Source organism: Chlamydiota bacterium, from assembly GCA_012729785.1.
Classification (GTDB): Bacteria; Auribacterota; Tritonobacteria; order UBA1439; family UBA1439; genus UBA1439.
Genome location: JAAYCL010000015.1, coordinates 1 through 57,671, shown reverse-complemented (window position 1 = coordinate 57,671; position 57,671 = coordinate 1). Strand labels below are relative to the sequence as shown.

The following is a 57,671-nucleotide window of genomic DNA, read 5'->3' as shown; positions in this document are numbered from 1 at the left end:
CACGACCAGCGCGAGGGAGGAGGCCAGCCGCCCGGCCGCGCTCCGATCGATCGCCGCCCTCGTCGCGTCGTAGACGTAGCCGAGCGCCAGTCCGTTCAGGACGCAGACAACGGTCAGGATGAGGCAGAGCTTCGCGATGTCGCCCATGTCAGTTCACCGATGCGTCCTTGGCGCGGGGCTGACAACTCCCCGACAGCCGCGCCGACCCGCCTCCCTCATCCCGCGCTCCTCCGCCTCCCGCCGAAACGGCGGGGCTGCGTGTACCGGTCGATCACCGGCGTGAACGCGTTCATGAGGAGGATGGCGTAGCAGACCCCCTCCGGATAGCCGCCCCAGGCGCGTATCATGCCGGCGATGCAGCCGCACCCCGCGCCGAAGATCAGCCTCCCCTTCCCCGAGAGCGGCACGGTCACCATGTCGGTGGCCATGAAGCAGGCGCCCAGCACGGCCCCCCCCGCCAGCAGCGAGAAAAGCGGATCGCGGCCGCTCAGGCGGCTGACGAGGGCGAGCGACGCGAGGAAGGATGCCGGGACATGCCAGGTGATGTCGCCTCTCCAGAGCAGGTACAGCGCCCCGGCGAGGAGCAGCAGCGTCGAGGTCTCGCCGATGCAGCCGCCGGTTTTCCCGAACAACATCTCCGCGTACGAGGGGAGCGCGGCCGAGAGCTTCTCCTTGACGATCCCGAGCGGGGTCGCCGTCGTGACGGCGTCCCACGCGCCGTAGGGGCGCCAGGAGGTCATCGGGGCCGGATACGAGGCCATCAGAAACGCCCGCCCGATCAGGGCCGGGTTGAAGATATTGAAGCCGAGCCCCCCGAACGCCTGCTTCGCGACGGCGATGGCGACGACGCTCCCGACGACGGTCATCCAGGTCGGGATGCCGGGCGGGAGGTTGAGGGCGAGCAGGATGCCGGTCACGACAGCGCTTCCGTCGGCCACCGTCACCGGCTTCCCGCGCAGCCTCTGGATCGCCGCCTCGGTGAGCACGCAGGCCGCCGCGCAGGCCGCGGTGACGCGCAGGGCGTCGGGCCCGAACGACCAGACCCCCCACGCCAGGGCGGGGAGCAGGGCCAGATTCACGCGCCACATCACCCTCGCGACCGAATCCCCCTCGCGCACGAACGGCGGGGAGGAGAGGATCAGAAGCCGGGACGCGTCAGCCACCCTTCCCCCCCTTCTTCGAAAGCTCGAGCTTGGACCTCCGGATCCCCTGCACCTGGTCGCGTCCCGAGGCGCAGACGAACGCGCAGGCGCCGCACTCGATGCACTCCGTCGCGCCGAGCTCCCCCGCCAGATCCCAGCGCTCCTTTTCCACCGCCTGCCGCAGCAGGGCGGGCGAGAGCCCCATCGGGCATATCGCGAGGCAGCGGCCGCAGCGGATGCAGGGGGCGTCGTGCCCCGCGGCGGTCTCGTCCTCCGTCAAGACGACGATCCCGGAGGTCCCCTTGACCACGGGGACATCGAGCGTCCACTGCGCCGTCCCCATCATCGGCCCCCCCATGATGACCATCGCGGCGCCGGGGACGAGGCCTCCGCTCTGCGCGACGAGATCCGAGAACGGCGTCCCGACGCGCGCGAGCCAGTTCCCCGGCTCCCGCACCCCGCTCCCCGAGACGGTCACCACGCGCTCGTAGAGCGGCTTGCCGTCGCGCACCGCCTCGGCGACCGCCGCGGCGGTCCCCGCGTTCTGGACCACGGTGCCGACGTCGGCGGGCAAGGCGCCGGGCGGGACCTCCCGGCCGAGCAGCGCCGCGATCAGCTGCTTCTCCGCGCCCTGCGGGTACTTCACCTTCAGCGAAATCACCTCGATGCCTTTGTCCCTCGCCGCCGCCGCGGCGATCGCCGAGAAGGCGTCGGGCTTGTTCGACTCGACGCCTATGCGGGCCCGGGCTACGCCGGCGGCCTTCATCAGCAGGCGCGTCCCCGCGATTACGTCGGCCGGACGCTCCGCCATCAGGCGGTGATCGGCGGTCAGATACGGCTCGCACTCCGCCCCGTTGATGATCAGGCAGTCGAACTTCTTCCCCGGCGGCGGCCGGAGCTTGACATGCGTCGGGAACTCGGCGCCGCCGAGCCCGACGATCCCGGCGAGGCGGATCCGCTCCGAGATCTCCTCCCCCGTCAGGGCGAACGGGTCCGGCGCGCCCGGCCCCCACCCCCGCTCGTCGTTCCCGTCCCCCTGGATCTCGATCGCGGTGTCCGTCCCCCCGTACGGGACGGGGACCGGTCCGATCGACTTGACCGTTCCCGAGATGCTCGCGTGGAGGCACGCGGAGACGCGGCCCGACGCCTCGGCGATCAGCTCGCCGGTGCGGACGCGCTGCCCGGCTTCCACGACCGGACGCGGCGGCTGCCCGGCGTTCTGGTGGAGCGGGATCCTCACTGATGCGGGAACAGCGGCGACCCTGATCGGGCGCCCCGCCGTCAGCTCCTTGCGCCCCGAGGGGTGCACGCCCCCCCGAAAGGTGCGCGCCTTCATCTCCCCGACGCCCCTTTCCCCGCGTTGCCGGAACCCGCCGGAACCGCCCTGATTGCCGATGGAGGGATCGAGCGGCTCACGCGATCCGCTCGCGGCGCGGTGATGGAGAGCGGCGAATCGTGTTCCCCGTGCGCCTTAACCCCGCCTCCGCGCTTACTCCACCTCGAGGCGGCGCACATCCACGACAGGGACGCCGGCCGGATCCCGGAAACGCTCGTACCCCCACACCTTCACCCGGTCACCTTCGTAGTGTCCGAGATTGACCGTGTTTGAATCGACGAGCGCAACGACTCGCCGCACGAAAAAACCGTCGACAAGGCAGTACGGCGCACCGCGCATCCCGCGCGCGTCCGCCCGGACAAGCTTTCCCCTCTTCCTGCACGGAACATTTTCGGGCCGGGCCGCGACGCGAGTGCTCGCCGTCCCGGCGGCCGGCTCGGGCGTCTCCTCGCTCGCGGGTGCGGGCGGCGGTGCGGCCGGCGCGGGTGTCCGGGCGGCCGCGGGTTCGGGCGGCGGTGCGGCCGGCGCGGGTGTCTGGGCGACTACGGGTGCGGACGGCGACGCGGCCGGCGCGGGTGTCTGGGCGACTACGGGTGCGGGCGGCGGTGCGGCCGGCGCAGGCGTCTGGACGGCCGCGGGTTCGGACGGCGGTGCGGCCGGCGCGGGCGTCCGGGCGACCGCGGGTTCGGGCGGCGACGCGGCCGGCGCGGGCGTCCGGGCGACCGCGAGTTCGGACGGCGATGCGGCCGGCGCGGGTGTCTGGGCGGCCGCGGGTGCGGCCGGCGCGGGCGTCTGGGCGGCCGCGGGTGCGGGCGGCGACGCGAGCGGCGCGGGCGTCTGGGCGGCCGCGGGTGCGGACGGCGACGGGGCCGGGGCGGGCGTCTGGGCGGCCACGGGTGCGGCCGGCGACGGGGCCGGCGCGGGCGTCTGGGCGGCCGCGGGTGCGGACGGCGACGCGGCCGGCGCGGCGGACGCCTCCCCCTCCTCGTCCTCTTCGGAGCACACGGTGATCAGTTCGGCGCTGACCCACAGTTCCGCGCAGTCGGGCGCCTTGATCGCCGCCCACTCGCCGTCCCGCTCGATCTCCTCGACCTGTTCTCCCCGCACGAGCTGGCAGACGACGGTCGCGGAGGGAGACGGCTCGACGCGGACATTGAGTCTGCCGCAGACCACCGCACCGTCGGAGAGGTAGCGCGCGGAGACGTAGAAGATCGCCTCCTCCGGCGACTCGACGCGATACCACCCCCTCCTGTGCCCGGTGACCAGCACCGGCGCCCCGCGGTCGAGACGGTGCGCCACCTCGTAGTTGAGGCTCGGGCCCGCGCGCAGATTGGCGCTGTCGGTGTTGATCTCGCCGTCGCAGGGGAAAGGGCCCAGCGCGCCGGACGACGGCCCGCCCCAGACGGCCGCGACGAGAAGGCCGGCGCACGCCCCGCGCCGCAAGAATGCGTTGTTCATCTCCCCCCTCCCCGCGGCGGTTTGGCCCCGGCGAACAGCTTCTGGATATCCTTCCGCTCGAGGCGCCGATACGCCCCCCGCGGGAGGTCGCCGAGCACCAGCCCGCCGATCGCGACCCTCCGCAGGCGGCGCACCGGACACCCGACCGAGAGGAACATCCGCTTGACCTGCCGGTTTCTCCCCTCGCGGATGCGCAGCAAAACCCTCGTCCCTCCGTCCACCGGGTCCTCCCGGAGAATCTCGGCGGGGAGCGTCCTGCGGCCGTCGAGCACGATACCCCGCTCGATGCCCGTGCGCCCCTTCGAATCCAACGCGCCCCGGATCTCCGCCTGGTAGGTCTTCCCGACCGTGCCGCCGGGGTGCGCGACCCGCTGCGCGAAGTCTCCGTCGTTGGTCAGGAGAAGGAGCCCCTCGGCGTCCGCGTCCAAGCGCCCCACCGTGTAGACCCTGCCGCGCACCCCCTTCAGGAGCCGGTGGACCGTGGGCCGCCCCTTCTCGTCCCTGCTGGTGCAGAGGAAGCCGGGCGGCTTGTTGAGCATCAGGTACATCTTGGGCGCCGGACGGATCCGCTCCCCGTCCAGGGCGACGACGTCCCGGTCCGGGTCCGCGGCGGCGCCGAGCTCCGTGATCACGCGGCGGTTGACGCTCACCCTTCCCTCGACGATGAGCGCCTCGCACCCCCTGCGCGACCCGAGACCGGCGTCGGCGAGCAGTTTCTGCAGGCGCTGCTTCATCCCCTCAGATCACCCCGTGACCTTTGTCTTGGCGAGGCCGAGGGCCTTGTCGCCCTCCTTCCATTTCCCCTTGGCCTTGAGGAGGTCGATCCGCTCGTATCGTTTGAGGACGTTCCTCTTGACCTTGATCTTGCCGCTGCCGCCGAAGCTCGAGTGCCTGCTCATCCCCCGCTCCTTCTCTTGCCGTCGTTTACTCCGTTCCCCGCGCACGGTCCCGCGCCTCGACGCCCCGGGCGCGATCGAACAATCGGTCATTTTGCACCACGCCGTGCGCCTCGTCAAGGGGAATGCCCGCCTCGTCCACCCATACGCTCGGCGAAATGGCAGGCGGATCTCCGTCCCTCCCCCACCGCCCGCAGCGCCGGATCCCGCTCGCGGCAGATCCGCTCCGCCATCCCGCAGCGCGGATGGAACCGGCACCCGGGGGGGAAATCGAGCGGGTCGGGCACGTTCCCGCCGATGACCTTGAGACGGCGACGGCGCGCACCGAGGCGCGGGATGGAATCCAGAAGCGCCCGGGTGTACGGGTGCCGCGGCGAGGAGAGCAGCGCCGCCGCGGGCCCCTCCTCGACGATCCTTCCCGCGTACATCACCGCGACCCGGTCCGCCATCTCCGAGACCACGCCGAGGTCGTGCGTGATGAGCAGGAGCGCCATCCCGGTCGATTTCTGCACCTCGGAGAGGAGATCGAGGATCTGCGCCTGCACGGTGACATCGAGGGCGGTGGTGGGCTCGTCGGCGATCAGCATCCTCGGGGAGCAGGCGAGCGCCATCGCGATCATCACCCGCTGCTGCATCCCCCCCGAGAGCCGGTGCGGGTACTCTTCGAGGCGCGCGCCGGGGTCGGGGATGCCGACCCGCGCGAGGGCCTCGAGCGCGATCTCCCGCGCCCGGCGCCGTCCGGCGCCGCGGTGCAGCCGCACGGCCTCGCCGATCTGCGCGCCGACCGTGAAGACCGGGTTCAGGGAGGCGAACGGGTCCTGGAAGATCATCGCGATCTCCCGGCCGCGGATGCGCCGCATCCCCCGGGGGCCGAGCCGGCGCAGATCGGTTCCGCGCCAGCGCACCTCCCCGCCCGCGACGCACCCCTCGCCGGGCTCGATGAGTCCCAGTATCGAGAGGGCCATGGCGCTTTTCCCGCACGCGCTCTCGCCGACGAGGCCGACGGTTTCGCCCGCGCAGATTGAGAGCGAAACCCCGTCCACGGCCCTGACGACCCCGCCGTCGGTCCGGTACTGGGTCCTGAGATCCCTGAGGTCGAGGAGAAGCTCGCCCATCGGTTGCACCCGCGCGCCCGGGGCGGCGGCCCGGGAAGAAAAATCCGCCGGCCGCGAGGGCCGGCGGTTCCGTGCAGCCGCGCAGCGGGCGAAACTACCTCGCCTCCCCCGGCGCGCCTTCCGCCTCCGCCGGCACGGGGGCGGAGACGGGCTCCGCGGCCGGCGCCGGGACCTTCGCGGTGACGGAGCTGCTCGCCACCGACCCCGCCCCGGGGGGGCGGATTCGAGTGAAGGCGAGGCAGGTGATCACGAACGTCACCGCGAGCACGGTGGTCGCGCGCGTGAGCACGTCCCCCGCCCGGGCGCCGAATATCGTCTGCCCGCCGCCCCCGAGGCCGAACGCCCCCGAGAGCCCCGCGTCCTTCCCCGACTGGAGCAGGACGGCGACGATCAAAAGGATGCAGGCCGTCACGTGCACGATCGCCACGATGATGAACAGCATACCCCTCTCCTTGTGTCGCGCCTTGCCGCGGAATCCGCGGCGAGGCTACTGTACGCGGAACCGCGCGATGCGGCTGAACGACTCCGGCTTGAGGCTCGCGTTGCCGACGAGCGCGCCGTCGATCTCCTCCGTCGCCATCAGGGCCTCGATGTTGTCCGGCGTGACGCTGCCGCCGTAGAGTATCCGCTGCGCCTCCGCGGTCGCCGCGGAGTAGCGCTCCCGCGCCCAGAGACGGATGGTGGCGTGCGCCGCCGAGGCCTGCGCGGGGGTGGCGGTCCGTCCGGTCCCGATGGCCCAGACCGGTTCGTAGGCGATGATGCACCGCCTGAACTCCTGTTCGCCGAGCTTCTCGAACGAGCCGTCGCACTGCTTCCTGAGGACCTCGTCGGTGACGCCCTGCTCCCTCTTGTCGAGCGTCTCCCCCACGCAGACGATCGGGGTGAGCCCCACGAGCAGGGCGGCGCCGATCTTCCTCCTCACGACCTCGTTCGTGTCGCCGAAGAGCCGCCGCCGCTCCGAGTGCCCGATGATGACGAGCCGGCAGCCGACGTCTTTGAGCATCACGCCGCTCACCTCCCCGGTGAAGGCGCCCTCGGGCTCGTACGAGATGTCCTGCGCGCCGAGCAGGATGCCGCTCCCCTGCAGGATCTCCCCGACGGTGGCGAGGGCGGTGAACGGCGGGCAGACCGCCACGTCCCGGTCGTTCTCGGAGTGCAGCTCCCGCTTCAGGGCGGTCACCAACTCGATCGACTCCCTCAGATTCTTGTGCATCTTCCAGTTGCCGGCGATCATCGGCCTGCGCATTGTGTCTCCCCTGGTCAAGAGTATGCCTCCGTCAGTGCCGCGACGCCCGGCAGTTCCCGCCCCTCGAGGAACTCCAGGGACGCGCCGCCCCCGGTGGATATGTGCGTGATCCTGTCGGCGAGCCCGAACTCGTTCACCGCCGCCACCGAGTCCCCCCCGCCGATGACGCTCACCCCCCTCGACGCCGCGACCCGCCGCGCGATCTCGCGCGTCCCGGCGGCGAACGCCGGCACCTCGTAGACGCCCATCGGCCCGTTCCAGAAGATCGTGTGCGCGGCGTCGATCTCCGCCCCGTAGCAGGCGACGGTGCGCGGCCCGATGTCCACCCCGATCCAGCCGGCGGGTATCCCGTCCCGTCCGACGGTGCGCAGCGGGCTCCCCTCCTCGACCTTCTCCGCGATGCGGTGGTCCTCGGGAAGGAGGAGCGGCGCCCTCCCGCGCGACGCCGCCTCCAGCATCCCGCGGGCGGTCTCGCGCATCCGGGGTTCCACGAGCGAGGCGCCGACGGGCACCCCCTGCGCCTCGAGCAGCGTGTAGCTCATGGCGCCGCCGATGAGGACCCGGTCGGCCTTCCGCAGCAAACTCTCGATGACCGCGATCTTCGTCGAGATCTTCGCGCCGCCCAGGATCGCGACGAAGGGGCGGGCGGGGTCGGAGAGCAGTTTCCCGAGGTACTCGAGCTCGTCGCGCATCAGGAACCCCGCGGCGGCCCTGGGGAGGAATCTCGTCACCCCGACGGTGGATGCGTGCGCGCGGTGCGCGGTGCCGAAGGCGTCGTTGACGTACAGGTCGCCGAGCGCGGCGAGGGCTTTGCTGAAGACCGGATCGTTCTTCTCCTCCTCGGGGTGGAACCGAAGATTCTCGAGCATCACCGCGTCGCCGGGCGCCATCGCCGCGACCGCCGCCTCCACCTCGGGGCCGACGCAGTCGTCGAGCTGCCGCACCGGTTTCCCGATCAGCTCGCCCAGGCGCGCCGCGGCGGGGGCGAGGCTCATCGACGGGACAGGCCTCCCCTTCGGCCTCCCGAGGTGCGACATCAACACGAGCTTGCCGCCGTGCCCGAGGACGTGCTCGATGGACGGGAGGGCCGCGCGGATGCGGCTGTCGTCCGCCACCCGCCCGTCTGCGTCGAGCGGCACGTTGAAGTCGACGCGCATCAGCACGCGCGCCCCCTTGAGATCCAAATCCTCGATGAACAGCTTCTCCATCGCCTGTACGCTCCTACCGCATCCCCGCGAGCAGCTTCAGGAGATCGACGCACCTGCACGAGTAGCCCCACTCGTTGTCGTACCAGCCGACGATCTTCACCAGGCGCCCGTCCACGACCATCGTACAGAGGGAGTCGAAGATGCACGAGGCCGGATTCCCGACGAAGTCCGCGGTCACGAGCGGCTCGTCGCAGTAGTCGAGCACCCCGCGCAGCGGCCCGTTCGCGGCGGCCCGCATCGCGTCATTGACGGATTCGGCCGTCGCCGGCCGCTTCACCGCCGCCGTCAGGTCGGTGATCGAGACGTCGGGGGTCGGCACCCGGATCGAGATGCCGTCCAGCCGCCCCTTCAGTTCGGGGATGACCTTGCCGACGGCGGTCGCGGCGCCGGTGGTGGTCGGGATCATGTTCATCGCGGCGGCGCGCGCGCGCCGCAGGTCCTTGTGCGGGAGATCGAGGATGCGCTGGTCGTTCGTGTACGAGTGGATGGTCGTCATCAAGCCGTGCTCGATGCCGAACGATTCGTGAAGCACCTTCGCCATCGGCGCGAGGCAGTTGGTGGTGCAGGAGGCGTTGGAGATGAACCGGTGTGCGGGCCGGATGGCTCCCTCGTTCACGCCCATCACCACCGTCGCGTCGATCTCCCCCTTCGCCGGAACGGTCAGGAGCACCTTGCGCGCCCCCGCGTCGATATGCTTCTGCAGCTGCTCTTTTTTCCTGAAGACGCCCGACGCCTCGAGCACGATCTCCACGCCGAGCTTCTTCCAGGGGAGCAGGGCGGGGTCCTTCTCCGACAGCACCGCGACGTCACGCCCGTTCACCGAGAAGGCGCCCTCCTTCACGGCGATCGAACCGTTGAACCGGCCGTGGACGGAGTCGTATTTCAACAGGTGGGCGAGGGTCGGGGCGTCGGTCAGGTCGTTGACCGCGGCGACCTCGATCCCCTCCATCCCCTCCTTCTGCAGTATCCTGAACACCTGGCGCCCGATGCGCCCGAAGCCGTTGATACCCACTCTCACGTTCATCTTCTCCTCCGAAAGGAATCGTCGCCGCGCGGGGAAACAGATGGTGCGGAAGGGGGGATTTGAACCCCCATGACCCGTTAGGGTCACAAGGCCCTCAACCTTGCGTGTCTGCCAGTTCCACCACTTCCGCACCGTTGTGTGCGAGGGACCCGACTGAATGGGAAAAAGTATACCCGAGGAGGGGCGGGAAGGCCAGCGGAATTCACCCGGCGCGGCCGGCCCTCGCCCCGGCGGCGCCCCGTTTCGGCGCCTTCTTCTTCCGCGCCGCACGGGCGTCGTGCTCCCGCAGGCGCCGTCTGAATTTCTCCATCGAGAAATACTTGCCGGGGCACTCCGTGCGCTCGCCGCCGAACTCCCCGTGCCCTTTGACGCAGCTGATCGGGATGCGGTGGGCCTTCCTGAGCCTGTCCACCAGGGCCGCGAGCGACTCCATCTGCTTCCTGGTCGGCTGGTGCCGCTTGAAGTTGCCGACGAGGCAGATCCCTATCCCGCTCCCGTTGAGCCAGTCCTGGCGCACGTGCCCGCCCGCGATCTGCCTGCTCCAGCGCTTCCCCTCCTCGACCTCCCCGTCGCGGGTGCCGCAGGTTCCGTTGTTGATGACGAAATGGTAGGCGAGCCCGTTGTGCATCCGCCTATGGTTCCGATGGTAACGATCCATTATCGCGGCGTTGCCCTTGCGGGTGGCGCTGTGGTGGATGACGATGTGCCGCCAGGCGTGGTGCTTCTTGAGGGGGGTGGCCTCGGCCCCCCCGAAAAAGGCAGGGGAAGCCAGCAGCACCCCCGCGGCGAGGATGCCGCGCAGCAACGGCGTGATTCCCGCGCGCATCAGCTCCAATTCCGCCCGTCGATCCGCCTCCTCCAACCCCGTTGCGGTATCGCGGAGGAGCGTACCACACCCCGCCCCCCCCGGCAAGCGCGTTTATCGCCCGATCTCGGCGGGGCCGTGTGTCGTTGGGGCGGGGGACGGAGGCGTGCGGCTATCGGATCTTGACGTCCCCACGCCGCATGTAGTATCTTCACCGCGCACGGCGGAGGCATCGGGGCATGGCACTCAGGTTCGAGCAGGTCCAGCGTCAGACGCAGAAGCTCATCCTCTCACCGCAGATGCAGCAGGCCATCAAGCTGCTGCAGCTCCCCCTCCAGCAGCTCCAGCAGGTCATCCGCCAGGAGATGATACAGAACCCGGTGCTCGAGGAGGAGCTTCTCGAGGAGGAGGTCCAGGAGGCGTCCCAGGAGACGGCGGAGGAACGCGAGCGGGAGGAGGACGAGACGAAGCCGGATGAGGACCGCGGCGAGCTCTCGTTCGAGGAGGAGTTCAACCGGCTCGCCAGGATCGACGACGAGTGGAAGGAGTACTTCCGGCAGAGCGGCTCCTACCGCGCCTACTCGGAGGAGGACGAGGAGAAGCGGCGTTTCCTCGAGGCGTCGGTGGTGAAGCCCGAGACGCTCCAGGAGAACCTTCTCGACCAGATCGGCATCGCCCTCCTCGACGAGGAGAGGAAGCGGATCTGCGAGACGATCATCGGCAACATCGACGACAACGGCTACCTCCAGGTCGGCGTCGACGAGATCGCCCGCAAACTCGGGATCGCGGAGGGGCTCGTCGAGGAGATGCTCGCGCTCGTCCAGTCCCTGAGCCCGGTCGGGGTGGGCGCGCGGAACCTCCGGGAGTGCCTTCTCATCCAGCTCGCGCGCCTCGGCAAGAAGGAGAGCCTCGCCTACCGGATCGTCGAGCGGCATCTGGACGCCCTGGGCGCGCGGAGCTACCGCCGGATCGCGCGCCTGATGAAGGTCTCCCCGCTCCAGGTGCAGAAGGCCGCGGAGCTCGTGGCGACGCTCGACCCGAAGCCGGGGCGCGCCTTCTCGATCGAGCCCGAGCAGTACATCGTCCCCGATGCGTTCGTGGAGAAGGACGGGGACGGCTTCAAGGTCATCCTCAACGACGACCGCGTCCCGCACCTCCGCATCTCGTCCCTCTACCGGCGGATGATCGGCGACCCCGGCACCGAGAAGGCCACCAGATCCTACATCAGGGACAAGATCAAGGGGGGGCAGTGGCTCCTCAGGAACATCGAGCAGCGGCAGAAGACGATTGCCAGCATCGCCGAGGAGATCGTGCGGAAACAGCGCGACTTCTTCGAGGACGGCGTCCCCTCGCTGAAGCCGCTCACGATGCAGGAGGTGGCGGACGCGCTCGGGATCCATGAGTCCACGGTGAGCCGGGCGATCGCGAACAAATACCTCCAGACGCCGCACGGCCTCTACGATCTCAAATACTTCTTCAGCGCGGGCGTGCGCTCATCGGACGGCGACAGCGTCTCGGTCAGGAACATCAAGGCGATGCTCCACCGGATCTGCTCTCAGGAGGATCCGCGGCACCCGCTCAGCGACCAGCAGATCATCGAGAAGCTGAAGGAAAACGGCATCCCCCTCGCCCGGCGGACCATCACGAAGTACCGCAAGGAGCTGAAGATCCCCTCCTCATCGATGCGCCGCCGGCTCTAGCCGCCGCGCCCGGCGGCGCGTCCGTTGCGCGCCACGGGGGCGGACCCGCCTCTCGCTTCACAACGGCGCGGCGGGGCGGTATAGTGTGTCCCTATGATGCCCGGTCGATCGAGCGCGGCACGCCTTGTTGCGCTCCTCGCGGCGATGGCGCTCGTCGCGGGGATCTACGGGTGGACCCTCTCCGCCAATCTCTGCGTGGACGGGGACACCCTCAACTGGGCCGTCTCCCTCGCGCCGATGGAGGGGCGGATGACCCTCCTCTCAGGCCTCGCCGTCAAGGGCTGGTTCACGAAGTTCCATCTCCTGATGTTCTCCCTGGTCTACGCGTTCGCGAAGGCGTACGAGCCGTGGGGCGGCTGGGACTTCCTCGCGGGGTTCAAGATCTGCACCTTCGTCTGCGCCGTCCTCACCGTCCCCGCCCTCTTCCTGATCTGCAGGGGGACGATGCGGCGCTTCCCGGTCATGCTGGCGACGAGCATCGCCCCCCTCTTCACGCTCGGCTACTCGTGGCTCATCACCACCGCCGACGACAATCCGCTCGCCAACCTGTTCACCCTCGTCTTCGTCTGGGTCGTCCTCGCCGCGAGCGGGGCGGTTCATCCCGGACGGAGGGAGCGGCATCCGCTCGCCTGGGCGTTCGCCGCGGGGGCCGCCGCGGCCCTGAGCTTGGCGGCGCACATGAAGAACGTCGTCGCCCTGCCCCTCCTGCTCGCCCCGGCGGTTGTCCGGCCGCCGCCGCGCGCGGGGCGCGCCCGGATCGCCGGCGCGGCGCTGCTGGGGTTCGTCGCCGTCTTCGGCTCCCTCTACCTCCTCTACTGGGTGCAGAGCGACGCCGAGCCCGCCGCGTCGAAACTGGACTTCTGGGTCTTCCACCGCGTTCCGGGGCGCTTCGCCCTCACCCCGCCCCGCCCGCCGCTTCGCGACCATCTCGTCTTCGTCTGGGCCGGGATACGCTCCAGCCTGTACGGGTTTCAGGAGCTCTACATCCACACAAACCTGTACGACCGCGACCGTCTCGGGCCGGCCCTGATCGTCATCTTCTTCGCCGTCTACCTGTACGCGGCGTTCCGGGAGCGGCGGAGACGGGCGGTGCGGATCCTCTGGGCATGGTTCCTCCTCGACGCGGGGCATTCGTTCCTGTACGACTCGTGGGTGGTCGAGCGGTGGGATTCGTGCACGCTGCCGGTATTCCTGACGATCGGGATCGCCTGGGACGGCCTGCTCGCGGAAAAGCGGTCATGGGTGCGGAGATTCGCCGTCTCCGCCCCCGTCCTCGCGCTCTACGGAGCGCTCGTGTGGGCCAACGTCTCGAGCACGCGCCTCCTCCTCGGCATCACGGCCAATCGGATCGACTGCCGCATCGAGGAGAAACGGTGGTGGGCAGAGAAGCTCAAGTACTATTTCTACTTCGACCACCGCGCGCTGTACCGGCTCGCGCGCGAGACGGACCGGCGGGCCGACGATGCCGCATGGTTCCTGTCGCCGCGCCTGATGCGGCCGCCGGACTCCACGCCGCAGCTCGTGCTCAGGCGGTACCTCGCGCTCTACGCCCGCTGCTACCGGGAGCGCCGCATCGACGACCCGAACCTGATCGACCCGCTCGTGGCCGGGGGCGCGCTGTCGCGGCTCCTGTACGTTGGCCGGCTGTCGGTCCCCTGCTACGTGGCCGACGCGCGGCCCGCGGTCCTGTTCGATCCGTCGACGTCGAGGCCGCTATTCACGGACCCGCAAGCGGTTTTGATGGAGGCGTTGTTCGTCAGAGTCGCGCCGTCCGCCCCCCCGGCCGGCCGAAGCGGCTGACGTGGCGGGGCGGCGGTCTCCCGTTTCCCGCGCCAGACGGCGACCGCGAGGGCGGCCCCGAGCACGGAGAGGGCGCAGCCGGCTCCGAAGAGCGGGGGGACATACCGCAGGGTGACGACCTGCACGCCGAGGGAGAGCCTCGCCGCGAGGAGTCCGCCTCTGCGCGCCGCGGGGCCGTCCCCCGCGCGCCACCCGGAATCGTAGCGCTGGTTGACCACCAGCGTCGCCTCCCGCGCGGTCTCGATCCGGAAGCGAAGGAGGTTGGGCGTCCAGAGCTCCGTAACGACCCGTCCCCCCACTCCATCGAGCCACGCCTCCCCCCGATAGCCCGGCTCGTCATAGGCCAGCACCCCGGCGTCGGGCAGATCGAGCGGCTCGTAGTTGTTCACAAGCCCTTCGTTTTCGATGAAGCAGCGGTAGGCGCGGGGCCCCTGTTGTTCCGCTTTCGGAAGCTTCGCCTGGCGGAACGGCCCCCGCCGCGAGGGGGCACCCGGCCGGACGCGCGCGACCGTCCCGTAGATGCCGCCGCAGACGCTCCAGAGATCGACGAGCATCCACGCGGCGGCGGCGGCGGCGCAGGCGCGCCCGAATCCGCGCCTCCTCTCCGTCCAAACCGTCTCGATGCAGCAGAGGCCCCTGGCGGCGAGCATCGCGACGCAGAGCACGACAAGAACACGAAAACGCACCGGGTCGTGCATCGAGGAGAAGACGGGGAGGCGGTGGACCCATCGCCAGGGGGAGAGGGGCCCGTAGTCCCCGAACGCGAGCGCACCGAAGAGAAGGCCCGTCGCCGCGATCGGCCAGATGCGGCGCATCTGCACGCGCAGGCCGACGAGCGCCAGCGCCAGCGGGACGACCCCCACGTACATCCCGTACTCCCACCACCCCAGCCACGCCCCCCTGAAGCCGCTCGGGGAGAGCTGGTCCCTCCCCCACAGCATCCTGGGCACCGCCCGCCACGGCAGCGCCGGCTCCCTCCAGAAGGTGGGCCTCGGATGGCGCAGGTGGAGATCGATCGAGGGGAGGAGCTTCAAACCGGCCAGGAGAGCGCCGACGAGGAGGAGCAGGCCGAGGGCGGCGAGCGGCGCGGGCCGCCGGAGCCTGAGGGATTCGCACGCGGCGAACACCGCGACGAACAGCACCGCGTAGGGGACCGGGTATACCCCACCCTCCATGAACATCAGTGCGAGCGTGCCCCCCGCGGGCGCGGCCCATCTCCTCTCCTCCTCGGCGAGGATGAAGAAGGCGAGCAGCCACGGGACGTATACGAACGGGATGAACTCGTCGTGCCATCGTGACATGTAGAGCGGGTACCAGCTCCCGAGCATGAAGAGGAACGCGCACGCCAACGGCGACACCCGCCCCGGGGCGATCCGCCGCCCGAGGAACCAGCCCCCGCAGAGGCCGATCCAGAGGGCCAGCAGGATCCTGAGCTTGAGGCCCGGGATCGTACCCGCCGCGAGCACGAGGACGAACGACGGCGAGAGGAACGAGGAGGCGGGGTTGGCGAGGAGCGGAGCCCCGCCCGAAAGGTACGGGTTCCAGAAGGGGAATTGGCGGTACTCCAGGATCGTCTTCCGCGCGGCGCCGGCGAGCGTAAACGCCCGGTGCCACATATCCTCGCCCCAGTTCCCCATCTGGGAGGCGACCGGCCCCCAGAAGACAACCGCCACGGCGAGGAGGATCCACGGAACCGGCCACCAGGTGCCGCTCCCCGCGACGCCGCCGCGCGCCTCTCCCGATGGTCTCGCCTTCACCGTGACCGCCCCATCGTCTCGCCGGCGGCGTTTCGCCCGTCCGGCGTAGCCGCGGTTTGGACCCCAAGCCCCTCAAGGAGACGGGCGTGTTCGGCGCGCAGCGCGGCGTCTCCCGGCGACGTGGCGATGCGCTCCGAGAGGGACGCGAGGCGCGCGAGGAGGGCGCAGCGCTCGCCCGCCTGGGGGCGAGGCGCCACGGAGAACGCGCGGATGTTCGCCTCGAGCGCCCGCCGGTGGTCGCCCCGTTCGATCAGCAGCCTGGTGAGGTCGTCGATCACCCTGCCGTCGCGCGGGTCCATCTCCAGCGACTTCTCGAAGCAGGCGATCGCCGCATCCGCGTCCCCCGCGACCTCGTAGCCGTGGCCGAGCACCCCATAGCGGTAGGCCGTCTCCTCCGTGCGGTGCAGGAGGAAGAGCAGCGCCATCGCGCCCGCGGCGGCCGCGCAGAGGAACAGCAGCGCCCGCCCGGCCGGATCGGGGCGCCTCCGCCCCTCCCCCCCCGTTCCGCCTTTCGCGGTCGACCGGGCGACGACGCCGCAGAGGGAGAGGATCGCGACGAGCGCCGCCAGCCCCGCCGCGGGCGGCCATCCCGCCTCCGCCCCCCAGTTCGGCCTGACGTTGCCCCGGAGGAGGGACGGCAGCAGAAACTCCCGCACCGGGTTCCGCAGGTACTCGTGCGCGAGCGGCCCCGCCGCGGTCCCGACGAGATGATACGCGACCGAGCAGGCGATGAGCGCCGCCGCCAGGATCCAGGCGCCCCTCGAGGCACGAACGGCGAACGCGGCGACGGGGATGCACAGGAACGGGATCGCGGGGACGAGGAACCGCGGGCCGTACCCGGCGCCCCCCGACCAGGCCCCGTAGGAGGAGTTGAAGAGGAGGTAGCCGCCGCACGCGCAGAGGCAGATCGCGGCGAGCCGTCTGTCGCCGATGCCGGCCGCGTCCCCCGCCTCCCCGCGCCACAGGGCCCGCAGGCCGGGCGCGGCCAGGAGGAGGAACGGCGAGCCGAAGAAGAGCCCCCGCCAGGGGCTGAAGGCGAGTTTCGCGAGCGGGACGAGCCGCGGCGTCTGCACGCCGAAGAGCCCCTGCCCCTGCACCTGCCGGGCGATCGGCATCGCCTCGTGCGCGTAGGGAAAACTCAACGGGTTCCCGAAGCAGGCGTGGTTGTAGGCGAGGATCATCGCCGCGCCGGGGATGCAGCCGAAGGCGAAGGCGGCGACGCACCGCGGGCGGCGAAGGGGGACCATCGCGGCGAAGAGCAGCGCCGCGATCAGCGCCGTCTGATAGTCGCTGGCGACGGCGAAGCCCGCGCAGAGGCCTGCCGCCGCGAACGGGGCGCACCGAACCGTCGAGGCGCCGAAGCGGCCGGGGCCGCGGATCCCCCGGGCGGAGGCCAGCGCCAGGAAACCGAAGAAGAGGAAGGCGGCGGCGAGCTGGTGCCCGACGAACTCCGTGCTGTACGGGAACGCCATCGTGCCGAGGCCGTAGCCGAGGCAGAGGAGGTCGGCGCGCCGGTCGGAAACGCCGAGGCGGAGGAGGAAACCGTGGAGGGCGAGGATCATCGCGACCGAGGGGATGGAGATCACCGCGACCCGCGCCAGGTAGAGGTAGACCCGGTCGGGAACGGCGCGCGGCGCCTTCGCGACGAGGGAGACCAGCCGGATCACCGGGGCCGCGAAACACGACGCCGCGGGCGCCTTGCCGGAATACAGATGCCCGCCGAAGGAGGCGGCGTCGATCCCCCCCCGGTAGTAACGCTCGATCGTGACGTCGCCGTCGAAGGCGAGGCTCTTGGCGAGATAGAACCGGACGGCGTTGTTCGTCCCGAACAGTTCCGGCGACCCCGGCGGCAAAAACCAGGCGTACGCAAAGAAGAAGAGCGCCGCGAGCGCCGCCGCGTGGATCCGCCGCCTAGCGCGCATCCCCGTCCTCCCCCTCCCGGCGCCTGAACAGGAGAAAATCCTCGATCCGTCCCTCGGGGATGTACCGCGATGCGATGAACTGCTCGAGGGCCGGGTACCTGCGGAGCGCTTCGAGCGAATCCTCGCGCGTACCCGTCGCCCACCAGACGGGATCGTTCTCGAGGAGCGCGATGTAGTTCGGACGCGCCCTGTCGAGCGACGCGAGGAGTTCATCGCCGAAGCGCGCCGACCCCCACGGGCAGCGCAGTGGAAAGTTGTGGATGAAGCGCGTGGGGCAGTCCCGCCCCGCGAGGAAATAGACCACTGTTTCGTACCCCCAGATGAAGACGGTGTCGCCGGGGGCGGTGCATCGCGCGAAATGCTCCGCCACCGCGAGGTTCGCGGGCAGGGAGAAATCGTCCGAGGTGAACCGCACATTCCGGTAATAGCCGGCGGGGGACTCCCGCCCCGCGAGAACGCGCACCGTGTCGACGTAGACCCGGACGCAGTAGGCGTTGTACCGCGGGTTCGCGAAGGCGAACGAAGTCCCCACCACGCCCGCGGCGAAGGCCGCGGCGGCGAAACGAAATGCCGGCCGCATCCTGCGGTCGAACGGAGCCGCCAGCGCGGTAGAAGCCCCGATCGCAAAAGGCGCGAGAAGCGGGCCGAAGTGGTAGAGGTAGAACTTGTTCTGGATATACAGGTTGATCGCGGCGACAACGGCCCAGAGGGAGACCAGCGCGGCGGGGAGGCCGGACCGGCCGCCCGTCGTCGCCCGGATGCCCCCGGCGAGGGCGAGGACGCCGAGGGCTACGACGCTGACGTGGGAGTTCAGCAGGTCCCGGAGGCGCAGAAACCCCGCCGCGCCGCCCGCCATCCCCCCCAGCCGGGCGTACTGCCGCACCCACACGAACTCCGCATACCAGAACTCACGCCACGCCCCGACGCAGGCGAGGTAGAGCGCGTACCCCCCGGCGACGACTGCGAACCCGGCCGCCATCGCGGCTATATCGACGGCGGCGCCCCGCGCGCCCCTCCGCCAGACGAGGCACCCCGCGCACACGAGAAGCATCGCGCCCATCGGATACTTCAAATAGAACGCGCACGCCGCGAGGGCGCCGACGCTGAACGAACAGCCCCGCGCACGATCGCCTGCGCAGGCGCGCAGCGTGAGCAGGACCGCTCCCGCGAGCGGCAGGTTGAGGAAATAGTCCGGCTGGGCGGTGTTCCACCACCCCATCGACGCATACGCGAGAATGTAGACAAGCCCCGCGGCGAACGCCGCGTCGATGCGACGGGGGTTTGCGCGCCGCCTGATCCAAAAGATGAGCACGGCGGTCGCTGCCTGCCAGAGGAGGTCGAGGATCCTGATCGACGCCATCGAGCGGCCGAAGAGCAGTTCCGCCAGGGCGTAGACGTAGTAGAGGGCGGGGGGCTTGGGGTCCCAGAAATCCTTGAACGGAACCCCCCCCGCACGCGCCAGGTGCCCGGCATAGCCGAAGATCCCCTGGTCCCTCCCGAACGGGTAGATGACCGTCGGGGCGAGGACGAGGCACGAGAGGCCGAAGAGGAGGGCCGGGACGAGAAGCGAATGTCGTGTCCGGTGTTCCATGGGGGCGTCATCCGGGTGTCGCGTCAGATGCGGGCTCAATGATACCAGAGCGGCCTCACCGCCGCACCGCCGAAACGGTCCGCCGGCGCGCGTCGAGTGCCGCCTGGAGGAGCGCCGCCGTCACGAGGAGCGCGGAAACGGCGCTCACACGCCAGCCGACGGCGAAGGAGCGGGGGGCGTAGACGAAGCGCACCTCGTGGCGCCCCTTCCCGAGGTGCACCGCACGGAAGGCGTGGTTCGCCCTCAGGATCGGCACCTCCAGGCCGTTCAGGTACGCCCTCCAGCCGGGATAGTAGACGTCGTGCACGACGAGGAACCCCGGGCGGTCCAGCGCCGCCTCGATCCGCACCTCGTTGGGCCCCTCCGCGACCACCCCGGCGCGGCCCGGGGGTGCGCCGGGCGCGGGATCGTCGAGGCGAACGCCCGGGTCGGCGTGGAGGATCACCTCGTCCAGGACCGCCGCGCCGCGCTCCTTCAGCGCCGCGAGCGAAGCGTCGCGATCGGGGATCAGGCGCGCGCGGTGCGCGACGAACGCACGCGGCAGGGGGTCGTTCGTGCCGTGGACGACGGTGCGCCCGTCGGCGAAGACCGGGCCAAACGGCGGGCCCGGGGGCGGATCGCCCGCGGGGAGGAGCACGTACTTGAGGTTGAGCGCCCGGAGCATCGGCGCGATCCTTTCGATCGCGAAGTCGAGCCGGCCCCCGGGCGCCCTCCCCTGCGACGCGTCCACGTACTCCTTGTATCTGCGGATGTTCAGCGTCTCGTAGCCGTCGATCGCGGAGATCCGCTCGTGGATGTTCTGCATCGCTCCGGGCACGCCGATGTTCGGCGCGGCCACGCGGAACGCCGAGCGGTCGAGACGGAGAAACTCGGCGAGCCCTCGGGGCCAGAAGCAGACCTCGAGCGGACTCGCGACGATATACGGCGCGCCGAAACGCCAAAGGTCTCCGAGCGAGACGCACAGCACGGCGGCCGCCAGCAGGGCGGGTCTCGCCCGGCCCGCGGCGAAGAAGATCCCGCCGGAGACGAGGAGGAGCCCTGCGGCGGCGAGCCCCCCGCGCAGCGCCGTGCGGTATGCCACCGCCCGCAGTGCCGTGTCCGAGGGGTGGATCGGCGGCGTCCCCTCGAACCCCCTCGCGTTGCGGTACTCCACCAGACGTCCCCAGAGCGGGGACTCCGCCCCCCCCGTAGCCGCCGCGGCCGCGCAGAGAAAGGCCAGCCCCGCGCCGAGGAGGCACGCGGCCGTCGCCCAGGCGCGCCTCGAGCCGCGCGCCGGGTGCGCACCGTCGAGGAGACGGCGCAGGCCGAAACCCGCCAGCACGGCGATCGAGAACGCGGCGAGGACGGCGAACTTCGCCTGCGCCCTGAAGATGGAGAAACCGGGGACGCGCGCGTAGAGAAAGCCGAAGAGCGGCGAGTAGGCGCCGAAGGCGAGGACGAGGGTGAGCAGGGCGAGGCCGGCGAAGAACCGCGAGACAGGCGACCGCCCGCGCACGGCGCCGAGGATCGCGAGCAGGATCGGCAGAACGCCGACGTAGATGCACGTCTCCCAGTAGAGCCACCGGCCCCAGTACCGGACCCCCTGCATGTCGCCGAAGAGCCCCGGCACGGCCAGCAGGGCTAGGTTCTCGGGGGGGAGCGAGTTGTCGCGCACCGCGGCGGGGCCGGCGAGGCCCGCCCTCCCCGACTCCGCGGCGAACTCCAGCCCCGGGAGGAGCTGCACCGCCGAGAGGGCCGCGCCGGTCGCGACCATCAGGGCGATCCCCGCGGCGGCGCCGATGAGCGGCCGCGCGGCCCCCTCCCCCCGGCATTCCGAGGCGGCGCGGAAGAGGATATAGAGCGCCTGCGCCCCGGCGCAGTACGCCATGTACTGGGGGTGCCCCGCGAGGATCTGGACGCCGAGGACGACGCCCGCGAGGAGGCACCAGACCGCCCGCCGCCGGCGCACGGCCATCTCCCCGCAGATGAGCGCGAGCGGGAGCCACGGGAGCGGGTTGAAGATGTGGCCGGGGAAGAGCTGAAGGATGTACGGGCCGGAGAGGACGAAGACGACCGCCGACAGGAGCGCGCCCGCGCGCCCTCCACCCACGAGGCGCACGAACGCGTAGGTGAGCGCGCCGGCGAGGAAGAAGTGGAACGCGATCGACCAGTTGAGCGCGGTGTGGACGGGGAGGAGGAGGAAGATCGCGTTCAGCGGGTAGAAGATCGCCGAGTGCCAGTTGGCGAGGAACGGCGCGCCGCAGAAGTTGTACGGGTTCCAGAGGGGGACGATCCCCTCACGGAGAAGGCCGAATCCGTACCGCCGGTAGGCGAAGACCTGGTGCGTGAGATCCAGGAACACCGGGTGGCTGAGGATCACCGCCCCCCCGAAGAGCGCCTTCCGGAAGAGCGCGGCGGCGAGGGCGGCAAGGAGGAGGATGCAGTGGCGGTCCCGCAGTCGAATCGTGTCCCGCATCGTTTCCTCCCGCCGCGCGCGGCGGCCCCGCGAGTATACCAGAAGCGCCCCTCAGGCGCAGGAACCGCCCCTCAGCCGCCCGCGCGCGGGGCCGCCCGTCGCCTCAACGCCCGCGGCAACACGCACGCGGTCCCCGCCGCGGCGAGGACGCTCAGCCACGCGCCGAACATGAACGAGGCCGGACGGAAGATGAACCTGACCTCGTGTGCGCCCTTGCCCAGCGCCACGCCGCGAAAGGCGTGGTTGGCCCTGAGGATCGGCGCATCCGCGCCGTCGACGGTGGCCCGCCACCCGGGATACCAGGTGTCGGCGAGCACGAGAACCCCCGGCGCGTCGAGTCGGCAGCGCACAACGACCTCGCGGGGCTCGTCGCGCGCGATCACGGCCGCCGACGGCGGGCCGCCCGGCAGAACGATCCCGGGGGCCGCGTCCAGGACCGCCTCCCCGCGCGGGTCGAAGCCGGGCCATCGGATCAGAGCGAGGGCCTGCGTCTCGACGGGTACGACCATCGCCCGGTGCACCACCCGCGCACGCGGGAAGGCAACGGGGTTCTCGTGGATCCGCACCCCGGCGCCGTCGCGGCGCACCGGCGCGCCGGGCGCGGGATCGGGAGCCGCCGCGGGGGCGATCAGGTACCGGACGGAGGCAAGCGATGCCGCCTTCAGCGAAGCGGGCGAACGGAACATCCCCGCCGCGCCGTCCGCGACCGGATCGAACAAGCCCCTGAACTCGCCGAAGAGGCGCACCTCGTCCGTCTCATACCCCTCGAAGGCGTGGATCCGGTCGACGATGTTCTGGTTGATCCCCGCAACGGCGCTACGGGGATCCCGCGTGACGCGCCACTCCCCTCCCCCGCGGGCGAGGAGGCGCACGACGCCCGAGGGCCATCGGCACGCCGAGACGGGCACCGTGGCGATGAAGCGGGCGTTCCAGCTCCACAGATCCGCAACGACCAGTCCCGCGATGGCCGCCTGCGCGAGGCGGGGGTTCGACTTCCCGCGGGAGGCGAGCAGGAGCGCCCCCGCCGACGCCGTCAAAAGCATCGAGAGCCGGCGCATCCCCTCCCGGAAGACGCCGCGCGCCTCCAGGAGAAACGCCGGGTCGTCCAGGACGCGCCAGTAGCGCGGGTCCGCCTCCTTCCGGTAGCCCACCAGCGCCCGCCACGCCGAGGGCCCGTCGTCCGTTCGGAACGCCTCGACGCCGCAGAAGGCGGCGAGTCCGAGCAGAACGGCTGCCGCGGCTCCGAGCCGCGCCGCGCGTTCGCCGAGCACGCGCTGCGCCCCGAGCCCCGCGAGGCAGCAGAGGGCGAAGACGGCGATGAAGAGCGCCTTGGTGGGGCCCTGGACGACACCGAGACCGGGGATCGCCTCCAGCAACGGCGAGGCGGACGGGACGCCCGCGGCGAGGGCAAGGACGAGCGGGGCGAGGGCGAGGCAGGCGAGAACCGCCGTCGTCCGGTTTCTGCGAAATAACAGGACGACGAGCGCCATCACAAGCGGGAGCACGCCGAGGTAGACCGCTTCGCCCCAGAGGAAGCGCCGCCCCCAGCAGAAGATTCCGACGAAATCCCCGAGCGCATCGGGGACCAGGAAGGTGACGAGGTTCTCCGGCGGGAACGAGAGCATCCGCGCCCCCGATCCGGCCTCCGCCCCCCGGATCGAGTTCGCGACGAACTCGATCCCCGGGATGAGCTGCACCGCCGCGAGCGAGGCGCCGAGGGGCGCAACGACGGCGAGGAAGACGCCCGCCCCGGCCGCTTCCCTCCCCCGCGCGCCGCGGGGGGAGAAGAGAACCGCTGCGGCGAGGTAGAAGGCGCATCCCGCGGCGCTGAAGTAGGCCACCTGCGGATGGCCCGCCAGAATCTGCAGGCCGAAGACGATTCCCCCGAAGAGCGCCCAGGAGAGCCGGCGCCCGCGACGCCACCCCTCCGCGGCGAGGAGCAGCGCGGGGAACCACGCCGCCGCGCAGACGAGGGAGAGATGGCCGGCGAAGACCCGCAAGACCATCGTCGAGGAGAGGGTGAACGAGATCGCCGCGACGAGGCCGGCGAAGCGCCCCGCCCCGAGGAGGCGGAGATAGAGGAAGGTGAACGCCCCCGCGAGCATCAGGTGGCCGGCGAAACCCCAGTTGATGACGACGTGGACGGGGAGGATGAGAAACGCGAGGTTCGGCGGGTAGAAGACCGCCGACTGCCAGCCCGCGGCGAACGGCTGGCCGCAGCAGACGTACGGGTTCCAGAGCGGAACGGAACCGCGGCGGAGTTCGTCTGCGGCGAACGCGCGCCAGGGGTAGAACTGATGCGTGACGTCCGCCTGCGTGGGGTGGCCGAGGAGGACCGGCGCGCGCGGGTCGAGCCCCGCCCTGAAGACGCACGCCGCGAGCAGGCAGAGGAGGACGATGCAGGCGGCGTCCCAATGGAAGCCGCGCGCCGCGGGAAAGCCCCCCCCCTTCATACGGTCCGCCCCTCCCTCGGGCGCGGGGCATCCTCCTTCGCGAACTCGCGGACGAGGAGGAGGAATGCGGGGAGCACCAGGGGGATCAGTTCGCCGTAGATCCGCAGCTCGTACATGTTGCCGACGAGGAACATGCCGATCGCGTACGGGTAGACCGCCAGCGCCGCCCGGCGGAGGAACCGGTCAGGGATGCGGCGCCGGAACAGGAGCACCGGCAGCCACAGGTAGCCGAGGTTGCTGAAGAAGAGAGGCCATGCAGACGGGTTCGAGAGGAACTCGAGGTTCTGCCAAACGTGCGCCTGGACGAACTCGCTCCCCGGGTTGCCGCGGTAGGCCGCGAAGAGGAGCGCCTTCGCGGCGGTCCAGAGGGACAGCTGGAGCCGCAGGTGCATGCCGACGGCGCGCCGCGGCTCCGTCCCCCACGCGGTCAGCAGGTAGATGACGGTCAACAACAGCGTCGTCTCGCGGTTGAACGTGGCGATGACGAAGAGCGGATAGAAACAGCCCCATCGCCGCCGGCGGATGAAGATGAGTCCCAGCGTGAAGAAGAGCAGGGACGGGAAATCCGACGGGTAGCGAAGGGCGAGAAAGCGGTCGAGGAGATAGTTGAACGGCAGCACCAGGAAGATCGACAGGGCGAGGACGCGGGCGCCCCGCCGCGGGAAGACACACGCGAGCCACCACCCGGTCGCGAGGACGAGGAAGAAGGTCGAGGCGCACTGGATCCAGAAGAAGAGGGATCCCGCGGTGACGAGCGCGCGCCCCCCCGCGTGCATCCCCGAGACGGCGCGCACGAGATACGGGATGAGCGCGCGGTACTGGAACGGCGTCGGGGCGGTGCCCCGCACGAGGTCGGCCCACGGGGCGCCTCGGAACTCCCAGTTCAGCTCGAACCAGAGGTTCGTGAAGTAGTACGACGCGATAAAGACGAGGAGGAGGTACGCCGCCCCGACCGCCGCTCTCTTCATCGCCCCCTCCCCCCTCCGCGCACCTCGTACACGACCACCGGGTTCCCCCGCCTCCGCGCCTCCGGGTACGACGCCTCCGCGTGCAGGATCCGCAGCGGCGGCGGGGGGCTCGACGGCGACTGGGCGGCGCGGAACCGGAGGGAGATCGAAGACTCGATCAGGTGCGTGATCCGCTCCTCCCGGACGTAGTCGAAGATCCTGCCCGCCGTGATCGCCCGGTAGGCAGCCCCGTTCGCGACCCCGTCGAGGTTGATCACCGTCTGCGGGCAATACCACGCCGCGATCCCGGAGTTGAACGAGCCGATCCGCGCCTCCGGCGGGAGGTTCTCCGCCGCCCAGCGCGCCGCCCGGTACATGTCGAGCTGCCAGCCGCGCGTGCCGCGGCCCCACCAGGAGACGCTCCTCTCCGTGAAGAAGCCCGCGAGGCAGACCGCGAGCGCGGCCCACGCGGCCGTCCGCGCGGCGCGCGGCAGGGAACGCAGTAAGACGCCGCCGGCGAGGTCGAGGACGCAGCCGAAGGCCGCGCACGCCGTGAAGACGACGGAGTAGAAGTACCAGTCCTGGCTGTACCAGAGGTACGCGCAGTAGAGGAGGAAGACGACGAGGCCGTAGATGAAGAGGAACGCGAGGACGGCGCACCGCCGCAGCCAATCCAGGAAGAGCACGCGGTCCTTCGCGGCGGCCGCGGCGACAAGCGCGGCGCACAGGGCGCCGGCCGCGAGCCCCGCGGCGGGGCAAAGGCCCGAGATGACCGCGACCGTCGCGAAGGAGCCGCGGATGTTGGCCGCGACATTCGAGAGCCACGAGAGCGCCCAGGCGCCCCACGGCGCACGGGCGTTTGCCGCCCGGAAGAGGACGTGCTGCTGGTGGTAGATGGCGCTCCCGCTCATCTGGAGAAGAGAGCCGGTGCGCGCGTACGACCAGCAGAGCCACGGGAGCAGCGGGAGGGCGCAGCCGGCGGCGAACGCCGCGATGCGGCGCAGCCGCGTACCGACAGGCGCCCCCCGCGCCCCGGCCCCGGCAGCCATATCCAGCGCGATGACCGCCGCGAAGACCGCCCCGTCCAGCCGCGCGAGCACGGCGGCGCCCGCCAGGAGGCCGAGGGCGAAATAGGAGCCCACGCCCCGGCCCCTCGCGCGCAGGTAGGCGCACGAGACCGCCCCGAGCAGGAGCACGTAGAGCGGCGCCTCCACGCCCGAGAGGCCGACGATGACCGCGTACGGGCAGCAGAGCCAGACGACCGCGGCGAGAAGCGACGGCCACTCCCCGCACGCGCGCCGGAGAAGTGCGTAGAGGAACCAGGCGGAGAGGACGGAGAAGAGCGTCAGGAGCACGAGCGCGCCGTGGATGAACGGCGTCCCGCCGCCGGTCGCCGCGTGGAGCGGGACGAGGACGAGGAGCCAGAGCGGGTGGAAGCCGTTCGTCGGGTTCTCGCCGTCCACAGCCGCCCCCCGCCCCTCCGCGACGCTCCGCGCGAGGCAGAGGTAGTAGAACATGTCGTCCGAGACGGCCTTCGGGATCAGGACCTCCGGCGGCTCGAGGCAGAGCGGGAGCCGCGCGAGAAACGCGGCCGCCATCAGAAAAACGAGCACCCTGGCGTGTTTCATCTTCAAATCAGGTCCCCGAAGCGCATCTAGATCCGATCTGCCACGGATTTCACGGATCGACACGGATACATCTTCCATATCCGTGAAGATCCGTCCCATCCGTGCCGATCCGTGGCTGACGACTCTTCCTGCCTCCGCATCCTCCGTGATCTCCGCGGCAAATGCCGTTCGACGGATACCGTTATTGTGCCGGCCCCCGCCGCGCCGCCGCCGCGGCCATCTCGTTCTCGATCCACGCGATCTTCGCCCGGATGTCCCTCCCCTCCGGCATCAGGGCCGCGGCGCGGCGGTACTCCTCCAGGGCGCGCGGGAGGAACCCCCCGCCGAGACGCGCGTAGCAGTAGCCGAGCATCAGGCGGGTGTTGAGGTTCCACCGCTCGTCGCCGAGGCTCCGCCGCAGCTCGGCCGTCACCGCCGAGGCGATCGCCGGGTCCGCGAGGAGCGGATCGAGGTAGGCGAATCTGGGCTCGGCGGGCCTGATGTAGCGGTAGCGGTGCCGCTCGATCAGGGGCCTGTTTTTCGGGACAGTTCGCAGGTAGACCATCGCCCGGTCGTCGAAGAAGACGAGCGCCCAGTCCGGGCTGTCGTCGAGGTGGCGGGTCGTGTAGTCGGGCTCCCGGTCGATGATCGCGCAGGAGATGCCGTAGCGCTCGACGTACCCGTCCCAGACCTCGGGCATCCAGTAGCGCATGTAGGTCTCCAGAAACTCCGTCCCGTACATCTCGACCCGCCCGTCCACGAAGACCTTCTCCCGCGGGTGGAGCCGCCAGATCAGGTAGCCGCCGATCCCGTACGAGTTGAAGATCGGCCCCTCGACCCGGTTCTTCTCGACGAAGTCGACCGCCTGTTTGGGGACGAGCTTCCAGTTCACCCCGAGGCCGAACGGGTACTGTTGCGCAAACCGCCCCGCGTCGCTGAACAGGTACCAGACGGTGAAGCCGGCGACGGCCAGGGCCGCGAGGCCCTGCGCCGCCGTTCCGTGCCGCCGCCAGGCCCCGGAGATCCGGCCGGACGACAGCGGCCGGGAGAGGAGAAGGCGGAGATGCGGGGCGACGATCGGGACGGAGACCATCGCGAAGAAGGGGAGGCTACGCGGGGCGTCGATGGAGATCGCGCCGAAGGCGAGGAACAGGGCCAGGTCGGAGAAGTCCGGCCTCCTCCAGGACCGGGCGAGGAGCAGAACGCCTGCGGCGAGGAAGAGGCCGTGCAGGGAGAGGAGATCGGTGAGGCCGAAACGCCGCCACTCGACGATGTGCCGGAAGATCGGATCGCGGCTCATCAAGAAGTAGAAGACGACGCGGTGCGTGTTCGGGTTGACGAACGAGAGGAGGAATGCGGCCAGCGCCGCGGCGGCAAGCACGACCGCGCCCCGCGCCCCCCGGCGCCAAAAGACGGCGTTCAGCGCCTCGCCGGCGGCGACGCAGCCGAGGAGCAGCAGGCCGAGTATGGAGCCGCCGCCGTACAGGTTGGCCCAGAGCATCTGGAGCGGAGGGAGGAGGAGAAGGATCCGGTTCCCGCACCGACCGACCTTCCAGCGCGAGAGGAGGTACAGGTAGAGCGCCAGCAGAACGAACGAGAAGGTCTCGGGCCGCACGTAGAATCTCGGGCGGCTCGCGAAGACCGCCGCGAGCGTCACGGCGGCCGCGACGGTCCCGCCTCCGCCCGCCGTGTGCGCAGCCAGGTAGACGAGCCGGAACGAGACGGCGATGGCGGCGGCGTTCAGAAGGATCAGCCCCGGCGTGCCGACGATGCGGAAGAGGGCGCAGCCGAGGAGGTCGGAGAGCCAGTAGTGGGCGACCCACGGGAGCGTGGCGGTATACGAAAAGACATCCATGCGCGGGACGAGGCGATGTTCGAGTATATAGTTGCCGGTGGCGAGGTGCCACCAGTAGTCGTGCTCGGTGATCTCGAAGACGGCGAGGCAGAACGTCGCGAGGGACAGGGCGGCGACGAGCGGTGCGACGAGCGGTTTCCGTGCGTCGGCGCTCATCGGTTCCCCCCCGCGTTCCCCGCCCGCAGGTTCGCGCCGAATCGGCGCCTCCCCTCCTCGAGGAGATGTCGGGCCTCGGCCTCCCCGCCCCGGCGCGAGAGCATCCGGGCCAGCCGCAGCCGCGCCTCCGCGGAGTCGTGGCGCTCGAGCGATACCGCCTCCCGCAGGTGCCGCTCCGCCTCCGCCTCCATTTCGAGGAGGGAATACAGGACGCCGAGCCTCGTGTGGGCGCGCACGTCGAACGGCATGAGTTCGAGCTTCCGCCGGTACGCCTCGATCGCCTCACCCGGCGACCCGCACCGCTCCTCCGCCTCGCCGAGCAGGTCGTACGCCTCCGGCTCGGTGACCGAGCGCCTGAGCGCCTCGCGGCAGCGGCTGCGCGCCCGTTCCCACGCGCCGGCGAATGACGCGTAGCGCGCCTCGACGTACCGCCGCTCCCCCCGAAGCGGGGAGGCGATCGCCGGCAGGAGCGCCGGCCCCGCCGCCGCGGCGAGGAGGGCGAGCACCGCGCGCCCGGCGGCGGGGAGGCGGACGCACGAGAGCCGGAGCGGAACGGTCGCCGCCCCGCTCCCGACGACGGCGAAGAGGAACGCGAGCGCCGTCATCGACGCCGGGACGCGGAACGGGTAGCTGACCATCCCCTGCGCGAGCATCGCGGCGACGCCGCCCGCCGCCCCGACGTTCAGCGCGGCCTCGAGCGGCCCCGCGTCCCGGGAGAGGTTCCGCGCCGCCTGGGAGAAGAAGGCGCCCAGGAGCCAGGCCAGGAGGGCGACGCCGACCAGGCCCGTTTCGAGCCAGGTGGCCAGTAGTTCGTTGTGCGCGAAGTTCCCCTCGTAGACGGTCACCCCGCCCTCGGGGACGCCGCCGGGAAAATCGGCGGCGACGATCTCCGTGAGGTACCTGGAGATATACGGCTGGAAACTGTTCAGGCCGTGCCCGACGACCGGCCTCTCGCGGATCATCGCCCACGACGCCCGCCAGTAGAGCAGGCGCGTCCGCATGCCCGTGTAGTCGGCGGCGACGGTGTGCCGGTTCGCGAAGAGGAACGCGCCGAAACAGGCGAACAGGAGCGCGACGAGCGCCGCGAAACGCGGCAGCGCGGCGCCCCGGCGGCACCTCCCCCTCGCGAACCCCGCCAGAACGCCGATCGAGACAAGCCAGCCGAGCCAGCCGCCCCACGACACGGTAAAGAGGAGGCAGGCACACGAAACGAACGCGACGGCGGCGAAAACCGCCCGGTGCCGGAGCCGCGGCGCGTGGAAGACGAAGAAGGCGAGGGAGAGGGGGAAGAGGCCCACGATGAAATCCGCCAGGTAGTTGGGGTTGAGCATCGTGGCGTAGACGCGCCGGCCGAGCCCGGTCCCCCACGGGCTCTCCACGCCGAAGAGCCCCGCGAAGTGGCCGATGCCGAGGAGGGAGATCGCCGCAAGGCCCGCGAGCGCCCCCGCGGCGGCCAGGGTCCTCCGCCCGGGGGTGTCGGCGCCGGCGACGAGCGCGACGTAGAGGAGCGCGAAGAACAGGAGCTCGCAGAGCCGCCAGCGGACGTAGTACGCCGGCGGACCGCTCCACAGCGAGAGGCACGACCAGGCGAGGAGGAGGAAAAGCGGGAGATTCATCGCGTTACGGCGGAACGGGGTTTCCCCCGCCGCGAGAAACGACGCCAGACGCAGCGAGGCGGCGAGGGTGGCGACCATCCCGACCAGCGTCCACTTGACGAGCCCGTACGGGTCCTTCGGCCACCACGCCAGCGGCACGAGCACGAACAGGGTTGCCACGCCCGCCACGGCGGCCCGGGACGCCGCCGCGTGGAAATCGATCCGTTTAATTCCGGCGCAGATGCGGTTCATCGTCTCTCGACCCCCGGGGGGCCGGGGAGAGGCGGCGCGCCGGGGACAGGGGGGGTGCGCGCATCGCCGGATCCCCGCCCTTCTCGCGCCGGGGCGCTACCCCGCGCGCGGCGGCGCTCCTTGATCGTACGGGACCAGCACCATGTAATCATACGCCCTCCCCGGCGTCTCCGCGCGCCTCGGCAGGTAGCCGATCCGCTCGCCGTCGGCCCCGACCAGCCCGATCGCCATGAGGTAGCGCCCCGGGGGGAGCGGAGGCGGATAGATATCCACCCGCTCCCGCACCACGGCGCCCGTCTCCCACTTTTCCGGACCGAACGAACCTCCCACCGTGTGCCAGCACGGCTCGCCGATCCTCCGCAGCATCGGGTCCAGGAAGAAGATCCCGGCGTAGATCTCCCCCGCCACCGGCGCCGACGTCTTCCAGTAGACGGCGAGGGAGAGCAGGTCGCCGCGGATACCCCTGTCGGGCGGCTCCGGGTGGAAGCCGAGGAGCTCCATGCCGTTGGAGAAGGCCCCGTCGTTGGCGATCCCTCGCGGCGCCTCCGCGGGGACGCCGTCGACGTGTTGCGCCCCGCGCAGGCCGGCGACGCGGCAGAGGAACAGCTCGCGCGGGAAGACCAGGCACGCCTCCTCGGGCGGGAGGTTTGGCCGCCAGGGGGCGAGGTCGAGATCGGAGAGGAGGAGCTTCTCGGGCGACTTGTCCTCGTCCACGACGTCGCCCGCGATGAAGACGGCCTTCCCGGCGGCGAGCCGGCGGGAGATCTCGTCGAGCATCAGGCGGTTTTTCCGCGCGAACAGGTCCTTGCCGGCGCCCCCGCGCGCGAGCTCCCGGCCCACCACCTCGGGGTCGAGGAGCGATATCTTGTCGGGGGGGACGGCGCGCTCCACCTCGCTGAAGTACGCGTCGAGGAGGCCGTATACGAGCTTCGAGACGATCACCGCCTCCTGGGGGAGCTGCGCCAGCGTCCGCCTCCCCAGCACGTAGGCGCACTCCTCGCCCTTGAGATCGCAGCGCGAATAATTCCGCGCGACCTGCACGGCGGGCATCGCGAGCAGCGCGATGAGAAGCGCGATGCACACCAGTCCTGCAGCCTGAAGCGAGCGGTTGAACATGAATTCGTTAACGCGCAGCGCCACGGCGGCGCCCGGGAAGACGAGGAGGAAGATCGAGGGGAGGAAGAAGTTGGCCAGGTAGTCCGTCGCGCGCGGATTGCTCGGGTCGTGGATGGAGATCTCGGGGACGAAGGAGAGGGCGAAGAGCGCGACGAGGAACGGGAGCGGCAGGCGCGCGGCCGCCCCGGCACGGTCGCCGCGCCTGAGCGCCGCGACGCACGCGTGGAGATCAGCCGCGGCGAGGGCGATTCCCGCGAGGGCGAGCGCGAAGAGCGGATACCCGACGTCGGGGACGGCGTACGTGAGATAGAGCGGGACGTTGGGGAGCAGGCGGTTCAGGAAGAACATCGTCCCCCCCGTCCACGCCTTCCCCGAGAGGAACCACCGGTACCACGCGGCGCTCCCCATCTCGAACGGGCAGAGATAGTTCATCGGGTGGCTGTAGATGCCGGGCCGGGCGGCGAGGCGGATCGGGTAGTAGAGGTACGACAGCGCCCCCGCGAGGAGGAGCGCCGCGGGGACCGCCCACCGCGGGCGGACGCCGCGCACGCGGGCCGAGGCGAGCGCGAACGCCGCGACGGGGATGAGGACGGGGAGGACGCCGAGGAGGTTCACGCCGAGGGCGAGGCCGAGCGCTCCGGCGGAGACGGCGAGCCACCCCTCCCGGCCGCCGCCGTGCCACTTCAAAACGCCGAGCACGGAGGCCCCCGTCAGGAACAGGAAGAGCGTGTGGACCTCGGGGATCTCGCAGTGCGACCAGAAGACGTATGAGAAGGCGAAGGTCAGCGCGGCGGCGAGGGCGACGAGGAGGCCCGACCACTCCTCGCGCAACGGTCCGCACGACGGCGCGCCGCGCTCCCCCGCACGGCGGGAGGGGGCGTGCATCTCGACCAGCGCAAGGAACAGCACGGCGACCGTCCCCGCCCCGAAGACCGCCGAGAGGAGGTTGATACTCCATGACGGGCCGCCGAACGGCAGCATCGTGAAGAGCTTTCCGAGGAGCATGTACGCCGGGTGCCCCGGGGGGTGGTCGATGCCGAGGAGGTTCGCGCAGACGACGTACTCGAGGCCGTCCCAGGTGTTGAAGAGCGACATCGCTCCCCAGTTCGGGGCGAGGCAGGCGAGATAGACGATGAAGAGCCCCGCGAAAAGCGCCGCGGCGATGAGGGCCCCCCTCTTCACCGCCCCCCCCCGGGAGGCGCCGGCGGGGCGGGCGCCTCCGCGTTCGATCCGGCGTTCGAGAGGGGCGGAGCGGCGGACGGTCCGCCCCCGGCCGCCATCGCCTCCGCCAGCGCGAGATGCCGGCGCGCCCCCTCGTCGTCGGGCGCGATCTCGAGGACCTCCCTGAACCGCCGGATCGCCTCCTCGCGCATCCCTCTCCTGAGCGCCACGACGCCGAGATTGCCGATGGCGGCCGCGTGCCGCGGATCGTGCGAGAGCGCCCGGATGAAGAGCCGTTCCGCCTTGTCGAGGTTGTCCTGGGCGTAGTAGAACTGCCCCATGCGGGTGAGCGTGCGGGCGGGGTTCGACGAGATCTCCCGCGCGAGAGCGATGTTCCGCGCGGCGGGTTCGTAGGCGGGGTCGATCTCGAGGGCCCTGGAGAACTCGGCGAGGGCCCTCGTGGCATCCTCCTGCTCGAGGTAGACGAGGCCGAGGTTGTTGATCGCGTGGATGTAGTTCGGGTCGGCCTTCAGCGCCTTCCTGAACGATCTCTCGGCGAGGCGGAGGTCTCCCCGCTCGAACCGGATGCGCCCGAGGTTGTTGTGGGCGGGGGCGAACGAGTCGTCCAGCGCGATCTCCTTCTCGTAGTCGGCGGCCGCCCGCGCGTCGTCGCCCGTGCGGGAGCGGAGCATCCCGAGGTTGTAGTGGATTCTCGGGAGGGCGGGGTTCGCGGCGGCCAGCCGCTCGAACTCCTCGATCGCCCGGTCCTCCATCCCCCGGTTCAGGTACGTAAGGGCGAGGAGCCCGCGCGCCTCGACCGACTCCGGGTGCTCCTTCAAATAGTCGTCCAGTTCGCCCAGTATCTGCAGCTCGATCGACGGGTCCCACCCCCTGAACCGCATCCTCTCCGTGTCAAGGACGGCGTACCGGACCGCCGCGATGCGCGGCCGGTTCCCCGGCACGTCGCGCAAAAAGACCATCGAATGAAGATCCCAGTAGCCGAGCCGCCATCCGCCCGACGCGCTCAGGGCGCGGATGAGCGGATGGAGTTTCTCCGCGGTGGAGACGAGGACGAGGTTCACCCCGCGGCGGTCGAGCGCCTCCTCCCATCCCTCCCTCGCCGACTCGATCGTCTCGTATTCGGCCCAGACCTCGGGCGAGTAGACATCGGGCCCCCGTCCGTCGATGAAGACCCGGTACCCTGGGTAGATCCTCCATATCAGGAACCCGCCCCAGTCGTAGCTGTTGAAGATCGGCCCCAGGGGTTTCGCCGTCTCGACGTAGCGCACGGCCCCCTCGGGATAGACGATGCCGCCGTACCCGAGCCCGAACCCGGGCCGGCGGACCGCCCACGCCATCGCCGCGACGAGCAGCGCCGCGACGACGGCGTCCGCCGCCGTGCGCCGGCGAGAGAGGTATGCGGCGATCTCCGGCGCCAGCGGCCCGATGAAACGGGCGAACTGGCAGGCGATGGCCGGCGCCGCGACCACGGGGAGGAGCGGGGCGTTGCGGGCCATGGCCACCGACGCGGCGCCGGAGAGGACGACGAGCAGGGTGTCCGCGGGGTCCATGCTCGTGACGAACATCACAAGCGTGAAGACCGCCAGGAGCACGAAGGAGGCGAAGGCGGGGAACTGGAAGAGCGGGAGCGGCGCCGCCTCGGTGAGCGCGCCGAGGTAGTCGGAGTGCTTCGTGAGCAGTTCGAGCGGGGACAGGAACCTCCGCCACGATATGGGGTTGCAGGTGAACGCGAGGCAGGATGCGGCAAAAATCAGGGCGAGACCGGCGAGGTCGCCCGGCCGCAGGCGCTGCCACCCGTTTCTCTCCGCGTGGCCCGGGAGGAGGCACACGGCGATCCCTCCGGCGAGGCACACCGCCAGGATGCCGAGGCCGACGAAGGCGAGCGGATGCACGTTGACCCAGCAGAGCATCAGGAGGGGGAAGAAACAGAGCGGCCGCCTCCGTCCCTCGCGGAACTGCTCGATGAAGAGGAGGAGCAGCGCGATGAAGAGCCAGCTGAAGAGCTCCGGCCTGAATGCGAGGCGCACCCGGCAGGCGAGCGCGGCGAGGAAGACCACCGCGAGGGAGAGGTACCGGTTCTTCGAGCGTTTCGCGGCCACGAGGTACAGGACGAGGAAGACGGCGGTGAACAGGGCCGCCTTCGCCAGCGTCATCAGGCCGACCCCGCCCGCCTGGTGCAGGAGATAGACGAAAATCCCGAAGAGCCACTCCTTGTTGTCCCAGGCGGCGCCGGTGGTGGAGAAGATGTCGCGGGCGGGGAACGAGCGCGTCTGGACCAGGTGGCGCCCCACGGCGAGGTGCCACCAGATGTCGAGACCGAGGAGGTCGGTCATCGCCGAGAGGAAGATTGCCGCGGCGAAGAGGAGAACGAGCAGCCGGTTCACGGGTACCTTCCAGACGACCGGACTCGGCGCGTGCATCGCTATGCCTCCGTGGGGGGCGTGTCCCTGAAGAGCCCCTCGTGGTGGTGCTGACTCACGATCTGACTCAGACGCAGCCGGAACCGCCGCGGGCGGGCGAGGCCGGCGGCGTGCGCCGCGTAGTTCGCCATCACCCCGAGCGTCTTGATCCCGTAGCGCAAACTCACCGAAAAATTCACGGACGAGGCCTCCGGAAAATAGCGGGCCGGCACCGGAACCTCCCCGATCCTGAAGCCGTAGGCGAACGCCTGCGCGATCATCTCAGAGTCGAAGACGAAGTCGTCGGAGTTGAGGAGGAACGGAACGGTCTCGAGGAGCGCCCGGCGATACGCCCTGAAGCCGGTGTGGAGGTCGGTGAACCTCTGACGGTAGACGAGGCTCTGGAAGGCGGTGAGCGCCCGGTTGAAGACGATCTTGTAGACCGGCATCCCCCCGGCGCGCGCCCCGCCGTCGAGCATCCGCAAGCCGAGCACCATGTCGCAGCGCCCCTCGGCGATCGGCGCGATCATCCGCGGGATCAGACGCGAGTCGTACTGGTAGTCCGGGTGCAGCATCACGACGATGTCGGCGCCGTCCCTGAGCGCCTCGAGGTAGCAGGTCTTCTGGTTGCCGCCGTACCCCATGTTCTGCATGTGCACGACGACCTTCACGCCGAGACGGCGGGCGATCTCGACCGTCTCGTCCCGGCTCACGTCGTCCACGAGGATGATCCGATGGACGGCGTCCCTCGGAATGTCCCGGTAGGTCTGTTCGAGGGTTTTGGCCGCGTTGTAGGCGGGCATCACGACCACGACCCGCGGCGCCGGCGCTCCCATCGTCTCCCCCTTCGCGCGGCGGGTGCTACGCCCCCGTCACCCGCGCGCGTTTCTCCCTCTCGTCCTTGGACTTCCCGGCGTCGATCGGCTTGCAGACGTACGCCGGCCTGCCGCACTCCAAGGGCAGGATGTCGACTCGCCCCCCGATCCAGCTCCTCACCCCCGGCTCGGGGGTCCCGGGACCGGTCCCGTGACGCCCGTCGGGCAGGGGGCCGATCCAATCGAAGGCGTTCCGCCCCCGGAACTCGGCGAGCATCATGAAGCACCGGCCCTTGCAGAACGCGCACCGCACCCGCGCGAGAGGGACGCCGCCGAGCTGCGCCTTGTGAGCCTGTGCGCGGTAGAGACGCATCCCGGCCGCGCCGCAGCCCGCCGCGCCCGCCAGGCACACGGCAGCCGCCTCGACGCAGACCCGCGGAATCCCCGCCCTCGGCCGCGCGCGCCGTTTCCGGGAACCGGCGCATCCCCCGCCGGATCCCGCGAGGCCGGTTATTCGAGAGGCTGGAACTCGTGCTCCTGCGCCGCCTGCTCCTCCGCGGGGATCCCCGCCTCCTCCGTCGCCGCCGGTGCCCCCTCGGCTTTCTGCTGCTTCCTGGCCTGCCGCCGGGCCATCTTCTCCATCGCCTTCTGCTTGCGCTTGAGCTCCTTCTGCCGCTTCATGTAGCTTTCGGGACCGCGTCTTCCCATCTGATCACCCCCTCCCGTTGACCGTTGCGTGGGCCATTGTACTACGAAACCGGCATGCCTGTCCCCGCCGTCTCTCCGCCGCGCAACTCTTGCCGCCGCGCGGGCTCCACGGCGAGATGGCGGCGAATCTCTGCCTCCCCGACTGCATGGAGGGCGTCGATGAACGCGGCCGGAAAGCTGCCGGGCCCCGCGCTGGTTTTCGCCGCCGTCTGGCCGCATATCCCGTAGACGCCGAAGGCCGCGGCAGCGGCGATCGTGAAATCCCCGTCCGCGACCGCGCAGAACGCCGCCGTGGCCGCCGACAGGCCGCACCCGATCCCGGTGACGCGGGTCATCGCCGGGTGGCCGTTGCCGATGCAAAACGCCCGCCTCCCGTCGGTGACGAGATCCCGCTCCCCGGAAACCGCGACGACGCACCCCCGTTCGCGCGCCAGGGCGTCGGCCGCGCGGCGCACCCGGGCGGTAACCCGGTCCGCGGAATCGACCCCCCGCGTCTTCGCGTGCCCCGAAACGACGGCGAGCAGCTCGGAGGCGTTGCACCGGACGACGGAGACGCGGGCGTCGCGCAGGATCCTTCGCGCCGCCCTCGTCCGCATCGCGGTCGCCCCGGCGCCGACCGGGTCGAGGACCACCGGGATCCCCTTGGCGTCGGCCGCCGCTGCCGCCAAAACCATCGACTCGACCCACCGTTCGTCGAGCGTGCCGATATTGAGCACGAGGGCATCGGCGCGCGACGCCATCTCCTCCACCTCGCTCCCGGCGTGGGCCATCACCGGCGAGGCGCCCAGTGCCAGCAGGATGTTGGCGGAGGACTCCATCGCCACGAGGTTGGTGATGTTATGGATGAGCGGGGCGCGCCTGCGCACCCTGTCGAGCAGCGCGGCGGCAGACGCGGTGAAATCGTCGAGAAGGCGCACGGGCGTCCCCCGCCGTTTCCGCGTAGGGCTTTGTTTCGATCTGTTCCCCGAACCCATGGCGTCTCCCTCCGCCCCGCGGGCCGCCTCCTCGGGACGCCCCGCGCCAGAAAAAAGCCCCGCTCCCGACAGGTGCCCCGTCAGAAGCAGGGTCATCGCGCCCCCCCGCCACCCTGTTGCGCCGCTCCGCCGGCCACCCGGCAGCGCCCTGCCCCTCTTCCGTCGATCCGTCGCGGGGTTCCGACTCCGCCGCGTCCCCGGATGCCGCACACGAGCGACCTGAACCCGTGGTACTGGTGGGCGATACAGGATTCGAACCTGTGACCTCTTGCGTGTCGAGCAAGCGCTCTAGCCAACTGAGCTAATCGCCCCGACCTTACGGGGCGGCCCGACCCCCGCCCCGTGGAAACCTTGTTCCGCGCCGCGTCCCGGCGCCTTTGTTTTGGGGCGGCCCACGCCCGCCCCCGCCGCTCCGCCGGCGCAAAACATCCCTACGCCCCGCAGACGAGCCGACGACGCATCCCGCGATCTTCCGTTCGATGCGCCGCGAAACCCCGCCACCCACGGAGAAATCCGGCCCGGGGACCGAACCCCGTCGCGACCGGGGACCTCCCGCGGGCCCGGTGTACAGTATACGACGGAACGGGCCGCTCCGCAAACGTTTTAGCGGAAAAGGGGGATGAGGAACGCGTATGCAAGGATGAACGTCCCGAGGATGATGACGGCCATCGCGATCGCCGCCTTGACCTTCGCGGCGCGCTGCTCGTGCTTGCGCAGGCCGATCGTGCCGAAGCTCCCGGCGCTGAGGTAGCTCACGAAACGCCTCTTGGAGTCAGGGATGACGGCGGGCCCCAAAAAGCGGGGGCCCGCGGTCTCCTTGAGTTTACGCCTCGGTTTCGGGTTCAGGATGAAGCGGTCCAGCCGGCGTATCTCCCGGCTGATCTCGGCGATGCGGTGGTCCAGCTCCCTGAGCTCCCGGGAGGCGGGACGGCGGCGAAACAGATGCGGCCAACGCATGGCTCGGCGCTCCCTTTCCACCGGCAATCGAACGGATCGAACCGGCGACGCGCTACAGAAAGATCACCAGGAGGGCGATCGCGGCGGCCATCACCGCCGCGGGGAGAAGGAGCCAGAAGCCGATCCTCAGCAGCTCCCCCGCCCCGAGCGGGCGCAGCGACGGCGGCGGCCCCGCGACCGCCACCGCCTCGTCCTCCGCGCCGTCGTGCGCGGGCCTTCCCTCGAGGGCGCGGATGCGCGCCCGCGCCTCGCTCAGCTCCGTGCGGCCGCGATGGAGGAGGACGAGCGCGCGGGTGAGCTCCTCCTTGAGCGTCGCCTGCGTCCAGCGATCCTCCCGGATCGAGGCGAGCTCCTCGACCGTCCTGGCGAAGCCCTCGCGCGTGTCCCGGACAAGCGCCGCGCGGCGGGCGAGCGCCGCCTCCTCGCTCTCGAGCACGGCGAGGGACTTCAGGAGGCGGTCGGAGAGCTCCTTCCTGCCCCGGTGCCACTCCTCCTGGCGCTGTCCGAGGTCTTCGAGCGCGGCCTTCTCGCGCTCGAGATCCTCCTGCTGCTTGCGAAGCCGCGCGATCTGCTCCTTCGCCTTCTCCACCTTGGCGAGGAGATCCTCCTGCTCTTTCAGATTCATCATACGTTCTCCCGGCGCCCCCGCCTTTTCGCGTCAGAGGAGATCGAGCACCTGCCTCAGATCCGTCACCTGGTAATCCGGCACGCGGTGCGACATCTCCGGGTCCCGTCGCGCCGTCTCTATCTCGCGCTCCATCTGGCCCACGAGGTCCCCGTCCTCAGCGCGCCGTTTCACGAGCACCGTCCACATCCCGGCCATGTTGCCCATCTGCACGTCGGTGAGCCGGTCGCCGACCATCAGCGCCCGCTTCGGCGAAACCCGCAGCTTCTCGAGGACGATCTTCGCGATGCGGGGGTCTGGCTTCTCGAGCCTGTCCCTGAGCGAATCGTTCCAGTCGAAGAACGCGTCCGGCGGCAGGAGGCCGGGGACCTGCTTGAACGCCTCCAGAACCACGGTCTTCGTCGTGAACGTCGCCACGCCGTACTTGACCCGTTTCTCGCCGAGCGCGCGCAACAGCGCCACCGCGTCGGGGAACAGCTTCGAACTCCCCGCCCGTATGTAGCGCACGCGCTCCCGCTCATCCACGACGCCCTTGGCCTTCTGGAAATGGGCCCAGGTCGTCTTCAGGCCGATCGTCTCGAGCTTCTCCAGGAACCCCTTGTTCGTGAAGTAGGAGAGCATGTACTCCTCCTCCCTCCCCTTCGGAACGGACCCGCCGCACTCCTCGACGGTCTTGACGAAGACGTCCTTCCAGTAGATCTTCGGGTTCGGGTAGATCTTCGCGATGGTGTTGTCGTTGTCGAAGATCACCGCCTGCATTCGCGTGGCCATTCGGTCCCTCCGCGTGTATGGGGCGCCACCGCCGTCGGACGCGATCGGCGTCAGCCCTGCTTCTGCCGCTTCCTCTCCCGCTTTGATCTCAACCACCGCTCGTATTCCTCGGCGACTCCCTCCCGCCGCTGCTCGAACTCCTCGAGGGAGATCTCCTTCGACGGCTCCCGCCGGATCCGCCGCAGCGAGAGGTACGCCTGGTACGCGAGGATCGATTTCGCCCTGGCGAGGACGAGGAGCAGCGTTTCGATCGCCTTGTCGTTGCCGATGCGTTCGAGGCCGACCACCATCCTCTCCCCCTCGTCCCACGGGATATCCTTCAGGGAGAGCATCTTCGCGATCTCATCGACGGCCCACGGTTCGCCGAGCAGCCCCAGGGACATCGCCGCGGCGCGCCGCACCTCGGGGACCCACGACTGCGCGTAGCGCAGCAGCGCGGCGGAGCTCCCCTTGTCCCCGCATATCCCCGCCAGGCGGACCAGGAACACGGTCACCGGCAGCTTCCCCTTCTCCATCCAGCCCTCCACCCACCGGAGAAAGGCGGTCCGCTCCGCGGAGTCGGGGAATCCCTGCCGCAGACAGACCTTCTGCGCCTCGCCGGTGCAGACGGCGAGATACTGGTCGAGCATCTGCCGGACGGGCGTGCCCCCCGCCTCGTAGTGCTCCACCATCAGGCGGACGATGCGGTAGAGGGAGAGCTCCCCCCGGCGGTGGACGGACAGATCCAAAGACCGCAGGTCGCGGAAACAGGCGTCGATCTCCTTGCTGAGCTCGAAGAAGCTCGCCTTGGCGAACGGGCCGCTTTTCGGAAGGAAATCCCACCCGGTGATGAGGGTCAAGGCGACGATCCCCCTCCCGTCCTCTGGCAGGGGGCGGTACGATCCCGAAGCCTCCCGCCACCAGTGCGCCCACTTCTCCTGGAGCTGGCGGTCGGAGGGACTGGTCTCCTTCGGCGCCGTCCGCGACTGGCGGGCGTACTCCTCGACGAGCAGCAGGGCCGCCGAGCGGATGGACGGGTCGGCGCTGTCGAGCAGGCCGATCAGCCCCTCCATCACCCTCGGGTCCTCCGAGCGCTGCACCGCCTCGCGGATCTCCCGGTAGCGGTCGCCCTTTATCCGGCCGCGGGCGATGTAGTCGATCAACACCGGGAGGGCTTCGGGGTCCCCGGTCCGCAGGAGCGCCGCCGCGGCCTCGTCCTCGAACACCCCGCCGGCCATCGCCGTCCGGAGGGTGCCGCGCGCCCCGTCTCCTCCCACGATGCCCAGCATCCTGATGCAGGCCCACCGGCACACGTAGGGGAGCTTCGGCCAGCCCGCGGAGATACGGGCGACGAACCGGTCGCGCGCGGGGGTGGCCTGGAATTGGAACGGGTAGCCGAGGCAGTCCATCTTCTGGAAGAGCGTTTCAAGCTTCCTCAGCACCTCGCTCGAATTGCCGGCCCGCTCGGCGGCCGCGGCCTTCCCGATCAGGGACTCGAACTGCGCCCCGAACTCCTCCTCGGCGGCGGCGCGGCGCGCAGGGGCGTAGTTGCTGAAGCCGGCGAGGGCGAAGAGGACCGCCGAGATCCCGCGGTCGATCTCGTTCTCCTCCGTGCCCGGCGGCGAAGCGGGGGTCGGCTCGGCGGCGTCGAACAGCGGGACGAGCGGGTCCGGGGAGGCCGGCGCCGCCGACACCGGCGCCTGCGCCTCGGGCGAATCCGGCGCGAGCTCCCGGTTCAGGGTCTGCAGCCAGTCCAGCCGCTGCTGGCGGATCATGATTGCCTTGAAGGTCAGCAGCAGCAGCACGAGCATGAGTGCGGCGGTGACGATGATGACCTTCTTGGTGAAGGAGATTGCCATCGACGTTTCCTCACTGCGCGCGGTCTGCCGCGTCGCGCGTCAAGGCGCACAGCTCCGCCCTGACGCGCCCCATCACCGCCTGCCGCATCTTCTTCCCCCGGAGGGGGGACACCGCGTCGAGCATGAACGGCCTGCCTATCCTGATCGTGAGCCGCACGCCCCTGCGCAGCACCGTCAGCGGCCGATACAGGTCCCTGCACCCGGAGATCCCGACCGGCACGAGCGGCACGTTCGTCCGCTGGGCGATGAGGCTCAACCCCGGCCTGAGCTGATCCCCCTTCTCGAGGCGCCGGATGCCGCCCTCGGGGAAGATGAGCAGCACGCCGCCGGCCGCCAGCGTCTCGACCGCCTCCTCGACCGCCCTCCGGTCGAGGCTGCCGCGGCTCACGGGGATCGCCCCCACCCGCCGGAACAGGAAACCGAGCGGGGGGAATTTGAACAGCCCCTCCATCGCCATGATATGCACCGGGACCGACATGAAGCATACCACGAACGGGGGATCGAACCAGGAGAGATGGTTCGAGAAAAGGATGTACGGCGGATCGGGCAGGTTCTCGAAATCCTGCAACTCCACGCGCGCGCAGAGACGGAAGAACGCCCTGAAGAACGGCCTCAGCATGCGCTGGAGCAGCAGTCTCCCCCCGGTCGTCTTTTCCATGGCGATGTCCTATATCTTGGCGATATCCTCGAAGAGGATGTCGATGCCGAAGACCCCGACGACTGCCCCGTGCGCCCCGCGTATCGGCGCCGACACGGTGATGCCCAGCGCCCCGTCCAGCAGCGAGGTGTAGAAATCGCTCACGTGCGTCTTCCCCGTCCGCATCGGCCCCTTGAACCAGTCCCGGTTCGAGAAGTCGAAGCCGGGGGTGAAGTAGGCGTCGTACTTCTCCTGGTCGAACGCCCTGACGATGTTCGGGGTGATCTTCCTGCCCGCGGTGTCGGTCACGTAGAGGTACTTGATGAACGGGTGGTCCTCGAGCATCCGCGAAAGCACCGGCTGCATCCTCGCCCCGTCCATGGAGCAGACCTCGTCGCACTCCGTCACCTTCTCCACCAGCCGCTGCGCGATCGCCCGTACGCGGGTCTTCAGACGGTCGAAGTCCGACGCGAACAGGTGCGGAAGGTGCAGGCGGGCGAGGTGGAGCATCTCCTCGTCGGAGATGCAGGTGGTCCGCCGCGCCGCGTACTGCTCGTCGACCCACTTCTTCATCTTCATCAGGCCCGGCTCGCGCTTGTCGATGCGCCGGTCGCCCTCGAGCCCGAGGTAGGAGTCGACCCAGTAGGCGATCCCCGCCACGCCCGACTTGTCGGCGATGCTCACCCTGACCGGCCTCTTGAGAAGCTTCACCGTGTCGAAGGCGTTGTAGATCTCCTCGTGCTTGAGCGCGCCGTCGGCGTGGATCCCGGCGCGGGTGGTGTTGAAGTCCAGGCCGACGAACGGGTAGTTCGGGGGCACCTGCACGCCGAGCTCGTCCTGGAAGTAGCGGGCGATCTTCGTGATCACCGAGGTGTCGACCCCCGCGGGGCGGCCGCGAAGGGAGAGGTAGTCCATCACGAGCCCCTCGAGCGGGGGGTTTCCGGTCCGCTCGCCGAAGCCCAGCAGGGCCCCGTTCGCGGCGGCGCAACCGTGCAGCCAGGCCGCGACGGCGTTCGCCAGCACCTTGTGGAAGTCGTTGTGCCCGTGCCATTCGAGTCGCGCGGGCGGCACGCCGGCCTCGCGGCGCAGGCCGTGGATGAGGCGCGGGACGCTCCTCGGGAGCGCCGCATGGGCGAACGGCACCCCGTACCCGAGCGTATCGCAGGCGCGCACCTTGACCGGGATGCCGCTCTCCTCGGAGAGGCGCATCAGCGCCTGCACGAACGGCACGACGAACCCGTGGAAATCGGCGCGGGTGATATCCTCCAGGTGGCAGCGCGGGATGACGCCCGCCTCGAGCGCCGCCCGGACGATGCCGAGGTAGTTCTCGGCCGCCTGCCTCCTCGTCCAGTTGAGCTTGAGGAAGATATGGTAGTCGGAACAGGAGGTGAGGATGCCCGTCTCCTTCAGCCCCATCTCGCGGACGAGCCGGAAATCCTCCTTCTTCGCCCTGATCCAGCCGGTCACCTCGGGGAACCGGTGGCCGAGGGCGAGGCAGCGGCGCACCGCCTCCTGGTCCTGCGGGCTGTAGAGGAAGAACTCGCACTGCCGGATGAGCCCGCTCCCCCCGTCCAGCTCGTGCAGCATCCCGTAGATCCGGGCGATCTGCGCGGCCGTGTACGGCGGGCGCGACTGCTGCCCGTCCCTGAACGTCGTGTCGGTGATCCAGAACTCCCGCGGGATGTCGAGCGGGACCGCCTCCCCCTCGAACCCCACGCGCGGGACCTCGTCGTAGGGGAACAGGTCGCGGAACAGCTCCGGTTCCTCGACGTCCCGCACCCCCCCCGCCTCAGTGGCGCCGCCTCTGTTCACTGTACCCCCCTCGCCCCCGCGCCCGCCGTCAGACCGACCTCTTCAGTATCTCCCGCTTGAGCGCGGCGATCGCCTCGTTCGGTCTGAGGAGTTTCGGGCACGCCTCCTCGCAGTTGAAGATCGTCCGGCAGCGCCAGACGCCGCGGGGGCCGTCGACGAGGGCGAGGCGCTCGGCGCCGGCCTCGTCCCGGCTGTCGAAGACGAACCGGAACGCCTTCAGGAGCGCCCCCGGCGCCAGGTAGTCGGGATTGAACCAGAACGAGGGACAGGAGGAGGTGCAGCTCCCGCAGAGGATGCAGTTGACGGCCAGGTCGATGCGGTCGCGCTCCTCCGGGGACTGGGGCAGTTCCCGGTCCGGGAACGGCGAGGTGCGCACCAGCCACGGCATCACCTTTTCGATCGACCGGTAGAACTCCTCCATATCCACGACCAGGTCTTTGATCACCGGGTAGCCCGGCAGCGGGTCGACCGTCACCCGCCGCCCCGTGAGCCCCGCCACCTGCAGGTGGCATGCGAGGTCGTTTTTGCCGTTGATGTTCATCGCGCACGACCCGCAGATGGCGCTGCGGCAGGAGCGGCGGAAGGTGAGCGTCCCGTCCAGGGTCGCCTTGATCCTCTGGAGGCAGTCGAGCACCGTCATCCCCCGCTCCACTTCGAGCTCGAAGGTGTCGTAGCGGTGCCGCGGCCCCTTGTCGGGGTCGTACCGGAACACCTTGAACGAGTAGCCGCCCAGCGATTCGGTCACCTGCCCCTCCGGGGAAGCCCCATCAGTACGTTCTCTCCTTGGGCCGGTGCCTCGTGATGCGCACCGGCGCGTAGTCGAACGCGGGCCCGTCCGGTCCGCGCCGCGCGAACGAGTGCGCCAGCCAGCCGGCGTCGTCGCGCGCGGGGAAGTCCGTGCGCGAGTGGGCCCCCCGGCTCTCCCTCCGGGCGAGCGCGCCGGCGACGATCACCTCGGCGAAGTCGAGCAGGGAGCGCAGCTCGAGGAGCTCGACGAGCTCGGTGTTGAACCTCCTGCCGCGGTCGGAGAGCGGGACGCGCGTGAAGCGCTCCTGAAGCCCGCGCACGGCGTCGAGCTGCGCGCCGAGCGGCTTCTCGGACCTGAATATCCCGCAGTTCCTCTGCATCCCCTCCTGGAGCTCGTCCCGGATCGCCGAGAGCGACTCCGTCCCCCGCCGGTCGAGGAAAGCCGCGAGCTCCTTCTCCACCGCCTCCGCGCCGCGGGGAGGGGCCTCCGCGCGCCCGAGGGAGGGGAGATCCGCGCAGACCGCCAGGCCGGCGCGCCGCCCGAAGACGACCGCCTCGAGGAGCGAGTTGCAGCCGAGGCGGTTCGCCCCGTGCACCGAGACGCAGGCGCACTCGCCGCACGCGTAGAGCCCCTTCATCGTCCCCCCCCCGGCGTCGACACGCACGCGCCCGTCGTTGTCCGTCGGGATGCCGCCCATCGAGTAGTGCGCGGTCGGCTGGATCGGTATCGGGCTCTTCAGCGCGTCGACCGCCGAGAAACGCATCGCGAGGTCGAGGATCTGCGGGAGCCGCTTCCGTATCTTCTCCGCGCCCAGGTGCCTGAGATCGAGGTGCACATAGGCGCCCCCGCCGATGCCGCGCCCCGCGTCGATCTCGGTCTGGATGGCCCGGGAGGTCACGTCGCGCGGAGCGAGCTCCATCCGGTCCGGGGCGTAGCGCTTCATCAGGCGCTCGCCCGCGGCGTTGAGGATGTAGGCCCCCTCGCCCCGCGCCCCCTCGGTGACAAGGATGCCGCTCGGGTAGAACCCGGTCGGGTGGAACTGCACGAACTCCATATCCTCGATCGGCAGCCCCGCCCGGTAGACCATGCTCAGGCCGTCCCCGGTGTTCGCGTGCGCGTTCGAGGTGATCTTGAACGCCCGCCCGTACCCCCCGGTGGCGAAGACGACCGCCCGCGCCTCGAAGAGGTGGAGACCGCCGGTGAGGAGGTCCATCGCGACGACCCCCGCGCACCGGTCCCCCTCCACGAGGAGGGAGAGCACCAGGTACTCGGAATGGAACGCCACCGCGCGCCGGAGACACCGCTCGTAGAGGGTGTGGAGGATGACGTGGCCGGTGAGGTCTGCCGCGTAGCAGGCGCGCGGGCTGGAGTGCCCCCCGAAGGCGCGCTGGGCGATGCGCCCGTCGTCGGTGCGGCTGAACGGGACCCCCATATGCTCGAGTTCGACAATCGCGCGGGGCGCCTCCTTCACCAAGATCTCCGCGGCGTCCTGATCGGCGAGGTAGTCGCTCCCCTTGACGGTGTCGAACAGGTGCGCCTCCCACCCGTCGACGGCCGCGTTGCCGAGCGAGGCGGCGATGCCGCCCTGGGCGGCCCCGGAGTGCGACCGCGTGGGGAACACCTTCGTCAGCACGCAGCAGCTCCCCGCCGCCTGCGCCTCGAGCGCCGCGCGCATCCCGGCCAGCCCCGCGCCGATGATCACCGTTTCGTAGCGATGGTGGTGCATTGGGCACCCGGTCCTCAGACCGCCCTGAACGTCAGGATCGTCACGGCGCCGAGGGAGAAGAGAGCCAGCGCCGCCGTCAGGCAGCAGACGAGGGCCAGCACGCGCGCGGCGCCGCTTTTGAGATAATCCTGCGCGATCCCCCAGATCCCGTACCAGCCGTGCGCGAGGGCGAGCGTGAGCAGGCCGAGATCGAACGCCTTCCAGAGCGGGTCGGCGAACCTGCGGGCCACGTCGGCGTACAACCGCTTCTCCGGCCCCATGAAATGCGTCAACACGAAGTGCGCGATGACGAGCGCGAACAGGAGCAGTCCGCTCGCCCGCTGCAGAAGCCACCCGGTCGATCCGGTTCTGCTCATGGGAAGAACACCAGCGCGATCCCGCCCGCGATGCCGACGACGGCGCAGACGGCGAAGACGACCCGGTAGGTCGCCCGGTGCGCCCGCATCCCGATGCCGGCGTCCATCGCGGCGATGCGCAGGCCGTTGAGGCCGTGGTAGAGCACCGCCGCGAGCAGAAACGCCTCGCCCACCCTGAAGAGGGGCCCCGAGAGCGTCTCCATCAGGCGGTCGTAGGCCGCCGGTCCCTTCTGGAGATGGTGGATCACCCAGATGTGCATGGAGAGGTACGCCACGAGGGCGATCCCCGAGACGCGGTGAAAGAAATGCGCCCAGAGCCCTTCGCCCCAGCGGTAACGGTATCGTCTCATCGGCCTCATCCGCCCCGCCGCCCCGCCGGGGGCGCACGGAAACGCGGAGGTTTATTATAGCATCGCCAGCGGATCGGCATCCACCACAATCTGGATGCCCTTGGGCGGCTTCAGGCCCCCCGTGACCTCGCGCAGCACGGCGTTCATATCGGGGACGCTCTTCCCGCGCACGACGACCTGCCAGCGGTAGTGCCCCTTGAGGCGCGCGATGGGCGCGGGGGCCGGCCCGAGCACCCTGATCCCCGGCGTCGCCGCCGCCGCGAGCGCCTTGGCGAACTGGCGGCTGTACCAGCGGACCGCCTCCCCCCCCCTCCCCCGCAGCGTCACGGCGACGAAACGGTTGAACGGCGGGTAGCCGAGCTCCTCCCGGAAGGCGATCTCCCTGGCGTAGAAGAGCTCGAAATCCTGCCCGCCGGCGGCCGTGACGGCGGGGTGCGCCGGGGCGTAGGTCTGGATGATCACCTCGCCCGGCACCGCGCCCCGCCCCGCCCTGCCGGCGACCTGCGTGAGGTGCTGGAAGGTGGTCTCCGACGCCCTGAAGTCGGGAAGGTTGAGCGCCGTGTCGGCGCAGACGACGCCGACGAGCGTCACGTTCGGGAAGTGCAGCCCCTTGGCGATCATCTGCGTGCCGAGCAGGATCTGGATCTCCCCGCGCTTGAACGCCCCGAGCGTCTCCGCGTGGGCGTCCTTGCCCGCCATCGAGTCCGCGTCCATCCTGCCCACCGTCCGGCCGGGGAAGAGTTTCTTCACCATCAGCTCGAGCTTCTGCGTCCCCAGGCCGGGGAAGCGGATGCCGGGGGAGCCGCACTGCGGACAGCGGGCGGGGGTCCGCCCGGAGAAGCCGCAGAGATGGCAGCACATCGTCTCCCCCTCCCGGTGCGCGGTGAGCGAGATGCTGCAGTCGGGGCACCGCTGCACGAAGCCGCAGCGGCGGCAGGAGAGGATCGGGGAGAACCCCCGCCGGTTCAGGAAGAGGATGATCTGCTCTCCCTTCTCCAGCCGGTCCTCCATCGCCGAGAGGAGACGGCGGGAGAAGAAGGTCATCCTGCCCGCCCGCCTGATCTCCTGGCGCATATCCACGATGGTGACCGGGGCGAGCGGGCGGTTTTCGATCCTGCGCGGGAGCCGGAAGAGGCGGTACTTGCCGGCGAGGGCGTTCCGGTACGACTCGACGGAGGGGGTGGCGGAACCGAGGATGACGACGGCCCCCTCGATCTTCCCCCGCATCACCGCCACGTCGCGCGCGTGGTAACGCGGGGTCTCCTCCTGCTTGTAGGTGCGCTCGTGCTCCTCGTCCACGACGATCAGGCCGAGGTCGGGCACGGGGGCGAAGATCGCCGAGCGCGCCCCCACCGCCACCCGCGCCCTCCCGTCCCGCACCTTCTCCCATTCGTCGAGCCGCTCGCCGGCGGAGAGACGGCTGTGGAGCACCGCGACGTTGGCGCCGAAGCGGGCCTTGAACCCCTCCACCGTCTGCGGCGTGAGGGCGATCTCCGGGACGAGCATGATCGCCCCGCGGCCCAACTTCAGCGTCTCGTCGATCGCCTGGAGGTAGACCTCGGTCTTGCCGCTCCCGGTGACCCCGTGCAGGAGCAGCACCGAGAAGCGCCGCTGGGCGAGCGCCTTGGCCGTATAAACGAGCGCGCGGGCCTGGTCGGGCGTGGGGGCGAGGGGCGCGGAGGCGACGATCTCCCCGCCCGCCCACGGGTCGCGGAAGACGCGGCGGCGCGCGAGGGTCACGAGCCCTTTCCGTTCGAGGGCGCGCGCCGCCGCGAGCGACGCCCCGGCGCGCCGGAGGAGCGTCTGCACCGGCTGCGGTCCTCCGCCCGCGAGGAGCTCCTCCAGGATCCGCGCCTGCTTCGGCGCGCGGGGGCGCAACGCCGCGGCGCCGCCCTCCGCCATGACGCGCGCCGGGTCCGCCGCGGCGAAGAGCGGCGTCTTCCCGGCGAGCCCCGCCCGCACGCCCGAGGGGAGGATGCAGCGGATGGCCGCGGGGAGGGGGCAGTAGTAGTACGACGCCATCCACTCCGCGAGCCGCATCACCGGCTCGCCGATGACCGGCCGCCTGTCGCGGACCGACAGGATCGGCTTCGCGCCGGGGTGCGGTCTCCCCTCCGCGACCGAGACGACGTAGGCGCTCAGCCCGCGGGAGCGGAACGGGACGCGGACCCGGACCCCCGGCGCCACCGCGCCCTCGAATTCGGGCGGCACCAGGAAGTCGAACTGCTTATCGACGGGGATCTCGAGCACCACGGATGCGAATCTGGGCATCTCTCACCGCCTCCCGCGCGGCGGAGGAGGAGTATCCCGCGGGGACATGCGACGCGCGCGGATGCATGCATGCGATGCGACGGAAGGTCGCGGCGAGGCTATCGGAGGCGCACCCTCTCTTCTATCCGGCCGACCTCGGCATCCCGCCGGTCGATCTCCTTGCGCAGCCGCCCGACCTCGCCCGCGACCTTGTCGACTGCCTTACCACACAGGGCCGCTCCGGATTCAGCCCTCGCAGGACCGCCGTGTCCGGATCCCGCCGTATGGCGAAGGCATCCGTTCCGTCGTCGGGAATCGGACCCGTTCGCCGGCCCCTGAACGGTCCCGGTGTGCGTCGTCGGCTCCGGGGCACTCCTCGTCACGGCCTCGACGAAAGGGGCTCCCTTCGCCGCATCCTCCCCTCTCGCGGTTGTCCCGCCGGCGCCCGACGATACCTTAGCATCCGTCCCGGCGGGGCGCCAGAGCAATCCGGCGACGGCCGGAACCCCGCGCCCGAGCCGTTGCGTGCGCCTATCCCCGTCTCGAGGCGGACCCGGCCCGAGGGGGGCATGCGCGAGACGGACCTGACGGGCTGACAACGCCGGATCCGCGCGGGCATGGCGCGCGCGCCGGATCACCCCGTCTTCTCGTCCACCAGAAGGCGGATCCGCTTCAGATCCTCCCACGCCTTGTTTTTGTCGGCGGGGTTGCGGAGGAGATAGGCGGGGTGGAATGTGGGGAGGAGGCTGATGCCGTGGTAGTCGTGGAGGCGGCCGCGCAGCTTGTTGATCCCGGTGTCGGTCTTGAGGAGCGTCTGGGCCGCGTGGCGGCCGAGTGCGCAGATGAGGCGCGGCTTCAGGAGGGCGAGCTGTTCGAGGAGGTACGGCTCGCAGCAGGCCACCTCCTGGGGCTGCGGGTCGCGGTTGCCGGGGGGGCGGCATTTGAGGACGTTGGTGATGTAGACGTCCCCGCGCCCGAACCCGACACAGGCGAGCATCTTCGTCAGGAGCTGCCCCGCGCGTCCGACGAACGGGAGCCCCTGCCGGTCCTCCTCGGCTCCCGGCGCCTCGCCGATGAAGATCACAGGCGGGCGCGTCGAACCGGCCCCGAAGACGGTGCGGGTCCGCGTCTTCGCCAGGAGGCATCTCCGGCATTTCGAGACGGTCTTCTCGATCGTCGCGAGCGCGGCGGCGACGTTCGCGTCGAGGGAGACGGGGGTTCGCGCCGCGCGTTTCCCCGGGGGAGCCGGGGCCGGGGCGGCGGGGGGGGGAGCGCCTGTCGCACCGCGCCCGCAGGAATCCGGCGCCGCCCGCATACCGGGGGCCGCATGCGCGCCGAGAGGAATCCGGTCGACCCCCTGGGCCGCGAGCCGTTCGAGGAGGTCACCGGCGAGGCGTGCGATCCCCCTCAACTCCTCGCGGGCGTCATTCATATCCATCCGTGCCGCACGGAAACGGGCGAAACGACGGCACGGCGCCTCATCGCGGAAGGAGATCGCGCGTTCGATCCGCGAAAGCCCGCGACGCCACCCGGTCTTTCCCCGCCATCCGTCGAAACGCTACCCTTTCGCGTAGAACCCCCGCACCGCCCCGGCAACCTCGACGATCTGCTCGGGCTTGAGGTCCGGGTAGATGGGGAGCGCGAGCGTCTCCTCGGCGGCCTTCTCGGCCTCGGGGAGGTCCCCCTTCCGATAGCCGAGGGAGGAGAAGCACTCCTGGAGGTGGAGCGGCACCGGGTAGTAGATCGCGCAGCCGATGCCGTGCGCCCTGAGGCGCTCCATGAGCTTCGCGCGGTCCTTCACGCGCACGACGTACTGGTTGTAGACGTGCCGGACGTAGGGGAGCTCGACCGGCGCTGTCACGGCGCTCCCGGCGAACTGCTCGCGGTAGAGCGCCGCGTGCGCCCGGCGCGCCGCGGTCCATTCCTCGAGGTGCGGCGCCTTCACCAAAAGCACCGCCGCCTGGAGCTCGTCGAGGCGGCTGTTGTAGCCGACGGTCTTGTGGACGTAGCGCGGCTTCGCCCCGTGTTCCCGGAGGATCCGGAGGTTCTCCGCGAGTTCGGGATCGTTCGTGAACGCCATCCCGCCGTCCCCCATCCCGCTCAGGTTCTTCGTCGGGTAGAAGCTCACGCAGCCGATGTCGCCGAGGGAGCAGGCCCGTTTCCCCTTGTATTCGGCGCCGATGCTCTGGCAGGCGTCCTCGATGACGCGGATCCCCCACTCCTTCGCGAGGGCCAGGAGCGGCTCCATCTCGGCCGGCTGCCCGTAGAGGTGGACCGGGATGACCGCCTTCGTGCGGACGGTGACCTTCCGCTCGACCTGCCGCCAGTCGAGGTTGTAGGTGCGGGGGTCGATATCCACAAAGACCGGGGTCGCGCCGACGAGCGAGATGCAGCTCGCGGTGGCGAAGAAGCTGTAGGTCGTGGTGATGACCTCGTGCCCCGGCCCCACCCCCGACGCCCGCAGGGCCAGGATGAGCGCGTCCGTCCCGGAGGCGCAGCCGACGGCGTGGCGCACCCCCGCGTACGCGGCGAGCTCCTTCTCGAGGGAGGCCCCCCGCTCCCCGAGGATGTAGTGCCCGCTCCGCGCCACCTCGATGAGGGCCTGCTCGATCTCCGCCTGGAGCGTGCGGTACTGCGCGGTCACGTCAAGAAACGGAACGGCCATGGCTGAACCCCTTTCTCGATCGACGCCGCCGCGGAGAGACCGGAGGGCACCGACGGATGCATCGGTGTCTTCGCCGCGGGCAGCCTCGAATCTTCACGGCTGCGACGATGCTGCTTCGTGCCACGGATCCGGGCAAACAAACCTTCTTCTATCCGTGCCGCTCCGCGGCGGCGATTCACCCGGCGCGGTACATCTCCCGGTAGTACGGGGCGGCGAGGCGCAGCCCCTCCTCGATGCCGATCGCAGGCGCCAGCCCGAGCAGCTCTTTCGCCCGGGAGATATCGGCGAGCGAGTGGCGCACGTCGCCGGGACGCGGTGCGCCGCGGCGCGGGGGGATGGAGACGCCGAGCGTTTCGCCGACCATCCGGTAGAGGGCGTTGACGGAGACGGCCGTGCCGCAGGCGATGTTCATCACCTCCCCTCCCCGCAGCGGGGCTTCGAGCGCCCGGAGGTTCGCCTCGGCGACGTTGCGGACGTAGGTGAAGTCCCTGGACTGCTCCCCGTCCCCGTCGATCACCGGCGCGGTTCCCGCGCAGAGCGCCTTGAAGAAGTTCGGGATGACCGCGGCGTACTGCGACCGCGGGTCCTGGCGCGCCCCGAAGACGTTGAAGTAGCGGAGCGCCACGCAGGGGAGATTGAAGAGGCAACTGAAGATCTTGCAGTAGTGCTCCCCGGCGAGCTTGCCGACCGCGTACGGGGAGAGCGGGGCCGGCGTCATCTCCTCGCGCTTGGGCAGCGACGGGCTGTCGCCGTAGACCGACGACGAGGAGGCGAAGACGAGGCGCCGGACGCCCGCGTCGCGGGCCGCGACGAGGAGCGCGAGCGTCCCGTCGAGGTTCACCTGGTTGGAGAGGAGCGGATCCTCCACCGACCTCACCACCGACGGCAACGCGGCCTGGTGGGAGACGAAGGCGACGCCGGCGACGGCTTTTTCGACGGCCGCCGGGTCGCGCAGATCCCCCTCGACGAGCTCGATCTCCCCGGAGAACGCCGCGAGGTTCTCGCGCCGTCCGGTGGAGAAGTTGTCGAACACCCGCACCCGTTTCCCCCGCTGCAGCAGGAGCTCGACGATGTTGGAGCCGATGAATCCGGCCCCGCCGGTGACAAGATGGATCCCCTGGGACATCGCACGTCCGCCTCTTGGTCGGCCTCGCCTCCCCCGCGGCGGGAACCCGGGGATGCCGGGGGGCGGGACCGGCGCGCGTCCGGCGTCCCCGCGGCCCCCCTCCCCGGTTCCGGCGGGGTCAGCGGCCGATGCTCTTGTAGATAAACCCCTTCTCCTCCATCACCGCCGGGTCGAATATATTGCGCCCGTCGATGATGATCGGGTGCGCCATCAGCGACCGGATGCGGTCGATGTTCAGCTTCGAGAACTCGTCCCACTCGGTGACGACGAGGAGCGCGTCGCTTCCGCGCGCGACCTCGTAGGCGCTCTTGCAGAATTTCACCCCCTTCATCAATCTGCGCGCCACCGCCGTCGCCTCCGGGTCGTAGGCCTTGACGAACGCCCCCTCCCGCTGGAGCGCGGCGATGATGTCGATCGAGGGGGCGCTGCGCATATCGTCGGTGTTGGGCTTGAAGGCGAGACCGAGGACGCCGATCGTCTTGTCCTTGATGATCCAGAGGGTCTCCTCGATCTTCTTGACGAACCGCGCGCGCTGCTCGCGGTTGATCTCCTCGACGAGCCGGAGGAGATGGAAGTCGTAGCCGAGCTCCTCGGAGATCTTGATGAAGGCGGCCACGTCCTTGGGAAAGCAGGAACCGCCGTAGCCGATCCCCGCGTTGAGGAACGCCTTCCCGATCCGCTTGTCGAGCCCCATCCCCTCCACGACCTGCAGCACGTTGGCGCCGGCGAGCTCGCATATCTGGGCGAGGGCGTTGGCGAACGAGATCTTCATCGCGAGGAAGGAGTTGGACGCGTGCTTGATGATCTCCGCCGACTTGATGTCGGTGACGATCACGGGGGCCTTCAACGGCGCGTACAGCTCCTTGAGGATCTTGGCGGCGCGGGCCGAGGAGACGCCGATGACGATCCGGTCGGGGACCATCGTGTCGGAGATCGCGGACCCCTCCCGGAGGAACTCGGGGTTCGACGCCACGTCGAAATCGACGTTCTTGCGGTTGTACCGCTTGATCGTCTCGGCCACCTTTTCGCCCGTCCGCACGGGGACCGTGCTCTTGTCGACGATGAGCCGGTAGCCGTCCATCGCCTCGGCGACCTCGCGGGCGACCATCGCAACCGAGGTCAGATCGGCCGTGCCGTCGGCCTTCGGGGGCGTGGAGACCGCGATGAAGACGATCTCGGAGTTGCGCACCCCTTCCGCGACGCTCGTCGTGAAGGAAAGCCGCTTGGAGGCGGTGTTGCGGCGTATGATCTCTTCCAGCCCGGGCTCGAAGATCGGGACCTTGCCGCGCTTGAGCATCTTGATCTTCTCGACGTCGCTGTCCACGCAGATGACGCGGTTCTTCATATCCGCGAGACAGGCGCCGGTGACGAGCCCCACGTAGCCGGTGCCGATGATGCAGACCTTTTTCATCCTTCCCTCCGGTTGCGGTATGCGCCGATAGCCGCCCGCCGCCGCTCCGGGACGCGCACCGTGCGGCGTCTCGCGGGATCGAGGAGTGCGGGCGGGGTTAGAAGCGGGTCGCGAGCGGGATATCCGGGTAGGCGTCAAGGTAGAAGAGAACGTAGAAGCCGTAGCTGTCCTTCCGCCTCCCCTTGTAGCGAACGCTGAATGCCACCTCCCACTCGTGGAGGTCCCTGAAGAGGGACCACTCCCCCTCTTCGAAGGTGCCGTCCGAGGCCTCGAACCTGAGGTACTGGCGCGCGGCCCAGTCGTCGTTGAGCTGTACGTTGAACTCCGTCGTCCACAGGTTGCTGGAGTCGACGAGGTAGCGCTGGCCGAGGGCCAGGCTCACCAGATCGTCGCAGTAGACGTAGTAGTCGGTGTTCCACTCGTCGAGGCGCGCCGGGTCGGGCCTGAGGTACCCCTCGAAGTCGAGCTTCTGCCAGTCCAGCGGGCGGAACTCGGCGTCGACAAAGACATCGTTCAAGGTCTTGTCGAACCCGTCCGTGACCTCCGCGGAGGAGTAATGGTCGTCGGCGAAGGCGCGGAACTTGTAGCCGTCGTAGCGCGAGCTGCTCGTCATCATGTCGAAGTAGACCTTGATGTCGAACAGGTTGACGTCCTCCCCCTCGCCGCGCTTCGTCTGGAGGGCGTTCCGCAGCATCAGGGTGAACATGCTCGTCTCGTTGAAGAAGTCGTACTGGTCGAAGGCGTAGACCTCGTCGGAGTAGGTCCGCGTCGGCTTGCTGTACCACTGGTAGGTCAGCGTCGGTTCAAAGACGTGGCGGAGCTTGTTGATCCTGAAGGTATTGTTGTAGTAGTCCCACACCTTCCAGAACTTCGTGCCGGTCTCGGCGCCGAGCGTGAAGAGGCCGCGGAAGACGTTCTTCTCCTCGGCCCCCAGATCCTGGGCGCTGAGAACCTGGTCGAGTATCCCGTCGCCGTCGGTGTCCACGAGGACCCCGGTCCCCGAGAAGCCCGACTCGCCGTCGGGGGCCTTCGAGTAGAACGTCTCGCGGAACCCCGCCCACGGCTTGAGGTTCAGGAACTTGAAATACTTCTTCGGGTAGGAGAGCTCGTGGAAGGTGTCCAGACGCAGGCTCTTGATCGGGTCGGGGATCGGCGGCTCGGGGATCCCCTCGTCGATATCGTCCTGGTCGAGCGGGTCCTCGGAGAAACGGTAGTCGAAGTTGGTGAGCGCGGAGCGGCTGTTGTAGAAGAGCGGCGTGTCATTGATGCGCTGGTCGACCGCCTCCACGCTGAACTCGGGCAGGCGCTGGACGACGGTGTAGAACTTGTCGAAGCGCGGCTCGGCGCGAAGGCTTATCTGGTACTTCTCCTCGGCCTTGGTGATGTCGGCGTAGTTCTCCCGCTGGATGTAATCCTCGTACTCGTCGCGGAAGAAGTTGTCGATGATGTCCTCGTCGCTCTGCTTGTTGAACTTCACCGTGAACGTCGTGTCGTCGGAGAGGTCCTGCTGGTGTTCGAGGGTGACCCGGTACCGGTTCTTGATGTCGTCGTCGGTGTTCAGGACCCAGTCCGGGTCGTTGTCGTGCGCGTAGTAGAAGACCGTCTGGCCGCGGGCGCGGGCGCTCGGCAGGTCGTGGGCGACGGTCACGCCGGCGCCGAGCCCGTTCTTGCTGCGGAAGTCGAGGTGCGGCGTCACGCGGATGCTCTTGGTCTTGTAGATGTCGAAGGCGCTGAGGACGAACACGCCCCAATCGCTCGAGTAGCCCGGGGAGAGGTTGAGCGGCGACTCGTCCTCGGTGAGGGAGAACTTCGCGTACGGCGCCCAGAACACCGGGGTCTCGTACAGATAGAAGACCGGATTGTGGGCGACGATGCTGTCCCCGGGATAGAGGTAGATCTGCTTGGCGCGGATGCTCGTGTGCGGCTTCGCGTAGTCGCAGGTGGTGACGTAGCCGTTCTCTATCTGGTACTCGTCCTCCGAGATCCTCCGCACCGTCTTGCCGTAGCCGTACCATGGCTGGGCATAGGCGTGGCACTCCCCGATGCTGCCCTTCCCGGAACGGAAGTTGTAGTGGATGGTCTTGCCGGTGAGGAACTGCCCGTCCTGGAACAGGCTGACATCGCCCTCGGCGTAGGCGTCGCCGGTCTCCATGTAGACGGTGATCTTGTCCGCGGTGAGCTTGGCGTCCTTGTAGCGGACCACGGCGTTGCCGGAGCCGGTGACGACGTTCTCCTCGCGGTCGAACTCGACGCTGTCGGCGTCGGCGACGATCGGGAGCTTCTCCTCCGCCTCCGCCTCGCCGGCGGCCGGAAACCCCGGGCCCGCGTCATCGAGGACGGTCGTGTCGGACGCCGCCTCCCGCTCGATCCCTTCGCCTTCCGTCGCCGCGGAGTCGTCTTCCTCCGCGTACGCCTCGCCGAACAGGCTGAATCCCCCCCCGGCCTCCGCCGCGGGTTCGTCCCGCTCCCCGCCGTCGGTCGCCGGCGCGGAGGCCGCGCCGGCGGCGATCCGCGCGGCCTCGTCGCGGGCCGCCGCCTCGACGCGGGCGATCTCCGCGGCGCGGGATTCCTGCTGGGCGATCGGATCGGGGGTGGCTGCGCACGCGGTTCCCGCGATCGCGAAGAAGCAGGCCGCCGCAGCGAACACGCGTGTCATCACGCCTCCAGGGCACATCGACCGCGCCCGCGGCGGACCGGAAGACGGCCCTGCCGCCGGGCGACGCATATGCTACCAAAGACCGCTACCGCAACCAAACAATTTTTCGGCTCATGACGGAATTTTGTGAGCCCAGGCCCATGGTTGGAAGCGTCCCATCCATGGGGTACAGGTTTGTATGATCTTGAGTTTCATGTACTCCTCGTCCCGATAGCCATAGGCACGACGG

General features: G+C 70.1%; 44 protein-coding genes and 2 tRNA genes (1 of these 46 running past the window's edge). 1 reads left to right on the top strand and 45 read right to left on the bottom strand.

Annotated elements, in window-relative coordinates; genetic code table 11:
• The 13 genes from GXY35_03500 to GXY35_03440 form a co-directional block, all read right to left on the bottom strand.
• Nucleotides 1–147 carry the beginning of an RnfABCDGE type electron transport complex subunit G gene (locus tag GXY35_03500; GenBank protein NLW93653.1) on the bottom strand. 507 nt of this gene lie to the left of the window's left edge, so 147 of the gene's 654 nt are visible here — the first part of the coding sequence; it begins with the start codon at nucleotides 145–147; its stop codon lies off the left edge, out of view.
• A 68-nt stretch (nucleotides 148–215) separates the two neighbouring features.
• Entirely contained in the window at nucleotides 216–1,163 is a 948-nt protein-coding gene (locus tag GXY35_03495; protein NLW93652.1) for an RnfABCDGE type electron transport complex subunit D, read from the bottom strand.
• Nucleotides 1,156–2,478 (bottom strand): electron transport complex subunit RsxC, encoded by a 1,323-nt coding sequence (gene rsxC, locus GXY35_03490; protein ID NLW93651.1) that lies wholly within the window; start codon nucleotides 2,476–2,478, stop codon nucleotides 1,156–1,158. Before rsxC ends, GXY35_03495 begins: the two co-directional genes overlap by 8 nt.
• A gap of 153 nt (nucleotides 2,479–2,631) precedes the next feature.
• Nucleotides 2,632–3,936 carry an SH3 domain-containing protein gene (locus tag GXY35_03485; protein NLW93650.1) on the bottom strand — a complete coding sequence of 435 codons (1,305 nt, stop codon included), beginning with the start codon at nucleotides 3,934–3,936 and terminating at the stop codon, nucleotides 2,632–2,634.
• A complete protein-coding gene (locus GXY35_03480; protein NLW93649.1) occupies nucleotides 3,933–4,670 on the bottom strand; it encodes an rRNA pseudouridine synthase in 738 nt (245 codons plus the stop codon). The genes GXY35_03485 and GXY35_03480 overlap by 4 nt, the downstream gene beginning before the upstream one ends.
• Nucleotides 4,671–4,679: 9 nt before the next feature.
• Entirely contained in the window at nucleotides 4,680–4,835 is a 156-nt protein-coding gene (locus GXY35_03475) for a small basic protein (protein ID NLW93648.1), read from the bottom strand.
• A 113-nt stretch (nucleotides 4,836–4,948) separates the two neighbouring features.
• Entirely contained in the window at nucleotides 4,949–5,947 is a 999-nt protein-coding gene (locus GXY35_03470) for an ABC transporter ATP-binding protein (protein ID NLW93647.1), read from the bottom strand.
• A gap of 94 nt (nucleotides 5,948–6,041) precedes the next feature.
• Nucleotides 6,042–6,389, bottom strand: a complete 348-nt coding sequence (gene secG / locus GXY35_03465; protein NLW93646.1) for a preprotein translocase subunit SecG — start codon at nucleotides 6,387–6,389, stop codon at nucleotides 6,042–6,044.
• Nucleotides 6,390–6,434: 45 nt separating this feature from the next.
• Nucleotides 6,435–7,193 carry a triose-phosphate isomerase gene (locus tag GXY35_03460; GenBank protein NLW93645.1) on the bottom strand — a complete coding sequence of 253 codons (759 nt, stop codon included), beginning with the start codon at nucleotides 7,191–7,193 and terminating at the stop codon, nucleotides 6,435–6,437.
• A 14-nt stretch (nucleotides 7,194–7,207) separates the two neighbouring features.
• Nucleotides 7,208–8,401: a phosphoglycerate kinase gene (locus GXY35_03455; protein NLW93644.1), complete on the bottom strand. Its 1,194-nt coding sequence runs from the start codon at nucleotides 8,399–8,401 to the stop codon at nucleotides 7,208–7,210.
• Nucleotides 8,402–8,414: 13 nt separating this feature from the next.
• Complete coding sequence (gene gap, locus GXY35_03450) at nucleotides 8,415–9,425, bottom strand: type I glyceraldehyde-3-phosphate dehydrogenase (protein ID NLW93643.1); 1,011 nt, start codon at nucleotides 9,423–9,425, stop codon at nucleotides 8,415–8,417.
• 41 nt (nucleotides 9,426–9,466) lie between these two features.
• Nucleotides 9,467–9,555, bottom strand: a tRNA-Leu gene (locus tag GXY35_03445).
• 72 nt (nucleotides 9,556–9,627) lie between these two features.
• Nucleotides 9,628–10,251 (bottom strand): N-acetylmuramoyl-L-alanine amidase, encoded by a 624-nt coding sequence (locus GXY35_03440; GenBank protein ID NLW93642.1) that lies wholly within the window; start codon nucleotides 10,249–10,251, stop codon nucleotides 9,628–9,630.
• Between the two features lie 218 nt (nucleotides 10,252–10,469).
• Here GXY35_03440 and rpoN point away from each other — a divergent pair, with 218 nt between their 5' ends.
• The gene (gene rpoN, locus GXY35_03435; GenBank protein NLW93641.1) at nucleotides 10,470–11,930 is read left to right on the top strand and encodes an RNA polymerase factor sigma-54; all 1,461 of its coding nucleotides are present in this window, start codon (nucleotides 10,470–10,472) and stop codon (nucleotides 11,928–11,930) included.
• A gap of 1,658 nt (nucleotides 11,931–13,588) precedes the next feature.
• Here the strand turns inward: rpoN and GXY35_03430 are convergent.
• From GXY35_03430 to GXY35_03275, 32 genes are all read right to left on the bottom strand, one after another.
• Nucleotides 13,589–15,487 (bottom strand): hypothetical protein, encoded by a 1,899-nt coding sequence (locus GXY35_03430; GenBank protein ID NLW93640.1) that lies wholly within the window; start codon nucleotides 15,485–15,487, stop codon nucleotides 13,589–13,591.
• Nucleotides 15,484–17,409 carry a hypothetical protein gene (locus GXY35_03425; GenBank protein ID NLW93639.1) on the bottom strand — a complete coding sequence of 642 codons (1,926 nt, stop codon included), beginning with the start codon at nucleotides 17,407–17,409 and terminating at the stop codon, nucleotides 15,484–15,486. The genes GXY35_03430 and GXY35_03425 overlap by 4 nt, the downstream gene beginning before the upstream one ends.
• Nucleotides 17,399–19,000, bottom strand: coding sequence for a hypothetical protein (locus GXY35_03420; GenBank protein NLW93638.1), 1,602 nt, complete (start codon nucleotides 18,998–19,000; stop codon nucleotides 17,399–17,401). The genes GXY35_03425 and GXY35_03420 overlap by 11 nt, the downstream gene beginning before the upstream one ends.
• Before the next feature lie 55 nt (nucleotides 19,001–19,055).
• Entirely contained in the window at nucleotides 19,056–21,455 is a 2,400-nt protein-coding gene (locus tag GXY35_03415) for a YfhO family protein (GenBank protein ID NLW93637.1), read from the bottom strand.
• Nucleotides 21,456–21,526: 71 nt separating this feature from the next.
• Complete coding sequence (locus tag GXY35_03410) at nucleotides 21,527–23,908, bottom strand: YfhO family protein (protein ID NLW93636.1); 2,382 nt, start codon at nucleotides 23,906–23,908, stop codon at nucleotides 21,527–21,529.
• Nucleotides 23,905–24,876 carry a hypothetical protein gene (locus GXY35_03405; protein ID NLW93635.1) on the bottom strand — a complete coding sequence of 324 codons (972 nt, stop codon included), beginning with the start codon at nucleotides 24,874–24,876 and terminating at the stop codon, nucleotides 23,905–23,907. Before GXY35_03405 ends, GXY35_03410 begins: the two co-directional genes overlap by 4 nt.
• Nucleotides 24,873–26,483, bottom strand: a complete 1,611-nt coding sequence (locus tag GXY35_03400) for a glycosyltransferase family 39 protein (protein NLW93634.1) — start codon at nucleotides 26,481–26,483, stop codon at nucleotides 24,873–24,875. Before GXY35_03400 ends, GXY35_03405 begins: the two co-directional genes overlap by 4 nt.
• A gap of 181 nt (nucleotides 26,484–26,664) precedes the next feature.
• Nucleotides 26,665–28,473, bottom strand: a complete 1,809-nt coding sequence (locus GXY35_03395; GenBank protein NLW93633.1) for a hypothetical protein — start codon at nucleotides 28,471–28,473, stop codon at nucleotides 26,665–26,667.
• Complete coding sequence (locus GXY35_03390) at nucleotides 28,470–30,320, bottom strand: hypothetical protein (protein ID NLW93632.1); 1,851 nt, start codon at nucleotides 30,318–30,320, stop codon at nucleotides 28,470–28,472. Before GXY35_03390 ends, GXY35_03395 begins: the two co-directional genes overlap by 4 nt.
• A gap of 96 nt (nucleotides 30,321–30,416) precedes the next feature.
• Nucleotides 30,417–32,618, bottom strand: a complete 2,202-nt coding sequence (locus GXY35_03385) for a DUF2723 domain-containing protein (GenBank protein ID NLW93631.1) — start codon at nucleotides 32,616–32,618, stop codon at nucleotides 30,417–30,419.
• Nucleotides 32,615–35,038 (bottom strand): tetratricopeptide repeat protein, encoded by a 2,424-nt coding sequence (locus tag GXY35_03380; protein ID NLW93630.1) that lies wholly within the window; start codon nucleotides 35,036–35,038, stop codon nucleotides 32,615–32,617. The genes GXY35_03385 and GXY35_03380 overlap by 4 nt, the downstream gene beginning before the upstream one ends.
• 2 nt (nucleotides 35,039–35,040) lie before the next feature.
• Nucleotides 35,041–35,853 (bottom strand): glycosyltransferase family 2 protein, encoded by an 813-nt coding sequence (locus GXY35_03375; protein ID NLW93629.1) that lies wholly within the window; start codon nucleotides 35,851–35,853, stop codon nucleotides 35,041–35,043.
• Nucleotides 35,854–35,878: 25 nt separating this feature from the next.
• A complete protein-coding gene (locus GXY35_03370) occupies nucleotides 35,879–36,244 on the bottom strand; it encodes a hypothetical protein (protein NLW93628.1) in 366 nt (121 codons plus the stop codon).
• Between the two features lie 98 nt (nucleotides 36,245–36,342).
• Nucleotides 36,343–36,540, bottom strand: a complete 198-nt coding sequence (locus GXY35_03365) for a hypothetical protein (GenBank protein NLW93627.1) — start codon at nucleotides 36,538–36,540, stop codon at nucleotides 36,343–36,345.
• A gap of 41 nt (nucleotides 36,541–36,581) precedes the next feature.
• On the bottom strand, nucleotides 36,582–37,514 hold the full coding sequence (gene thiM, locus GXY35_03360) for a hydroxyethylthiazole kinase (GenBank protein ID NLW93626.1): 933 nt from the start codon (nucleotides 37,512–37,514) through the stop codon (nucleotides 36,582–36,584).
• Nucleotides 37,515–37,748: 234 nt separating this feature from the next.
• A tRNA-Val gene (locus tag GXY35_03355) sits at nucleotides 37,749–37,825 on the bottom strand.
• Between the two features lie 292 nt (nucleotides 37,826–38,117).
• Complete coding sequence (locus GXY35_03350; protein NLW93625.1) at nucleotides 38,118–38,471, bottom strand: hypothetical protein; 354 nt, start codon at nucleotides 38,469–38,471, stop codon at nucleotides 38,118–38,120.
• Nucleotides 38,472–38,523: 52 nt separating this feature from the next.
• Nucleotides 38,524–39,099 (bottom strand): hypothetical protein, encoded by a 576-nt coding sequence (locus GXY35_03345; GenBank protein ID NLW93624.1) that lies wholly within the window; start codon nucleotides 39,097–39,099, stop codon nucleotides 38,524–38,526.
• A gap of 30 nt (nucleotides 39,100–39,129) precedes the next feature.
• Nucleotides 39,130–39,867, bottom strand: a complete 738-nt coding sequence (locus tag GXY35_03340) for an HAD family hydrolase (GenBank protein NLW93623.1) — start codon at nucleotides 39,865–39,867, stop codon at nucleotides 39,130–39,132.
• Nucleotides 39,868–39,917: 50 nt separating this feature from the next.
• Nucleotides 39,918–41,705: a hypothetical protein gene (locus GXY35_03335; protein ID NLW93622.1), complete on the bottom strand. Its 1,788-nt coding sequence runs from the start codon at nucleotides 41,703–41,705 to the stop codon at nucleotides 39,918–39,920.
• 10 nt (nucleotides 41,706–41,715) lie between these two features.
• On the bottom strand, nucleotides 41,716–42,363 hold the full coding sequence (locus GXY35_03330; GenBank protein NLW93621.1) for a 1-acyl-sn-glycerol-3-phosphate acyltransferase: 648 nt from the start codon (nucleotides 42,361–42,363) through the stop codon (nucleotides 41,716–41,718).
• A gap of 9 nt (nucleotides 42,364–42,372) precedes the next feature.
• Entirely contained in the window at nucleotides 42,373–44,154 is a 1,782-nt protein-coding gene (locus GXY35_03325) for a histone-lysine N-methyltransferase (GenBank protein ID NLW93620.1), read from the bottom strand.
• Between the two features lie 28 nt (nucleotides 44,155–44,182).
• Nucleotides 44,183–44,887 (bottom strand): succinate dehydrogenase iron-sulfur subunit, encoded by a 705-nt coding sequence (locus GXY35_03320; protein NLW93619.1) that lies wholly within the window; start codon nucleotides 44,885–44,887, stop codon nucleotides 44,183–44,185.
• A 34-nt stretch (nucleotides 44,888–44,921) separates the two neighbouring features.
• The gene (gene sdhA / locus GXY35_03315) at nucleotides 44,922–46,628 is read right to left on the bottom strand and encodes a succinate dehydrogenase flavoprotein subunit (protein ID NLW93618.1); all 1,707 of its coding nucleotides are present in this window, start codon (nucleotides 46,626–46,628) and stop codon (nucleotides 44,922–44,924) included.
• A gap of 14 nt (nucleotides 46,629–46,642) precedes the next feature.
• Complete coding sequence (sdhD, locus tag GXY35_03310) at nucleotides 46,643–46,984, bottom strand: succinate dehydrogenase, hydrophobic membrane anchor protein (protein NLW93617.1); 342 nt, start codon at nucleotides 46,982–46,984, stop codon at nucleotides 46,643–46,645.
• Nucleotides 46,981–47,334: a succinate dehydrogenase, cytochrome b556 subunit gene (sdhC, locus tag GXY35_03305; protein NLW93616.1), complete on the bottom strand. Its 354-nt coding sequence runs from the start codon at nucleotides 47,332–47,334 to the stop codon at nucleotides 46,981–46,983. Before sdhC ends, sdhD begins: the two co-directional genes overlap by 4 nt.
• Nucleotides 47,335–47,388: 54 nt before the next feature.
• A complete protein-coding gene (gene priA / locus GXY35_03300; GenBank protein NLW93615.1) occupies nucleotides 47,389–49,605 on the bottom strand; it encodes a primosomal protein N' in 2,217 nt (738 codons plus the stop codon).
• Between the two features lie 613 nt (nucleotides 49,606–50,218).
• Nucleotides 50,219–51,016 carry a uracil-DNA glycosylase gene (locus tag GXY35_03295; GenBank protein ID NLW93614.1) on the bottom strand — a complete coding sequence of 266 codons (798 nt, stop codon included), beginning with the start codon at nucleotides 51,014–51,016 and terminating at the stop codon, nucleotides 50,219–50,221.
• Nucleotides 51,017–51,142: 126 nt separating this feature from the next.
• Nucleotides 51,143–52,249, bottom strand: a complete 1,107-nt coding sequence (locus GXY35_03290; GenBank protein NLW93613.1) for a DegT/DnrJ/EryC1/StrS family aminotransferase — start codon at nucleotides 52,247–52,249, stop codon at nucleotides 51,143–51,145.
• 175 nt (nucleotides 52,250–52,424) lie between these two features.
• Entirely contained in the window at nucleotides 52,425–53,375 is a 951-nt protein-coding gene (locus tag GXY35_03285) for an SDR family oxidoreductase (protein ID NLW93612.1), read from the bottom strand.
• A gap of 118 nt (nucleotides 53,376–53,493) precedes the next feature.
• Nucleotides 53,494–54,786 carry a UDP-glucose/GDP-mannose dehydrogenase family protein gene (locus GXY35_03280; GenBank protein ID NLW93611.1) on the bottom strand — a complete coding sequence of 431 codons (1,293 nt, stop codon included), beginning with the start codon at nucleotides 54,784–54,786 and terminating at the stop codon, nucleotides 53,494–53,496.
• 97 nt (nucleotides 54,787–54,883) lie between these two features.
• The gene (locus GXY35_03275) at nucleotides 54,884–57,442 is read right to left on the bottom strand and encodes a hypothetical protein (protein NLW93610.1); all 2,559 of its coding nucleotides are present in this window, start codon (nucleotides 57,440–57,442) and stop codon (nucleotides 54,884–54,886) included.
• Nucleotides 57,443–57,671: the final 229 nt, after the last annotated feature.

Bases quoted from the DNA above. Each gene is read 5' to 3' on its own strand.
- rsxC (NLW93651.1), bottom strand. From the start codon at position 2,478: ATGAAGGCGCGCACCTTTCGGGGGGGCGTGCACCCCTCGGGGCGCAAG.
- GXY35_03485 (NLW93650.1), bottom strand. From the start codon at position 3,936: ATGAACAACGCATTCTTGCGGCGCGGGGCGTGCGCCGGCCTTCTCGTC.
- GXY35_03480 (NLW93649.1), bottom strand. From the start codon at position 4,670: ATGAAGCAGCGCCTGCAGAAACTGCTCGCCGACGCCGGTCTCGGGTCG.
- GXY35_03475 (NLW93648.1), bottom strand. From the start codon at position 4,835: ATGAGCAGGCACTCGAGCTTCGGCGGCAGCGGCAAGATCAAGGTCAAG.
- GXY35_03470 (NLW93647.1), bottom strand. From the start codon at position 5,947: ATGGGCGAGCTTCTCCTCGACCTCAGGGATCTCAGGACCCAGTACCGG.
- secG (NLW93646.1), bottom strand. From the start codon at position 6,389: ATGCTGTTCATCATCGTGGCGATCGTGCACGTGACGGCCTGCATCCTT.
- GXY35_03460 (NLW93645.1), bottom strand. From the start codon at position 7,193: ATGCGCAGGCCGATGATCGCCGGCAACTGGAAGATGCACAAGAATCTG.
- GXY35_03455 (NLW93644.1), bottom strand. From the start codon at position 8,401: ATGGAGAAGCTGTTCATCGAGGATTTGGATCTCAAGGGGGCGCGCGTG.
- gap (NLW93643.1), bottom strand. From the start codon at position 9,425: ATGAACGTGAGAGTGGGTATCAACGGCTTCGGGCGCATCGGGCGCCAG.
- GXY35_03440 (NLW93642.1), bottom strand. From the start codon at position 10,251: ATGCGCGCGGGAATCACGCCGTTGCTGCGCGGCATCCTCGCCGCGGGG.
- rpoN (NLW93641.1), top strand. From the start codon at position 10,470: ATGGCACTCAGGTTCGAGCAGGTCCAGCGTCAGACGCAGAAGCTCATC.
- GXY35_03425 (NLW93639.1), bottom strand. From the start codon at position 17,409: ATGCGCGCTAGGCGGCGGATCCACGCGGCGGCGCTCGCGGCGCTCTTC.
- GXY35_03420 (NLW93638.1), bottom strand. From the start codon at position 19,000: ATGGAACACCGGACACGACATTCGCTTCTCGTCCCGGCCCTCCTCTTC.
- GXY35_03415 (NLW93637.1), bottom strand. From the start codon at position 21,455: ATGCGGGACACGATTCGACTGCGGGACCGCCACTGCATCCTCCTCCTT.
- GXY35_03410 (NLW93636.1), bottom strand. From the start codon at position 23,908: ATGAAGGGGGGGGGCTTTCCCGCGGCGCGCGGCTTCCATTGGGACGCC.
- GXY35_03405 (NLW93635.1), bottom strand. From the start codon at position 24,876: ATGAAGAGAGCGGCGGTCGGGGCGGCGTACCTCCTCCTCGTCTTTATC.
- GXY35_03400 (NLW93634.1), bottom strand. From the start codon at position 26,483: ATGAAACACGCCAGGGTGCTCGTTTTTCTGATGGCGGCCGCGTTTCTC.
- GXY35_03395 (NLW93633.1), bottom strand. From the start codon at position 28,473: ATGAGCGCCGACGCACGGAAACCGCTCGTCGCACCGCTCGTCGCCGCC.
- GXY35_03390 (NLW93632.1), bottom strand. From the start codon at position 30,320: ATGAACCGCATCTGCGCCGGAATTAAACGGATCGATTTCCACGCGGCG.
- GXY35_03380 (NLW93630.1), bottom strand. From the start codon at position 35,038: ATGCACGCGCCGAGTCCGGTCGTCTGGAAGGTACCCGTGAACCGGCTG.
- GXY35_03375 (NLW93629.1), bottom strand. From the start codon at position 35,853: ATGGGAGCGCCGGCGCCGCGGGTCGTGGTCGTGATGCCCGCCTACAAC.
- GXY35_03365 (NLW93627.1), bottom strand. From the start codon at position 36,540: ATGGGAAGACGCGGTCCCGAAAGCTACATGAAGCGGCAGAAGGAGCTC.
- thiM (NLW93626.1), bottom strand. From the start codon at position 37,514: ATGGGTTCGGGGAACAGATCGAAACAAAGCCCTACGCGGAAACGGCGG.
- GXY35_03350 (NLW93625.1), bottom strand. From the start codon at position 38,471: ATGCGTTGGCCGCATCTGTTTCGCCGCCGTCCCGCCTCCCGGGAGCTC.
- GXY35_03345 (NLW93624.1), bottom strand. From the start codon at position 39,099: ATGATGAATCTGAAAGAGCAGGAGGATCTCCTCGCCAAGGTGGAGAAG.
- GXY35_03340 (NLW93623.1), bottom strand. From the start codon at position 39,867: ATGGCCACGCGAATGCAGGCGGTGATCTTCGACAACGACAACACCATC.
- GXY35_03335 (NLW93622.1), bottom strand. From the start codon at position 41,705: ATGGCAATCTCCTTCACCAAGAAGGTCATCATCGTCACCGCCGCACTC.
- GXY35_03330 (NLW93621.1), bottom strand. From the start codon at position 42,363: ATGGAAAAGACGACCGGGGGGAGACTGCTGCTCCAGCGCATGCTGAGG.
- sdhA (NLW93618.1), bottom strand. From the start codon at position 46,628: ATGCACCACCATCGCTACGAAACGGTGATCATCGGCGCGGGGCTGGCC.
- sdhD (NLW93617.1), bottom strand. From the start codon at position 46,984: ATGAGCAGAACCGGATCGACCGGGTGGCTTCTGCAGCGGGCGAGCGGA.
- sdhC (NLW93616.1), bottom strand. From the start codon at position 47,334: ATGAGACGATACCGTTACCGCTGGGGCGAAGGGCTCTGGGCGCATTTC.
- priA (NLW93615.1), bottom strand. From the start codon at position 49,605: ATGCCCAGATTCGCATCCGTGGTGCTCGAGATCCCCGTCGATAAGCAG.
- GXY35_03295 (NLW93614.1), bottom strand. From the start codon at position 51,016: ATGAATGACGCCCGCGAGGAGTTGAGGGGGATCGCACGCCTCGCCGGT.
- GXY35_03290 (NLW93613.1), bottom strand. From the start codon at position 52,249: ATGGCCGTTCCGTTTCTTGACGTGACCGCGCAGTACCGCACGCTCCAG.
- GXY35_03285 (NLW93612.1), bottom strand. From the start codon at position 53,375: ATGTCCCAGGGGATCCATCTTGTCACCGGCGGGGCCGGATTCATCGGC.
- GXY35_03280 (NLW93611.1), bottom strand. From the start codon at position 54,786: ATGAAAAAGGTCTGCATCATCGGCACCGGCTACGTGGGGCTCGTCACC.
- GXY35_03275 (NLW93610.1), bottom strand. From the start codon at position 57,442: ATGACACGCGTGTTCGCTGCGGCGGCCTGCTTCTTCGCGATCGCGGGA.